This is a genomic window from Streptomyces sp. R33, from assembly GCF_041200175.1.
GTDB classification, from domain to species: domain Bacteria; phylum Actinomycetota; class Actinomycetes; order Streptomycetales; family Streptomycetaceae; genus Streptomyces; species Streptomyces katrae_B.
Genome location: NZ_CP165727.1, coordinates 6,356,272 through 6,412,993, shown reverse-complemented (window position 1 = coordinate 6,412,993; position 56,722 = coordinate 6,356,272). Strand labels below are relative to the sequence as shown.

Annotated in this window: 52 protein-coding genes (2 of these 52 running past the window's edge); 18 read left to right on the top strand and 34 right to left on the bottom strand. The window is 71.1% G+C overall.

The window, feature by feature from the left end:
* The 11 genes from AB5J51_RS29510 to AB5J51_RS29460 all read right to left on the bottom strand — a co-directional run.
* A protein-coding gene (locus tag AB5J51_RS29510) for a TetR/AcrR family transcriptional regulator (RefSeq protein WP_369779046.1) crosses the window boundary here: on the bottom strand, positions 1-99 show its 5' end (the start). It extends 456 nt beyond the left edge of the window; the window shows 99 of its 555 coding nt (coding positions 1-99); the start codon lies at positions 97-99; the stop codon falls past the left edge of the window.
* Positions 99-419: a multidrug efflux SMR transporter gene (locus AB5J51_RS29505; RefSeq protein WP_369779045.1), complete on the bottom strand. Its 321-nt coding sequence runs from the start codon at positions 417-419 to the stop codon at positions 99-101. Before AB5J51_RS29505 ends, AB5J51_RS29510 begins: the two co-directional genes overlap by 1 nt.
* Before the next feature lie 42 nt (positions 420-461).
* Positions 462-1,832 (bottom strand): hypothetical protein, encoded by a 1,371-nt coding sequence (locus AB5J51_RS29500; RefSeq protein WP_369779044.1) that lies wholly within the window; start codon positions 1,830-1,832, stop codon positions 462-464.
* Positions 1,833-2,056: 224 nt separating this feature from the next.
* Complete coding sequence (locus tag AB5J51_RS29495) at positions 2,057-2,404, bottom strand: metal-sulfur cluster assembly factor (RefSeq protein ID WP_030160393.1); 348 nt, start codon at positions 2,402-2,404, stop codon at positions 2,057-2,059.
* A complete protein-coding gene (sufU, locus tag AB5J51_RS29490) occupies positions 2,401-2,865 on the bottom strand; it encodes a Fe-S cluster assembly sulfur transfer protein SufU (RefSeq protein ID WP_030858995.1) in 465 nt (154 codons plus the stop codon). Before sufU ends, AB5J51_RS29495 begins: the two co-directional genes overlap by 4 nt.
* A gap of 22 nt (positions 2,866-2,887) precedes the next feature.
* The gene (locus tag AB5J51_RS29485; protein ID WP_053785808.1) at positions 2,888-4,144 is read right to left on the bottom strand and encodes a cysteine desulfurase; all 1,257 of its coding nucleotides are present in this window, start codon (positions 4,142-4,144) and stop codon (positions 2,888-2,890) included.
* Positions 4,141-4,905: a Fe-S cluster assembly ATPase SufC gene (gene sufC, locus AB5J51_RS29480; RefSeq protein WP_053785807.1), complete on the bottom strand. Its 765-nt coding sequence runs from the start codon at positions 4,903-4,905 to the stop codon at positions 4,141-4,143. The genes AB5J51_RS29485 and sufC overlap by 4 nt, the downstream gene beginning before the upstream one ends.
* Before the next feature lie 7 nt (positions 4,906-4,912).
* Positions 4,913-5,230 carry a bifunctional 3-phenylpropionate/cinnamic acid dioxygenase ferredoxin subunit gene (locus AB5J51_RS29475; RefSeq protein WP_053785806.1) on the bottom strand — a complete coding sequence of 106 codons (318 nt, stop codon included), beginning with the start codon at positions 5,228-5,230 and terminating at the stop codon, positions 4,913-4,915.
* On the bottom strand, positions 5,230-6,408 hold the full coding sequence (gene sufD / locus AB5J51_RS29470) for a Fe-S cluster assembly protein SufD (RefSeq protein ID WP_053785805.1): 1,179 nt from the start codon (positions 6,406-6,408) through the stop codon (positions 5,230-5,232). The genes AB5J51_RS29475 and sufD overlap by 1 nt, the downstream gene beginning before the upstream one ends.
* A 62-nt stretch (positions 6,409-6,470) precedes the next feature.
* A complete protein-coding gene (gene sufB, locus AB5J51_RS29465) occupies positions 6,471-7,886 on the bottom strand; it encodes a Fe-S cluster assembly protein SufB (protein ID WP_030292244.1) in 1,416 nt (471 codons plus the stop codon).
* The gene (locus AB5J51_RS29460; protein ID WP_369779043.1) at positions 7,883-8,644 is read right to left on the bottom strand and encodes a helix-turn-helix transcriptional regulator; all 762 of its coding nucleotides are present in this window, start codon (positions 8,642-8,644) and stop codon (positions 7,883-7,885) included. The genes sufB and AB5J51_RS29460 overlap by 4 nt, the downstream gene beginning before the upstream one ends.
* 210 nt (positions 8,645-8,854) lie before the next feature.
* On the opposite strand from AB5J51_RS29460, the gene AB5J51_RS29455 reads away from it, so the two are divergent.
* The 4 genes from AB5J51_RS29455 to AB5J51_RS29440 all read left to right on the top strand — a co-directional run bounded on the left by AB5J51_RS29455 (position 8,855) and on the right by AB5J51_RS29440 (position 12,772).
* Positions 8,855-9,781 carry an ABC transporter ATP-binding protein gene (locus AB5J51_RS29455; RefSeq protein ID WP_053785803.1) on the top strand — a complete coding sequence of 309 codons (927 nt, stop codon included), beginning with the start codon at positions 8,855-8,857 and terminating at the stop codon, positions 9,779-9,781.
* On the top strand, positions 9,778-10,545 hold the full coding sequence (locus AB5J51_RS29450; RefSeq protein WP_136225968.1) for an ABC transporter permease: 768 nt from the start codon (positions 9,778-9,780) through the stop codon (positions 10,543-10,545). The genes AB5J51_RS29455 and AB5J51_RS29450 overlap by 4 nt, the downstream gene beginning before the upstream one ends.
* Before the next feature lie 84 nt (positions 10,546-10,629).
* On the top strand, positions 10,630-11,778 hold the full coding sequence (locus AB5J51_RS29445) for a hypothetical protein (RefSeq protein ID WP_369779042.1): 1,149 nt from the start codon (positions 10,630-10,632) through the stop codon (positions 11,776-11,778).
* 4 nt (positions 11,779-11,782) lie between these two features.
* The gene (locus tag AB5J51_RS29440) at positions 11,783-12,772 is read left to right on the top strand and encodes a heme A synthase (RefSeq protein ID WP_234381997.1); all 990 of its coding nucleotides are present in this window, start codon (positions 11,783-11,785) and stop codon (positions 12,770-12,772) included.
* Positions 12,773-12,788: 16 nt separating this feature from the next.
* On the opposite strand, the gene AB5J51_RS29435 is transcribed toward AB5J51_RS29440, so the two are convergent.
* The 3 genes from AB5J51_RS29435 to AB5J51_RS29425 form a co-directional block, all read right to left on the bottom strand.
* A complete protein-coding gene (locus tag AB5J51_RS29435; protein ID WP_053785800.1) occupies positions 12,789-13,916 on the bottom strand; it encodes an amidohydrolase family protein in 1,128 nt (375 codons plus the stop codon).
* Positions 13,917-14,022: 106 nt separating this feature from the next.
* Positions 14,023-14,367, bottom strand: a complete 345-nt coding sequence (locus AB5J51_RS29430; RefSeq protein WP_030292236.1) for a hypothetical protein — start codon at positions 14,365-14,367, stop codon at positions 14,023-14,025.
* A gap of 39 nt (positions 14,368-14,406) precedes the next feature.
* Positions 14,407-15,348, bottom strand: a complete 942-nt coding sequence (locus tag AB5J51_RS29425) for a heme o synthase (protein WP_030292234.1) — start codon at positions 15,346-15,348, stop codon at positions 14,407-14,409.
* 260 nt (positions 15,349-15,608) lie between these two features.
* On the opposite strand from AB5J51_RS29425, the gene tkt reads away from it, so the two are divergent.
* The 5 genes from tkt to pgl all read left to right on the top strand — a co-directional run bounded on the left by tkt (position 15,609) and on the right by pgl (position 22,339).
* Positions 15,609-17,696: a transketolase gene (gene tkt / locus AB5J51_RS29420; protein WP_053785799.1), complete on the top strand. Its 2,088-nt coding sequence runs from the start codon at positions 15,609-15,611 to the stop codon at positions 17,694-17,696.
* Positions 17,697-17,731: 35 nt separating this feature from the next.
* Positions 17,732-18,850 carry a transaldolase gene (gene tal / locus AB5J51_RS29415; RefSeq protein ID WP_053785798.1) on the top strand — a complete coding sequence of 373 codons (1,119 nt, stop codon included), beginning with the start codon at positions 17,732-17,734 and terminating at the stop codon, positions 18,848-18,850.
* 5 nt (positions 18,851-18,855) lie between these two features.
* Positions 18,856-20,382 (top strand): glucose-6-phosphate dehydrogenase, encoded by a 1,527-nt coding sequence (gene zwf / locus AB5J51_RS29410; protein WP_352212301.1) that lies wholly within the window; start codon positions 18,856-18,858, stop codon positions 20,380-20,382.
* The gene (gene opcA / locus AB5J51_RS29405; protein ID WP_136225965.1) at positions 20,379-21,437 is read left to right on the top strand and encodes a glucose-6-phosphate dehydrogenase assembly protein OpcA; all 1,059 of its coding nucleotides are present in this window, start codon (positions 20,379-20,381) and stop codon (positions 21,435-21,437) included. The genes zwf and opcA overlap by 4 nt, the downstream gene beginning before the upstream one ends.
* 119 nt (positions 21,438-21,556) lie before the next feature.
* A complete protein-coding gene (pgl, locus tag AB5J51_RS29400; RefSeq protein ID WP_053785795.1) occupies positions 21,557-22,339 on the top strand; it encodes a 6-phosphogluconolactonase in 783 nt (260 codons plus the stop codon).
* 83 nt (positions 22,340-22,422) lie between these two features.
* Here the strand turns inward: pgl and pgi are convergent, their stop codons facing one another.
* The 13 genes from pgi to AB5J51_RS29335 all read right to left on the bottom strand — a co-directional run bounded on the left by pgi (position 22,423) and on the right by AB5J51_RS29335 (position 38,279).
* Positions 22,423-24,078 (bottom strand): glucose-6-phosphate isomerase, encoded by a 1,656-nt coding sequence (gene pgi / locus AB5J51_RS29395; RefSeq protein WP_133899892.1) that lies wholly within the window; start codon positions 24,076-24,078, stop codon positions 22,423-22,425.
* A 153-nt stretch (positions 24,079-24,231) separates the two neighbouring features.
* Positions 24,232-24,567, bottom strand: coding sequence for an RNA polymerase-binding protein RbpA (locus tag AB5J51_RS29390; protein WP_007263454.1), 336 nt, complete (start codon positions 24,565-24,567; stop codon positions 24,232-24,234).
* Between the two features lie 187 nt (positions 24,568-24,754).
* Positions 24,755-24,976 (bottom strand): preprotein translocase subunit SecG, encoded by a 222-nt coding sequence (gene secG / locus AB5J51_RS29385; protein WP_053785794.1) that lies wholly within the window; start codon positions 24,974-24,976, stop codon positions 24,755-24,757.
* A 149-nt stretch (positions 24,977-25,125) separates the two neighbouring features.
* Positions 25,126-25,902: a triose-phosphate isomerase gene (gene tpiA, locus AB5J51_RS29380; protein ID WP_053785793.1), complete on the bottom strand. Its 777-nt coding sequence runs from the start codon at positions 25,900-25,902 to the stop codon at positions 25,126-25,128.
* A 6-nt stretch (positions 25,903-25,908) separates the two neighbouring features.
* Positions 25,909-27,120, bottom strand: a complete 1,212-nt coding sequence (pgk, locus tag AB5J51_RS29375; RefSeq protein ID WP_053785792.1) for a phosphoglycerate kinase — start codon at positions 27,118-27,120, stop codon at positions 25,909-25,911.
* A gap of 144 nt (positions 27,121-27,264) precedes the next feature.
* Positions 27,265-28,272 carry a type I glyceraldehyde-3-phosphate dehydrogenase gene (gene gap, locus AB5J51_RS29370; protein WP_053785791.1) on the bottom strand — a complete coding sequence of 336 codons (1,008 nt, stop codon included), beginning with the start codon at positions 28,270-28,272 and terminating at the stop codon, positions 27,265-27,267.
* Between the two features lie 232 nt (positions 28,273-28,504).
* On the bottom strand, positions 28,505-31,459 hold the full coding sequence (locus AB5J51_RS29365; protein WP_369779041.1) for a M14 family zinc carboxypeptidase: 2,955 nt from the start codon (positions 31,457-31,459) through the stop codon (positions 28,505-28,507).
* Positions 31,460-31,617: 158 nt separating this feature from the next.
* Positions 31,618-32,607, bottom strand: coding sequence for a DNA-binding protein WhiA (gene whiA, locus AB5J51_RS29360; protein ID WP_030160342.1), 990 nt, complete (start codon positions 32,605-32,607; stop codon positions 31,618-31,620).
* A complete protein-coding gene (yvcK, locus tag AB5J51_RS29355) occupies positions 32,598-33,668 on the bottom strand; it encodes a uridine diphosphate-N-acetylglucosamine-binding protein YvcK (protein WP_053785789.1) in 1,071 nt (356 codons plus the stop codon). The genes whiA and yvcK overlap by 10 nt, the downstream gene beginning before the upstream one ends.
* Positions 33,665-34,612: an RNase adapter RapZ gene (gene rapZ / locus AB5J51_RS29350; protein WP_030292208.1), complete on the bottom strand. Its 948-nt coding sequence runs from the start codon at positions 34,610-34,612 to the stop codon at positions 33,665-33,667. The genes yvcK and rapZ overlap by 4 nt, the downstream gene beginning before the upstream one ends.
* 32 nt (positions 34,613-34,644) lie before the next feature.
* Complete coding sequence (gene uvrC, locus AB5J51_RS29345) at positions 34,645-36,681, bottom strand: excinuclease ABC subunit UvrC (protein WP_053785787.1); 2,037 nt, start codon at positions 36,679-36,681, stop codon at positions 34,645-34,647.
* A gap of 189 nt (positions 36,682-36,870) precedes the next feature.
* Complete coding sequence (locus tag AB5J51_RS29340) at positions 36,871-37,650, bottom strand: hypothetical protein (protein ID WP_369780334.1); 780 nt, start codon at positions 37,648-37,650, stop codon at positions 36,871-36,873.
* A 5-nt stretch (positions 37,651-37,655) separates the two neighbouring features.
* Entirely contained in the window at positions 37,656-38,279 is a 624-nt protein-coding gene (locus AB5J51_RS29335; RefSeq protein WP_369779040.1) for a papain-like cysteine protease family protein, read from the bottom strand.
* 248 nt (positions 38,280-38,527) lie between these two features.
* Here AB5J51_RS29335 and AB5J51_RS29330 point away from each other — a divergent pair, with 248 nt between their 5' ends.
* Complete coding sequence (locus tag AB5J51_RS29330) at positions 38,528-39,484, top strand: hypothetical protein (protein ID WP_053785785.1); 957 nt, start codon at positions 38,528-38,530, stop codon at positions 39,482-39,484.
* A gap of 23 nt (positions 39,485-39,507) precedes the next feature.
* Here the strand turns inward: AB5J51_RS29330 and AB5J51_RS29325 are convergent, their stop codons facing one another.
* A complete protein-coding gene (locus AB5J51_RS29325; protein ID WP_053785784.1) occupies positions 39,508-39,939 on the bottom strand; it encodes a Rieske (2Fe-2S) protein in 432 nt (143 codons plus the stop codon).
* A gap of 104 nt (positions 39,940-40,043) precedes the next feature.
* Between AB5J51_RS29325 and AB5J51_RS29320 the strand changes: the two genes are divergently transcribed.
* A complete protein-coding gene (locus AB5J51_RS29320) occupies positions 40,044-40,931 on the top strand; it encodes a carbohydrate kinase (RefSeq protein ID WP_369779039.1) in 888 nt (295 codons plus the stop codon).
* Here the strand turns inward: AB5J51_RS29320 and AB5J51_RS29315 are convergent.
* Positions 40,921-41,526: a TetR/AcrR family transcriptional regulator gene (locus AB5J51_RS29315; RefSeq protein WP_053785782.1), complete on the bottom strand. Its 606-nt coding sequence runs from the start codon at positions 41,524-41,526 to the stop codon at positions 40,921-40,923. The genes AB5J51_RS29320 and AB5J51_RS29315 overlap by 11 nt on opposite strands.
* A gap of 63 nt (positions 41,527-41,589) precedes the next feature.
* On the opposite strand from AB5J51_RS29315, the gene AB5J51_RS29310 reads away from it, so the two are divergent.
* Positions 41,590-42,237 (top strand): NAD(P)-dependent oxidoreductase, encoded by a 648-nt coding sequence (locus AB5J51_RS29310; RefSeq protein ID WP_136225962.1) that lies wholly within the window; start codon positions 41,590-41,592, stop codon positions 42,235-42,237.
* Positions 42,238-42,289: 52 nt separating this feature from the next.
* On the opposite strand, the gene uvrA is transcribed toward AB5J51_RS29310, so the two are convergent.
* Entirely contained in the window at positions 42,290-45,271 is a 2,982-nt protein-coding gene (uvrA, locus tag AB5J51_RS29305; protein WP_053785780.1) for an excinuclease ABC subunit UvrA, read from the bottom strand.
* 186 nt (positions 45,272-45,457) lie between these two features.
* On the opposite strand from uvrA, the gene AB5J51_RS29300 reads away from it, so the two are divergent.
* From AB5J51_RS29300 to AB5J51_RS29290, 3 genes are all read left to right on the top strand, one after another.
* The gene (locus AB5J51_RS29300; protein ID WP_053785779.1) at positions 45,458-46,156 is read left to right on the top strand and encodes a maleylpyruvate isomerase family mycothiol-dependent enzyme; all 699 of its coding nucleotides are present in this window, start codon (positions 45,458-45,460) and stop codon (positions 46,154-46,156) included.
* A 9-nt stretch (positions 46,157-46,165) separates the two neighbouring features.
* Complete coding sequence (locus AB5J51_RS29295) at positions 46,166-46,822, top strand: MBL fold metallo-hydrolase (protein ID WP_053785778.1); 657 nt, start codon at positions 46,166-46,168, stop codon at positions 46,820-46,822.
* A gap of 160 nt (positions 46,823-46,982) precedes the next feature.
* The gene (locus AB5J51_RS29290; RefSeq protein WP_136225990.1) at positions 46,983-48,317 is read left to right on the top strand and encodes an MFS transporter; all 1,335 of its coding nucleotides are present in this window, start codon (positions 46,983-46,985) and stop codon (positions 48,315-48,317) included.
* Positions 48,318-48,336: 19 nt separating this feature from the next.
* Here the strand turns inward: AB5J51_RS29290 and AB5J51_RS29285 are convergent, their stop codons facing one another.
* From AB5J51_RS29285 to uvrB, 4 genes are all read right to left on the bottom strand, one after another.
* Positions 48,337-49,320 carry a TerC/Alx family metal homeostasis membrane protein gene (locus tag AB5J51_RS29285; RefSeq protein ID WP_053785776.1) on the bottom strand — a complete coding sequence of 328 codons (984 nt, stop codon included), beginning with the start codon at positions 49,318-49,320 and terminating at the stop codon, positions 48,337-48,339.
* A gap of 238 nt (positions 49,321-49,558) precedes the next feature.
* The gene (locus AB5J51_RS29280) at positions 49,559-51,544 is read right to left on the bottom strand and encodes a TerD family protein (RefSeq protein WP_136225961.1); all 1,986 of its coding nucleotides are present in this window, start codon (positions 51,542-51,544) and stop codon (positions 49,559-49,561) included.
* A 71-nt stretch (positions 51,545-51,615) separates the two neighbouring features.
* The gene (locus AB5J51_RS29275; protein WP_030292185.1) at positions 51,616-52,194 is read right to left on the bottom strand and encodes a TerD family protein; all 579 of its coding nucleotides are present in this window, start codon (positions 52,192-52,194) and stop codon (positions 51,616-51,618) included.
* An 85-nt stretch (positions 52,195-52,279) separates the two neighbouring features.
* Positions 52,280-54,439: an excinuclease ABC subunit UvrB gene (gene uvrB / locus AB5J51_RS29270; RefSeq protein WP_053785774.1), complete on the bottom strand. Its 2,160-nt coding sequence runs from the start codon at positions 54,437-54,439 to the stop codon at positions 52,280-52,282.
* Between the two features lie 244 nt (positions 54,440-54,683).
* On the opposite strand from uvrB, the gene AB5J51_RS29265 reads away from it, so the two are divergent.
* The 3 genes from AB5J51_RS29265 to AB5J51_RS29255 form a co-directional block, all read left to right on the top strand.
* The gene (locus AB5J51_RS29265; protein ID WP_136225960.1) at positions 54,684-55,640 is read left to right on the top strand and encodes a glycerophosphodiester phosphodiesterase family protein; all 957 of its coding nucleotides are present in this window, start codon (positions 54,684-54,686) and stop codon (positions 55,638-55,640) included.
* An 84-nt stretch (positions 55,641-55,724) separates the two neighbouring features.
* Entirely contained in the window at positions 55,725-56,288 is a 564-nt protein-coding gene (locus AB5J51_RS29260; RefSeq protein ID WP_133898358.1) for a methylated-DNA--[protein]-cysteine S-methyltransferase, read from the top strand.
* Positions 56,289-56,444: 156 nt separating this feature from the next.
* A protein-coding gene (locus tag AB5J51_RS29255; protein WP_136225959.1) for an MFS transporter crosses the window boundary here: on the top strand, positions 56,445-56,722 show its 5' end (the start). The gene runs 1,027 nt beyond the window's last position; the window shows 278 of its 1,305 coding nt (coding positions 1-278); its start codon is at positions 56,445-56,447; its stop codon lies off the right edge, out of view.

The following is a 56,722-nucleotide window of genomic DNA, read 5'->3' as shown; positions in this document are numbered from 1 at the left end:
TGCGATGCCCTGGGCGCCCACCACCCGGATCGCCGCGTCGATGATCCGCTGCCGCCGGTCCGGGTCGTACCTGCGCCCGCCGGCACCCGCGGGGGCCATCAGTGCGCCCCGCCCAGGTTCAGCAGCACCACGCCGCCGATGATCAGTGCGATCCCGGCGATCTTCGCGGCGGTGGCGGCCTCCCCCATGAACACCATCCCGATCGCGGCGATGGCGGCCGTGCCGACCCCGGCCCAGATCGCGTACGCGGTGCCCACCGACATCGACTTCAGCGTCTGCGCGAGCAGCGCGAAGGCCACCAGGTACCCCACCACCGTCACCAGCGTCGGCCACAGCCTCGTGAAGCCCTCGCTGAACTTCATTGCGGTGGTCCCGGCCACCTCGGCGGCGATGGCCGCGGCAAGCAGTGCGTAGGGCATGTGTACGAGGGTACACATGCCCTACGCACCCACCTCTTCGCCTCAGTTCAGCGTGAACCAGGCCGCCCGGGCCTTCTTCCACTCCGGGTGCGTCAGATCCTTGGCCTCGATCCCGTCCCCGTACAGGTCCGCGGACCCGTTGTCCGTGATCAGCTGCACGCGCGCCCCCGCCACCGACAGGTCCGGCACGTCCACGACGGCCTCCCAGCCGCCCGGGTCGGTCGTCGGCAGGTCGGCCCGCTTGACCGGGGCGTGGCCCGCGACGCCGTCCCACTGGTAGAGCGCGTACGGGTCCGAGTTGTCGTCCGCGGCCCAGGAGCCGGCCAGGATCAGGTACTGGTTCGCGGCGTTCTTGCGGATGTCGCGGATCGCCAGCCCGCCGAGGTCGAGCTCGATGCCCGCCCCGAAGGCGGCCTGGGCCCCGCCGGAGAGCACCTTGTCGAAGTTCGTCACCGGCACGATCAGCGCCTTGCCGCCCGGCACCGCCGGGGCCAGGGGGGCGCGGAAGCCCAGGTACGCGGTCGTGGTCGAGCCCGGCGCGAACTCCAGCCCCTCCACGTTGAAGCCGTCGATCTGCTTGGGCGCCTCGCCCGCCGCCGTGCCGGCCGCGAAGCCGTAGCGGTTGCCGTTCGCCGTGTCCCAGGCCACCAGGTCGTCGCGGAGCTTCTTGTACGAGCGCCCGTACGCGAGCTGCGTACCCGAACCGGAGCCGCTCACCGTGGTGGTGAACACCGTGTTGCGGGGCGCCTTGTACTCGCCGTCCTTGTTGTTGCCGAGCGAGCCCGTCCAGTAGATGGTGTTGCCGATCAGGGTCGCCCCCTCGATGTCCACCTCCTTGGTGACGCCGAGCTGCGAGCTGAAGTCCCAGGTGCGCACGGGGGCGGCCGAGCGGGAACGGTCGTACAGGCGCAGCACGTTGCTCTCGTCGTCGGCGACGACGGTGTAGCCGCCGCCGACGTCCACGGCGGCGGAGGAGTCCGAGGCGCCGGTGAAGTAGCGGGCGTCGGCCGGGTTCTGCACCGCGGAGGAGGCCGCGTACGACAGGGTCTTGGTGGCGCTCTTGCCGCCCAGCCCCGTCACCTTGACGGTGAGGTCGGTGTAGCCGCGGCCGCGCGCGGTGACGGCCAGCTGCCGCACCGCCCCGGCCCCGGTGACGCTCACGTCGCCCGTGCCGGCGACCGAGGCCTTGCTCGACGCGGAGGCGCTGACCGTCAGCGCGGACACGTCGGCGCCGCTCTGCCCCACGGTCACGTTCACCACGGGGTCGCCGACCGCGCCGACGGCGCCGGACAGGTACGACGCGGACAGGCTGATCGTCGGCGTCCCGTAGGTCACCGCCTGCGCGGGCGCGACCGTGACCGTGCCGGCGACGACCAGCGCCGCGATCCCTGCGATACCAAGCTGCTTCTTCATCGGTGTCCCGTCCCCAGGAGTCGAGCCGAGCGCGAACCACGTCACGCCGTGACGGCCGACGAGCAGGTTCGGCCACCGTGGCCAACATCCGGTGCACGTCAATCGTCCGCCGGAAGAACACGGAGGGCCTCCCGGGAAGCTCCCGGCAGCTCCCCCGCAAGCCCTGGGGGAACGCGGAGGGCCCCCGGCACAGAGTGCCGGGGGCCCTTCGTGAAGCGGGTTGCTCAGACGTTGAAGCCGAGCGCGCGCAGCTGCTCGCGGCCGTCGTCCGTGATCTTGTCCGGGCCCCACGGCGGCATCCAGACCCAGTTGATCCGGAGCTCGCTCACGATGCCGTCCGTCGCCGACTTCGCCTGGTCCTCGATGACGTCCGTCAGCGGGCAGGCCGCCGAGGTCAGCGTCATGTCGAGGGTCGCGATGTTCGCGTCGTCGATGTGGATGCCGTAGATCAGGCCCAGGTTGACGACGTCGATCCCCAGCTCGGGGTCGACCACGTCGTAGAGGGCCTCGCGGACCTCCTCCTCGGTGGCCGGCTTGATCGACGCCTCGGCGGGCGTCGCGTTCTCGGTCATGCCGTCTTCCTCTCCGCGCCGTCGCCCAGTGCCTGGGCGGTCGCGTCCTTCCAGGCCATCCAGCTCAGCAGAGCACACTTCACGCGAGCCGGGTACTTGGAGACGCCGACGAACGCGACCGCGTCCTCCAGCACCTCCTCCATGGCCTCGTCGGGCTCGATCTTGCCCTTCGACTGCATCATCTCCAGGAACACGCCCTGGATCTTCTGCGCCTCGGCCAGCTCCTTGCCGACGAGCAGCTCGTTCAGCACGGACGCGCTGGCCTGGCTGATGGAGCAGCCCTGGCCCTCGTACGAGACGTCGGTGAGCGTCTCGCCGTCGTACTTCACGCGCAGCGTGATCTCGTCGCCGCACGTCGGGTTGACGTGGTGCACCTCGGCGTCGCCGTCGCGCAGGCCACGCCCGTGCGGGTGCTTGTAGTGGTCCAGGATCAGTTCCTGGTACATCGAATCCAGCTTCACTGCGTCGTCCTCGTCGCCCTCGTCAGCCGAAGAAGTTCCGTACGTGCTCCAGCCCGTCGATCAGTGCGTCGACGTCCGCCGGAGAGGAGTACAGGTAGAAAGACGCTCGCGTGGTCGCGGGAATTCCGTAGCGCAGGCAGACCGGGCGCGCGCAGTGGTGTCCCACGCGGACCGCGATGCCCTGCTCGTCCAGGACCTGGCCCACGTCGTGGGGGTGGATGTCACCGAGCGTGAAGGAGATCGCGGCGCCGCGGTCCTCGGCCGTCGTCGGGCCGATGATCCGCAGGTCGGGAACCTCCAGGAGGCGCTTCACCGCGTACTCGGTGATCGCGTGCTCGTGCGCGGCGATCTTGTCCATGCCGATCGCGCTCAGGTAGTCCACGGCCGCGCCGAGGCCGACGGCCTGGGCGATCGGGGGCGTGCCCGCCTCGAACTTGTGGGGCGCCGGGGCGTACGTCGAGGCGTGCATCGACACGGTCTCGATCATCTCGCCGCCGCCGAGGAACGGGGGCAGGTCCTCCAGGAGCTCCTGGCGGCCCCACAGGACGCCGATGCCGGTCGGGCCGCACATCTTGTGACCGGTGAAGGCCACGAAGTCGGCGCCGAGCGCCTGGACGTCCAGCGGCATGTGCGGAGCGGCCTGCGAGGCGTCGATCAGCACCAGCGCGCCGACCTCCTGGGCGCGGCGGACGATCGCCTCGACCGGGTTGATCGTGCCCATGATGTTGGAGACCAGCGTGAAGGAGACGATCTTCGTCTTCTCCGTGATGACCTCTTCGATGTTGGACAGGTCGAGCCGGCCGTCGTCGGTCAGGCCGAACCACTTCAGCTTCGCGCCGGTGCGCTGCGAAAGCAGCTGCCACGGGACGATGTTGGAGTGGTGCTCCATCTCCGTGATGGCGATCTCGGTTTCGCGGTCGACCCGGTAGGGCTCGTCCGCCCAGCCGAGCATGTTCGCGACCAGGTTGAGCGACTCCGAGGCGTTCTTGGTGAAGATCACCTCGTCGCGGCTCGGCGCGTTGATGAAGGCGGCGACCTTGTCGCGGGCGCCCTCGTACAGCGCCGTGGCCTCCTCGGCGAGCACGTGCACGCCACGGTGGACGTTGGCGTTGTGCTGCTCGTAGTACTCGTTCAGCGCGTCGAGGACCTGGCGCGGCTTCTGCGAGGTCGCAGCGTTGTCCAGGTAAACGATCTTCTTCCCGTCGTGGACCACACGATCCAGAAGGGGGAAGTCCTTGCGGATCGCCTCGATGTCGAGGAGGCCAGGCATCTGCGTCACGCGGTCGCGCCACCCTTCACGTACTTGTCGTAGCCCTCGGCCTCCAGCTGGTCCGCCAGCTCGGCGCCACCGGACTCGGCGATGCGGCCGTTCGCGAACACGTGCACGAAGTCGGGCTTGATGTAGCGCAGGATGCGCGTGTAGTGCGTGATCAGCAGCGTGCCGACCTCGCCGGTCTCGCGGACGCGGTTGACGCCCTCGGAGACGATGCGCAGGGCGTCGACGTCGAGGCCGGAGTCGGTCTCGTCGAGGATCGCGATCTTCGGCTTGAGGAGCTCCAGCTGGAGGATCTCGTGGCGCTTCTTCTCACCGCCGGAGAAGCCCTCGTTGACGTTGCGCTCGGCGAAGGCCGGGTCCATCTGGAGCTGCTCCATCGCGGACTTGACCTCCTTCACCCAGGTACGCAGCTTCGGCGCCTCGCCGCGGATGGCGGTGGCCGACGTACGCAGGAAGTTGGAGACCGAGACGCCGGGGACCTCGACCGGGTACTGCATGGCGAGGAAGACGCCGGCGCGGGCGCGCTCGTCGACGGACATCTCCAGGACGTCCTCGCCGTCGAGGGTCACGGTGCCACCGGTGATGGTGTACTTCGGGTGACCGGCGAGCGAGTACGCCAGGGTGGACTTGCCGGAGCCGTTGGGGCCCATGATGGCGTGCGTCTCACCCTGCTTGACGGTGAGGTCGACACCCTTGAGGATCTCCCGGGCGCCGTTCTCGGCCTCGACGGAGACGTGCAGGTCGTGGATTTCAAGCGTTGCCATGGGTGCCTCAGGACTCCTGGGTGAGGGAGACGAGCACGTCGTCCCCTTCGATCTTTACGGGGTATACGGGTACGGGGCGGGTCGCCGGCAGACCGGAGGGCTTGCCGGTGCGCAGGTCGAACGAGGACCCGTGCAGCCAGCACTCGATCATGCAGTCCTCGACCTCGCCCTCCGAGAGCGAGACGTTCGCGTGCGAGCAGATGTCGTTGATCGCGAACACCTCCCCCTCGGTGGAGACGATGGACACCGGCGTGCCGTCGAGTTCCACCCGCTTCGGGGTGTTCTCCTCGAGCTCGCTCAGCGCACAGGCCTTGACGTAGGTCATCAGACGGACGCCTCGAGCTCGGTCTCGATCTTGGAGAGCAGCCGCTCCTCGATGTCCGGGACACCGATCTGCTGGACGAGCTCGGCGAAGAAGCCGCGCACGACCAGGCGGCGGGCCTCGCCGGCCGGGATACCGCGGGCCTGCAGGTAGAAGAGCTGCTCGTCGTCGAAGCGGCCGGTCGCGGAGGCGTGGCCGGCGCCGACGATCTCGCCGGTCTCGATCTCCAGGTTCGGCACCGAGTCGACCCGCGCGCCGTCCGTCAGGACGAGGTTGCGGTTCATCTCGTAGGTGTCGGTGCCCTCGGCGCTCTTCTCGATGAGCACGTCACCGATCCAGACCGCGTGGGCGCCCTCGCCCTGCAGCGCACCCTTGTAGACCACGTGGGACTTGCAGTGCGGGGCGTCGTGCGTGACCAGGAGGCGGTGCTCCTGGTGCTGGTCGGCGTCCGTGAAGTACAGGCCGAGGAGCTCGGCCTCGCCACCGGGGCCCGCGTAGCTGACGCGCGGGTGCAGGCGTACGACGTCGCCGCCGAAGGTGACCACGATCGACTTGAAGGTCGCGTCGCGGCCGACCAGCGCGTTGTGCTGGGAGCAGTGGACGGCGGTGTCGTCCCAGTCCTGGACGGACACGACGGTGAGCTTGGCGCCGTCGCCGACGAGGAAGTCGACGTTGGCGGCGCGCACGCCGTCACCGGTGTGGTCGATGACGATGACGGCCTCGGCGAAGGCCTGTACGTCGAAGACGGTGTGGCCGAAGGTCGTGCCGCCCTCGCCGTGCAGCGAGACGCGCACCGGCTCGGTCAGGACGGCGTCCTTGGGCACGGTGACGACCGTGGCCTTGGCGAAGGACGAGAACGCCTGGGCGGCGATCCGGTCCACCGGGGTGCCGGCCTTGCCGATGCGCGCGTCGTCGCGCTCCACCGACTCGACGGTGACGCCCTCGGGCGCGTCGATCTGGGCCTTCATGGTGCCGTTGGCGACCGCGGTGCCGTCGTGCAGACCACGCAGGCGTGCCAGCGGGGTGAACCGCCACTCCTCCTCGCGGCCGTGGGGGACGGGGAAGTCCGCCACGTCGAAGGACGGGGGTGCGCTCATCCGGGTGGCGACGGTGGACTCGGCGGCCACCGCGATCGCGCCGGCGGTGGTCGACCCCGCCGGGATGTTCTGAGCCTCAGCCATGGCTGTCGTGTTGCTCTCTTCCTACGTCAATAACGATGTGCGGGATGGCGGGCGGGTCGGGACTAACCGACCGAACCCTCCATCTGCAGCTCGATCAGCCGGTTGAGCTCCAGCGCGTACTCCATGGGCAGCTCGCGCGCAATGGGCTCGACGAAGCCGCGCACGATCATGGCCATGGCCTCGAACTCCGTCAGACCGCGGCTCATCAGGTAGAAGAGCTGGTCGTCGGAGACCTTGGAGACCGTGGCCTCATGGCCCATGGAGACGTCGTCCTCGCGCACGTCCACGTACGGGTACGTGTCCGAGCGGGAGATGGTGTCGACCAGGAGCGCGTCGCAGAGCACGTTCGACTTGGAGCCGTGGGCGCCCTCGCCGATCTCGACCAGGCCGCGGTACGAGGTGCGGCCGCCGCCTCGCGCCACCGACTTGGAGACGATGTTGGAGGAGGTGTTCGGCGCCATGTGGACCATCTTGGAACCGGCGTCCTGGTGCTGGCCCTCGCCCGCGAAGGCGATGGACAGGGTCTCGCCCTTGGCGTGCTCGCCCATCAGGTAGACGGCCGGGTACTTCATGGTGACCTTGGAACCGATGTTGCCGTCGATCCACTCCATGGTCGCGCCCTCGTACGCCACGGCGCGCTTGGTGACCAGGTTGTAGACGTTGTTCGACCAGTTCTGGATCGTCGTGTAGCGGCAGCGGCCGCCCTTCTTCACGATGATCTCGACCACGGCGCTGTGCAGCGAGTCCGAGGAGTAGATCGGGGCGGTGCAGCCCTCGACGTAGTGGACGTACGCGTCCTCGTCGACGATGATCAGCGTCCGCTCGAACTGGCCCATGTTCTCCGTGTTGATGCGGAAGTAGGCCTGGAGCGGGATGTCGACCTTGACGCCCTTGGGCACGTAGATGAACGAGCCGCCCGACCACACGGCGGTGTTCAGCGACGCGAACTTGTTGTCGCCGACCGGGATGACCGTGCCGAAGTACTCCTGGAAGAGCTCCGGGTGCTCCTTGAGCGCGGTGTCCGTGTCGAGGAAGATGACGCCCTGCTCCTCCAGGTCCTCGCGGATCTGGTGGTAGACGACCTCGGACTCGTACTGGGCCGCGACACCGGCGACGAGGCGCTGCTTCTCCGCCTCCGGGATGCCGAGCTTGTCGTACGTGTTCTTGATGTCCTCCGGCAGGTCCTCCCACGAAGCGGCCTGCTTCTCGGTCGAACGCACGAAGTACTTGATGTTGTCGAAGTCGATGCCGGAGAGGTCGGAGCCCCAGGTCGGCATGGGCTTCTTGTCGAACAGCTTGAGACCCTTGAGGCGGAGCTTCAGCATCCACTCCGGCTCGTTCTTCTTGGCCGAGATGTCGCGCACGACGTCCTCGGACAGACCCCGCTTGGCAGCGGCGCCGGCCGCGTCGGAGTCGGCCCAGCCATATTCGTAGGTGCCCAGGCCATCGAGCTCAGGGTGAGCAGTCTCCGTGGTCATGCGGGGTTCCTCCCGGCCGTACTTGCAGATGCTGATGTGTCGGTCTGTGTGGTGCCCGCGCCTCGTGGGATGAACGTGGTGCACACCCCGTCGCCGTGGGCGATCGTGGCGAGGCGCTGCACATGCGTCCCGAGCAGGCGGGAGAAGACCTCGGTCTCCGCCTCGCAGAGCTGCGGGAACTGCTCGGCGACATGGGCGACCGGGCAGTGGTGCTGGCAGAGCTGTTCACCGCTGTGCGGACCGGGAGCGCTCTTCGCCGTAGCAGCGTACCCGTCCGCGGTCAACGCCTTGGCAAGGGCCTCGGTGCGCTCCGCGGGGGCGGCGGCGGCCAGGCGTTCCCGGTAGGTCTCGGCCTGTGCGTCCATCCGCGCCCTGGCGAAGGCGGCGACGGCCGCCTCCCCCTGCTCGCCTCCGCCGGCGGCCTGCGCGATCCAGCGCATGGCGTCCGCGGCGAGCGAGTCGTAGGACTGGTCGAAAGCGTCGCGGCCGCAGTCGGTCAGCGCGAAGACCTTGGCGGGCCGGCCCCGGGTGCGCGTGCCGTAGACGCGCTGCTCACGGGGCTCGACCACGTCGTCGGCGACGAGCGTGTCGAGGTGGCGGCGGACGGCGGCCTGGGTGAGGCCGAGACGCGCGGCGAGGTCGGCGACGGTGGACGGACCGTGGTCCAGGATGGAGCGCGCGACCCGGTTGCGGGTTGACCGCTCCCCGGTAGCGAGCTCCCCCTGGGGGGTCTCGATCATCCGTTCGCCGTATTTCACAACGCCATTGTTGCGTAATTAGTCGAGCCCCGACAAGCCGTGACCGACGCCACTCCTGGTGGCCTCCATCACTAAGGGTTACCTAATCTGTCCACGGAGAGTGAGGTCACACCCCCTGCCACCTGCACGGAACCCGCCTGCAGCCGCCCCGCGGCAGGCAGTCTCCCCCGCCGCCCGGACCCCCTTCTCCGGCTCCGTAGACTCACCCGCATGAGCAACGACCCCGCCGTGGAGATCCGCGGACTGGTGAAACGGTACGGATCCAAAACCGCGGTGGACGGGCTGGACCTCACCGTCCGCAAGGCCTCGGTCACCGCCGTCCTCGGTCCCAACGGCGCGGGCAAGACGACCACCGTGGAGACCTGCGAGGGCTACCGCCGCCCCGATGCCGGCACCGTCCGCGTCCTCGGCCTCGACCCGGTCGCCCAGGCCGAGGCACTGCGCCCGCGGATCGGCGTGATGCTCCAGTCCGGCGGGGTCTACTCCGGCGCCCGCGCCGTCGAGATGCTGCGCCACATGGCCAAGCTGTACGCCGACCCGCTCGACGTGGACGTCCTGGTCGAGCGGCTCGGTCTGGGCGGCTGCGGCCGCACCGCCTACCGCCGCCTCTCCGGCGGCCAGCAGCAGCGCCTGGCCCTAGCCATGGCCGTGGTGGGCCGGCCCGAGCTGGTCTTCCTGGACGAGCCGACCGCGGGTCTGGACCCGCAGGCCCGCCGGGCGACCTGGGACCTCGTACGGGAACTGCGCGCCGATGGTGTCTCCGTCGTCCTCACCACCCACCACATGGACGAGGCCGAGCAGCTCGCGGACGAGGTCGCCATCGTCGACGCGGGCCGGGTCATCGCCCACGGCAGCCCCGAGCAGCTGTGCCGCGGCGGCGCCGAGAACACCCTGCGCTTCACCGGCCGGCCCGCCCTCGACCTCGGCTCGCTGCTGAAGGCGCTGCCCGACGGCACCGAGGCCGCCGAGCTCAGCGCGGGCGTCTACCGGGTCACCGGCGCCGTGGACCCGCAGCTGCTGGCCACCGTCGCCTCCTGGTGCGCGCAGCACGGGGTGATGCCGAACAGCCTCTCGGTGGAGCGGCACACCCTCGAAGACGTTTTTCTGGAGATCACGGGCAAGGAGCTGCGCGGATGAGCGCCGGTACGTTCACCCCCAATCCGGGGGCCGCGCCCGTGTCCCGCATGATCCTGGCGCAGACGGCGCTGGAGACGCGGATGCTGCTGCGCAACGGGGAGCAGCTGCTGCTGACCGTGATCATCCCGGCGCTGCTGCTGGTGCTGTTCTCCGCCGTCGACATCCTCGACACCGGCGCCGGGAAGTCCGTGGACTTCCTCGCGCCCGGCATCCTGGCGCTGGCCGTGATGTCCACCGCCTTCACCGGCCAGGCCATCGCCACCGGCTTCGACCGCCGCTACGGGGTGCTCAAGCGGCTCGGCGCCTCGCCGCTGCCGCGGTGGGCGCTGATGGCCGCCAAGACCCTGTCCGTGCTGGTCACCGAGGTGCTGCAGATCGCGCTGCTGACGGCTATCGCCTTCGCGCTGGGCTGGTCCCCGCACGGCAACCCGCTCGCGGTCGCCGCGCTGGTCCTGCTGGGCACGGCCGCCTTCTCCGGGCTCGGGCTGCTGATGGCGGGCACCCTGAAGGCCGAGGCCACGCTGGCCGCCGCCAACCTGGTGTTCCTGCTGCTGCTGGTCGGCGGCGGGGTGATCGTGCCGATGGAGAAGTTCCCCGGCGCCGTGCAGTCCGTCCTGGGCCTGCTGCCGATCTCGGCGCTGTCCGACGGGCTGCGCCAGGTGCTCCAGCACGGGGCCGCGCTGCCCTGGGGGGACGCGGCCGTGCTCGCCGTCTGGGCCGTGCTCGGGCTCGGCGCCGCCGCGAAGCTGTTCCGCTGGGAGTGAATCGGCGCCCCCGGACGTTGGCCTGGCAGGAGGATGGGCGCCGCCCCGCGGGGGCGGTGCACACCAGGACGCCGGGGGGCGGGCATGGCGCAGCGGGAAGACGTTCTACGGCTGGACGCCCAATGGGCAGGTATCCGGTCGGGGGCCGCACGGGCGGCGCCAGCCGAGGCCGAGGCGCTGCTGACGGAGCTGATCGGCGCGCTGCGCGAACCGGCGCGGTGCGATCCGGAGTGCGCGGCGCGGCTCGGCCTTCGCCTCGGTGACCTGGCGGCCCGCCGGTTCGCCGGCGGGGACCGGGCCGGGGCCCTGGCGGCCGTCGAGGAGGGGCTGCGGTATGCGCAGCAGGCGGCCGGGCACGCCCCGGAGTACGCCCGCTGGTACGCCCGGGGCCTGATCAACCAGGGGGTCTGGCTGTCCTGGCCGCTGAGCGACGGGGACCGGCTGCCCCGCTACCCGCTCGGCCCGGCGGCGGAGACCGGCCCGAGCGCCATGGAGCGGGCGGCGGGCGAGCGCGCCCGGGACCTGACCCGGGCGGCGGTCGAGGTCTGGGCGGGCCTGGACCAGCACGATCCGGTCAACCGGCGCGGTCTCGCGCAGGCCAAGGTGTTCCTCGGGGACCGCCTCGCCGAGCTGGGCTCCGCCGAGGAGGCGGTGGCGTGGGCGGTCGACGCGGAGGGCGGTTTCCGCCAACTGCTGCTCGCGGACCCCGGTTCGGAGGGGGCCCAGGAGGCGGAGGAGGCCCTCGACCACATCGGCCGCCAGCTGGAACTGCGCCTTCGCTTCCTGTCCTTCGACTCCCTGGTGAACCTGCGCGCGCGGGGCCTGCTGCCCGAACCCCTGCTGCCGCGGGCCGTGGTCGCGGCCAGGATCCACGGGGTGGCCGAGCCCGGGATCGCGGCCCGGCTGCACCTCGGCGCCGAACAGGTGCGCACGATGCTGGAGGTCACGCCCTGGCGCGCGGTGTGGCGCTTCGAGGTGCGCGGTCCCGACGGGCTGTGGAACGTACTGGAACATCCGTGGCGCAGCGGGGCAGAAGTGAGGAACAGGACGGCCGAGGACGTGGGCGCCGAATTGGTGCACGGTTTCACGGCCTCCGCGGACTACCCCGGCGACGGTGTCCCTTGGCGCGTGCGCGTCTGGTGGCACGAGGAAGGCGACCCCGCCGGGGCCCGGTTCCGGCTGGCCGTCGGGCCGGATGCGGCCACGGGCAGGCCCGTCGGGACCCCCTCGTGAAAGTTTGCACAAGGCCCCGCGTACGATAAGGGCCGTGTTGACCCCTCTCGCTTACATCGCCGGCCGCTGGACCCCGTCACCCCGGATCGTCCGGCAGGCCGCGTTCGCCGCGCTCGTCATGAGCGTGCTCATCGTCGTCACCGGCGGTGCGGTGCGGCTGACCGGATCCGGTCTCGGCTGCGACACCTGGCCCAAGTGCACCGACGACAGCCTGATCGTGACCCAGGCGCAGGGCTTCCACGGCGCCATCGAGTTCGGCAACCGCATGCTGACGTACGTGCTCTGCGCGGCCGTTGGCTGGTGCATCATCGCGGCCCGCTCGGCCAAGCCGTGGCGCCGTTCGCTGACGAAGCTCGGCTGGCTCCAGTTCTTCATCGTGATGGGCAACGCGGTCCTCGGCGGCATCACCGTCCTGACGGGGCTCAACCCGTACAGCGTGGCCGGGCACTTCCTGCTCGCCACCTCGCTGATCACCGTCACGACGGTGACCTGGCAGCGCACCCGCGAGGGCGACGGCGCTCCCCGGCCGCGCGTGCCCGGACCCGTGCGCAAGCTCTCGTGGGCCCTGATCGCGACCACGCTGGTGCTGATCGCCGCGGGCACGGTCGTCACCGGTTCCGGTCCGCACGCGGGCGACCGCAGCGAGATCAAGCGGATGCCGTTCGACTGGGCGGCCACCGCCCACGTCCACGCGGTCTCCGCCTGGGTGGTGTGCGCCCTCGCCGTGGCCATGTGGCTGGTGCTGCGCGTGGTCGACGCGCCGGTGGACACCCGGGCGCGCGCCCGGGACCTGCTGATCGTGCTGCTCGCGCAGGGCGGCATCGGCTACGTCCAGTACTTCACCCACGTGCCCGAGGCCCTGGTCGCCGCCCACATGCTCGGCTCCTGCCTGGTGTGGATCGCCGTGGTCCGCGTGGCACTGAGCCTGCGCGAGCGGCCCGCGATGCAGGCGGAGATCCCGGCGCAGAGCGACGCGCAGCTCTCCTCCGTCTGAGCCGGGAGGCACCGGCTCACCCGCGCTCGTCCAGCCGGTAGACGCGGCGGGCATTGCCCGCCGCGATCATCGCCGCCACCCGTTCGGCGTCCCGCCAGGACCAGGCGCCCTCGCCGACCCAGCCTCCCAGCACCCGGCCCAGCGCCTCCCGGAACACCAGGGCGCCCACCGCGTGCAGTTCGGGCAGCCGGCGCCCGCCGCTGGAGAACAGCAGCTTGCCGAAGGGGGCGAGCTCCAGCACCTCGGCCAGCACCCCCGCCGCCCGCGGCCCGCTCTGCCCGAGCGCCGTGCCGAGATCGGCGTGGACGTGCGGGAAGGCCGCCGCCAGCTGGGCGGCGTGCCGGTGGTACGGGTATCCGCCGAGCAGCACCAGCCGGGTACCCAGACCCGCGGTGGCCCGTACGAACTCCGTCAGCAGTGCCGGATCGGCCTGCTCAGGCCGCTGCCCCGGCTCCCCCGCACCCGCCCCGGTGTGCAGCTGGAGCGGCAGCCCGGTCGCCACGGCGCTCCACAGCAGGTGCCGCAGGAGTACGGGGTCCCGGACGGCCCCGCCCTTGGAGCGCCGGGCCAGCCACCGCCCGGCCGCCCCGTGCACCTCGCCCGGACCGGGCGGATCGGGGGCGCGGCCGAGGACGGCGGGATATCCCGCGTCCGCACCGCAGGTGAAGGCCACGGCCGCGGCGGCGGCGTGGTGGACGGCCTCGGCGAGGTTGGCGAGGAAGGCGGGGACCGTGCCGGAGGTGTCGGCGACCTGCTCGGCCAGCAGCTCCAGCCGTACGACCTCGAAGGCGTCGGCGTCCGAAGCGAGGGCCAGCTCCTTGGGGCCGGTGAGGTCCCCGGGCGCTCCCGTGTCGACCAGATAGGCGGCGACGCCCGAGCCGCGCAGCAGCCTGCGCCCGGACTCGGCCACGCCGAGCTCGCGCCGCCGGGCCAGGTACCGGGCGGGGGCGCAGTGCGGCTCCAGCCCGAGCAGCGGCGGGCACCAGCGGCGCACCGCGAAACCCGTCTGGGTGTCGAAGAAGGTGGTCCCGGCGGCGGGCGGGCCGGCCGAGGGGATCAGCTGGGCCTCGAAGGTGCCGAGGCCCAGCTCCGTGCGGAGCACTCCGTGGCAGTACTGGTCCACCAGGGGCGGCGTTTCGATCATCCGGGCATCCCGTTGCGGACGTGAGGAAGGGGCTTCCACACGTCCTAACGGGTGAGCGGGGTGTGAGGTGTTGCTCGCGCTGTTGACCGAGCGGCCACCGCCACGATCAGGCGGCCGGGTTCGCCGCCCCGCCGAGCTGGATGCCGGCCATCCGCGACCACTCGTACGGGCCGGTCTTCACACGGGCGGCGAACTCGCCGTCGAACTCGTCGTGGAGGGTCAGGCCGGCCTTCTCGGCGGCCAGCTGGGCCACCGCGTAGGTCGGGGCCACCAGGTCGCCCCAGCCGCCGTCCGTACCGACGAGGACGATCCGGGTACCGGCCTGGCCGATGTGCGCCAGCTGGCCTTCGGCGCCGCCGTGCTGCTTGGCGAACGCGCCGATCTGCTTGGCCAGCTTCGCGGCCGTCCGGTCCTGCTTCTTGTCTGCGGTGTCCGCGGTGGTGTCTGCCATGGGCACCATGCTACCGGCGGGTAATGAGCGGAGGAAGTATCAGCGGAGGAAGGGATCCACGGCCACGGCGACGAAGAGCAGCGACACGTACGTGATGGACCAGTGGAACAGGCGCATCTCCTTGAGCTTCGCGCCCGTCACGCCCGCCTTGGCCCGCGCGTGCAGCGCGTGCGCCTCCCACAGCCACCAGCCGCCCGCCGCCAGGGCGACCGTGGTGTAGAACCAGCCGGTGTACCCCAGCGGGGTCAGCAGCAGCGAGACGGCCACCATCACCCAGCTGTAGAGGACGATCTGGCGGGCCACGGCCTTGTTGCCGGCGACGACCGGCAGCATCGGCACGCCGACCCGCGCGTAGTCGTCCTTCACCTTCATGGACAGCGGCCAGTAGTGCGGCGGCGTCCAGAAGAAGATGACGAGGAAGAGGATGACGGCGGCCCAGGAGACCTCGTTCTTGACGGCGGACCAGCCGATGAGCACCGGCATGCAGCCCGCGATGCCGCCCCACACGATGTTCTGCGCAGTGCGCCGCTTCAGCAGCATCGTGTAGACGACGACGTAGAAGAGGAGCGCGCCGAGCGCGAGCGCCGCCGACAGCCAGTTGACGAGCAGCCCGAAGAACAGGGTGGAGACCACGCCGAGGGTGATGCCGAAGACCAGGCACTCGCGCGGGCTGACCATGCCGGTCACCAGCGGCCGCTGCGAGGTCCGGTCCATCAGCGCGTCGATGTCGCGGTCGATGTACATGTTCAGCGCGTTGGCGCCGCCCGCGGACAAGTAGCCGCCGAAGCAGGTCGCGAGGACCAGCCACAGCGACGGCACACCCTGCTCGGCGAGGAACATCACCGGCACTGTGGTGATCAGCAGAAGTTCGATGATCCGCGGCTTGGTCAAAGCCACGAAAGCCATGACCCGGGCCCCGAACGGCCGGTGACCGGGGCTCGTCCCGAGCACCCCCGCTGGACGGGATTCGACGGCCGTCACGCACACCCCTGACAGAGAAACCAGCAAGCTCCGGACATAAAGGTCCGCTGAAGGCTCGCACGTACCACGCCACTCTAGACGTTGCACTTACGTCGCCCTGCGCGGGGGTCGCCTCGTGTTGGTCCGATCGGACCGCCGACGTTGTGACGGACTGCGGGCACTCGAATAGCTGCACGCCGTCACGGGGGTAGGCTCGGAATCGCGCCGGTGCACCGTTCGTCACCGGGTAACAGACATGTGGAGAGGAGCCCTGACCCACGGTGAGCACCAAGCCGACGACCACAGAGCTCGACTGGACCGACCTCGACCAGCGGGCCGTCGACACCGCCCGCATCCTGGCCGCCGACGCGGTCCAGAAGGTGGGTAACGGCCACCCCGGTACGGCGATGAGCCTGGCCCCCGCCGCGTACACCCTCTTCCAGAAGGTGATGCGGCACGACCCGGCCGATCCCGAGTGGGTCGGCCGCGACCGTTTCGTGCTTTCCGCGGGGCACTCGTCCCTCACTCTGTACACGCAGCTCTACCTGGGCGGCTTCGGCCTGGAGCTGGCCGACCTCGAGGCGTTCCGCACCTGGGGTTCCAAGACCCCCGGCCACCCGGAGTACGGCCACACGGCCGGCGTCGAGACCACCACCGGCCCGCTGGGCCAGGGCATCGCCAACGCGGTGGGCATGGCCATGGCCGCCCGCTACGAGCGCGGCCTGTTCGACCCGGAGGCCCCCCAGGGCACCTCCCCGTTCGACCACATGGTCTACGCGATCGCGGGCGACGGCTGCCTCCAGGAGGGCATCTCCCACGAGGCGTCCGCCCTGGCCGGCCACCAGAAGCTCGGCAACCTGGTGCTGCTGTGGGACGACAACCACATCTCCATCGAGGGTGACACCGAGACGGCCGTCTCCGAGGACACCCTCAAGCGCTACGAGGCGTACGGCTGGCACGTCCAGCGCGTCGCGCAGCAGCCGAACGGCGACCTCGACCCGAAGGCGCTGTTCGAGGCCCTGGCCGCGGCCAAGGCCGAGACCGGGCGCCCCTCCTTCATCGCCATGCGCTCGATCATCGCCTGGCCCGCCCCGCACGCCCAGGGCACCGAGGCCTCGCACGGCTCGGCCCTCGGCGACGACGAGGTCGCGGCCACCAAGCGCGTCCTCGGCTTCGACCCGGAGAAGTCCTTCGACGTCTCCGACGAGGTCCTCGCGCACACCCGCAAGGCGCTGGACCGCGGCCGCGAGGCCAAGGCCGCCTGGGAGAAGGACTTCTCCGCGTGGCGCACCGCCAACGCCGAGCGCGCCGCCGAGTTCGACCGCATCAACGCCAACGAGCTGCCCGCGGGCTGGGAGGACAAGCTCCCCGTCTTCGAGACCGGCAAGGGCGTCGCCACCCGCGCGGCCTCCGGCAAGGTGCTCGAGGCGCTCGGCTCGGTCATCCCGGAGCTGTGGGGCGGCTCGGCCGACCTGGCCGGCTCCAACAACACCACGATCGACAAGCACTCGTCCTTCCTCCCGAAGGGCAACCCGCTGCCGGAGGCCGACCCGTACGGCCGCACCGTCCACTTCGGCATCCGCGAGCACGCCATGGCCGCGACCATGAACGGCATCGCGCTGCACGGCCACACCCGTATCTACGGCGGCACCTTCCTGGTGTTCTCCGACTACATGCGCAACGCCGTGCGCCTGTCCGCGCTGATGCACGTGCCGGTGACGTACGTGTGGACGCACGACTCCATCGGCCTGGGCGAGGACGGCCCGACCCACCAGCCGGTCGAGCACCTCGCCTCGCTGCGCGCCATCCCGGGCCTGAACGTGGTCCGCCCGGCCGACGCGAACGAGACCGTCATCGCCTGGCGCGAGATCCTGCGCCGCCACACCAAGGTGTTCGGCAAGGGCGCGCCGCACGGTCTGGCGCTGACCCGCCAGGGCGTGCCGACGTACGAGCGCAACGAGGACGCCGCCAAGGGCGGGTACGTGCTCTTCGAGGCGGAAGGCGGCGAGGCGCAGGTCGTCCTCATCGGCACCGGCTCCGAGGTCCAGCTCGCCGTCGCCGCGCGCGAGGCGCTGCAGGCCGAGGGCGTCCCGGCCCGCGTGGTCTCGATGCCGTCCGTCGAGTGGTTCGAGGAGCAGGACCAGGCGTACAAGGACAGCGTCCTGCCGCCGTCCGTCAAGGCGCGCGTCGCGGTCGAGGCCGGGGTCGGCCTGACCTGGCACCGCTACGTCGGCGACGCCGGCCGGATCGTCTCGCTGGAGCACTTCGGTGCCTCCGCCGACGCCAAGGTGCTGTTCCGCGAGTTCGGCTTCACCGCCGAGGCCGTGGCCGCCGCCGCCAAGGAATCCATCACCGCCGCCGCGCGCTGACACCGGTACACGAACCAGTAGGAGATGCAATTCCCATGACAGACGCACTCAAGCGCCTCTCCGACGAGGGCGTGGCGATCTGGCTGGACGACCTGTCCCGCAAGCGCATCACGTCCGGCAACCTGGCCGAGCTCATCGACCAGTCGCACGTGGTCGGTGTCACCACCAACCCGTCGATCTTCCAGAAGGCGATCAGCAGCGGCGACGGCTACGAGCAGCAGCTCGCCGACCTCGCCGCCCGCAAGGTCACCGTCGACGAGGCCATCCGCATGATCACGACGGCGGACGTCCGCGACGCCGCCGACATCCTGCGCCCGGTCTACGACCGCACCGACGGCCAGGACGGCCGGGTCTCCATCGAGGTCGACCCCCGTCTGGCCCACAACACCACGGCGACGATCGCCGAGGCCAAGCAGCTCGCCTGGCTGGTGGACCGCCCGAACACGCTGATCAAGATCCCGGCGACCAAGGCCGGCCTGCCGGCGATCACCGAGGTCATCGGCAAGGGCATCAGCGTCAACGTCACGCTGATCTTCTCGCTCGAGCGCTACCGCGAGGTCATGGACGCGTACCTGGCGGGTCTGGAGAAGGCCAAGGCCGCGGGCCTGGACCTCTCCGAGATCCACTCGGTCGCCTCCTTCTTCGTCTCCCGTGTGGACAGCGAGATCGACAAGCGCCTGGACGCCGTCGGCTCCGACGAGGCGAAGGCCCTGAAGGGCAAGGCGGCCCTCGCCAACGCCCGCCTGGCCTACGAAGCCTACGAGGAGGTCTTCTCCTCCGACCGGTGGAACGCCCTGGAGCGTGTCGGCGCCAACAAGCAGCGTCCGCTGTGGGCCTCGACGGGCGTCAAGGACCCGGCGTACAAGGACACCCTGTACGTGGACGACCTGGTCGCCCCGAACACGGTGAACACCATGCCGGAGGCCACGCTGGAGGCCACCGCCGACCACGGTCAGATCACGGGTGACACCGTGCGCGCCACGTACGACCAGTCCCGCGCCGAGCTCGAAGCGGTCGCGAAGCTGGGCATCTCGTACGACGATGTGGTGCAGCTGCTCGAGGACGAGGGCGTCGAGAAGTTCGAGGCGTCCTGGAACGACCTGCTGAAGTCCACCGAGGCGGAGCTCGAGCGCCTCGCCCCCACGGAGGCCTGAACACTTTGTCTGTGAACGGAGCGAACCCGCTTCGTGACGCACAGGACCGGCGGCTCCCGCGCATCGCGGGGCCGTCCGGCCTGGTCATTTTCGGCGTTACGGGTGACCTGTCGCGCAAGAAGCTGATGCCGGCCATCTACGACCTGGCGAACCGGGGGCTGCTGCCGCCGGGCTTCTCGCTGATCGGTTTCGCCCGGCGCGAATGGGAGCACGAGGACTTCGCCCAGGAGGTGTACGAGGCCGTCAAGCAGCACTCGCGCACCCCCTTCCGGGAGGAGGTCTGGCAGCAGCTGGTGCAGGGCTGCCGTTTCGTGCAGGGCGATTTCGACGACGACGCGGCGTTCGAGACGCTGAAGTCGACCATCGACGAGCTCGACAAGGCGCAGGGTACGGGCGGCAACTTCGCCTTCTACCTGTCCGTGCCGCCGAAGTTCTTCCCGAAGGTCGTCCAGCAGCTCAAGAACCACGGGCTGGCGCAGAAGGAGGGCTCCTGGCGGCGTGCCGTCATCGAGAAGCCCTTCGGGCACGACCTCAAGAGCGCCGAGGAGCTCAACAAGGTCGTCCACGAGGTCTTCCCGCGGGACGAGGTCTTCCGGATCGACCACTACCTCGGCAAGGAGACCGTCCAGAACATCCTGGCGCTCCGCTTCGCCAACACGATGTTCGAGCCGATCTGGAACCGGTCGTACGTCGACCACGTGCAGATCACCATGGCCGAGGACATCGGCATCGGCGGCCGGGCCGGGTACTACGACGGCATCGGCGCGGCCCGTGACGTCATCCAGAACCACCTGCTCCAGCTGCTCGCGCTGACCGCGATGGAGGAGCCCGGCTCCTTCCACCCGAAGGCGCTGGTGGCGGAGAAGCTCAAGGTCCTCACGGCCGTCGAGCTCCCCGAGGACCTGGGCAAGCACACCGTGCGCGGCCAGTACTCGGCGGCGTGGCAGGGTGGCGAGAAGGTCGTCGGGTACCTCGAAGAGGACGGCATCGACCCCAAGTCGAAGACCGACACCTACGCGGCCATCCGCCTGGAGATCAACAACCGCCGCTGGGCGGGCGTCCCGTTCTACCTGCGGACCGGCAAGCGCCTGGGCCGCCGGGTGACGGAGATCGCGGTGGTCTTCAAGCGGGCTCCGTACCTGCCATTCGAGTCGGGCGCGACCGAGGAGCTGGGGCAGAACGCCCTGGTCATCCGGGTCCAGCCGGACGAGGGCGTGACGGTGCGCTTCGGCTCGAAGGTTCCGGGCACCTCCATGGAGGTCCGGGACGTGACGATGGACTTCGCGTACGGCGAGTCCTTCACGGAGTCGAGCCCCGAGGCGTACGAGCGGCTGATCCTCGACGTCCTGCTGGGTGACGCGAACCTCTTCCCGCGCCACCAGGAGGTCGAGCTGTCCTGGAACATCCTCGACCCGATCGAGGAGTACTGGGACAAGCACGGCAAGCCCGCGCAGTACCCGGCGGGGACCTGGGGGCCGGTCGAGGCGGACGAGATGCTCGCACGAGACGGACGGAGCTGGCGCCGGCCATGAAGATCGACCTCACGGAGACCACCTCCAGCAAGATCAACGCCGCTTTGGTGCAGGCGCGCCGGGACATCGGCACGCCTGCCATCGGCATGGTCCTCACGCTGGTGATCGTGACCGACGAAGAGAACGCGTACGACGCGCTCAAGTCGGCGAACGAGGCGTCCCACGAACACCCTTCGCGGATCGTCGTCGTCATCAAGCGGGTCAGCCGCTCGCCGCGCAGCCGCCGCGACGCCCGTCTCGACGCGGAAGTCCGCGTCGGGGCGGACGCGGGTACCGGCGAGACGGTGGTGCTCCGCCTTCACGGTGAACTGGTCCACCACGCCCAGTCGGTGGTTCTCCCGCTCCTGCTGCCGGACGCGCCCGTCGTGGTCTGGTGGCCGGACGGTGCCCCGTCGGACCTGGCGGGCGACCCGCTGGGTGCGCTCGGTCAGCGCCGGATCACGGACACGTACGCCTGCGAGAACCCGCTGCGGGCGCTCGGGGAGCGGGCCGCGGCCTATGCCCCGGGTGACACGGACCTGTCCTGGACCCGGATCACGCCGTGGCGGTCGATGCTGGCCGCCGCGCTGGACCAGCAGGCCCTGAAGGTCACCTCGGCGGCCGTCGAGGGCGAGGACGAGAACCCGAGCTGCGAGCTGCTGGCCATGTGGCTGGCGGACCGCCTCCAGGTGCCCGTCAAGCGGACCCACTCGCAGGGCCCCGGCCTGACCTCGGTCCGGCTGGAGACCAAGGACGGCGACATCGTCCTGGACCGGGCCGACGGCTCGCTGGCCACGCTGTGCATGCCGGGGCAGCCCGACCGTGGGGTGGCGCTCAAGCGCCGTGACACGGCCGAGCTGCTGGCGGAGGAGCTGCGCCGGCTCGACCCGGACAACACGTACGAGGCCTCGCTGAAGTTCGGCGTGGCCAAACTGGCGGCCGAGGCCCCGGCTCCGGCTCCGGCCCCGGCCCCGGCCAAGACCAAGGCCTCGGACTCCCCGGAGACCGTGACCGGCCCGAAGGCCGACGCCGCGAAGCCCGCGGCCAAGCCCACGAAGAAGGCCCCGGCCAAGTAGCCGTACCCGCTGCGCGGAGCCGTCCCCGCCCCGCCCTGCCGAAGAGCGGGGCGGGAGAAGGCCCCGCGCAGCGGCATCGGCGCCCACCGGCACAACCGACAAGGCGGCAGCACATGGGTATGACGACTCCCCAGGTCGTCGTCCACCGGGACAAGGAGCTGATGGCCCAGGCCGCAGCAGCCCGGCTCATCACGAAGATCGTCGACGCCCAGGCGGCCCGCGGCAGCGCCTCCGTCGTCCTCACCGGCGGCCGCAACGGCAACGGCCTGCTCGCCGCACTCGCGGCCGCCCCGGCCCGCGACGCCGTCGACTGGGCCCGCCTCGACCTCTGGTGGGGCGACGAGCGGTACGTCCCGGCCGACGACCCCGAGCGCAACCACGTACAGGCCCGTGAGGCCCTCCTGGACTCCGTCCCGGTGGACCCGGCACGCGTGCACGTCATGCCGGCCTCGGACGGCCCGTACGGGGACGACGTCGATGCGGCGGCGGACGCGTACGCGGAGGAGCTGCGGCGGGCCGCGGGCCCGGAGGACCACGGTCCGGTGCCGCGTTTCGACGTGCTCATGCTGGGCGTGGGCCCGGACACGCACGTGGCCTCGCTGTTCCCGGAGCACCCGGCGGCGCGCGAGACCGAGCGCACGGTGGTCGGCGTGCACGGCGCGCCGAAGCCGCCGCCGACGCGGGTCTCGCTGACCCTCCCGGCGATCCGGGCGGCCCGGGAGGTCTGGCTGCTGGCGGCCGGCGAGGACAAGGCGGGTGCGGTGGCGATCGCGCTCGGCGGCGCCGGGGAGATCCAGGCCCCGGCGGCGGCCGCGTACGGGCGCTCCCGCACGCTGTGGTTGCTGGACCGTGCGGCGGCGGCGAAGCTGCCGTCGTCGATGTACCCGCCGGCCTCGGCCTGACCCGTAGCCACACCGTACGGCCGAAGGGCCCGTCCCCCTGACGGGGAGCGGGCCCTTCGTGCGTCGCCGTGCCTGCCGGAGGATCAGCCGCGGCCGCGCAGCCCGCGGTACACGGCCACGAGGGCCTGCGTCGAGGCGTCCAGCCCCGGCACGTCCGCTCCCTCGGTCAGCGCCGGCTCGACCCGCTTCGCCAGGACCTTGCCGAGCTCCACGCCCCACTGGTCGAAGGAGTCGATGTTCCACACCGCGCCCTGTACGAACACCTTGTGCTCGTACAGCGCGATCAGCTGGCCCAGCACCCCCGGGGTGAGGTCCTGCGCCAGGATCGTCGTGGTCGGGTGGTTCCCCTTGAAGGTCTTGTGCGGGACCAGGGGCTCCGGTACGCCCTCCGCGCGGACCTCGTCCGCGGTCTTGCCGAAGGCGAGCGCCTGCGTCTGCGCGAAGAAGTTCGCCATCAGCAGGTCGTGCTGGGCCGCGAGCTTCGGCGGCAGTTCGCCGATCGGCCGGGCGAAGCCGATGAAGTCCGCCGGGATCACCTTCGTGCCCTGGTGGATCAACTGGTAGTACGCGTGCTGCCCGTTGGTGCCGGGCGTGCCCCACACGACCGGACCGGTCTGCCAGTCCACCGGATTGCCGTCCCGGTCCACGGACTTGCCGTTGGACTCCATGTCCAGCTGCTGCAGGTACGCCGTGAAGCGGGAGAGGTAGTGGCTGTACGGCAGGACCGCGTGCGACTGCGCGTCGAAGAAGGCGCCGTACCAGATCCCCAACAGGCCCATCAGCAGCGGTGCGTTCTGCTCCGGGGGCGCCGTGCGGAAGTGCTCGTCCACCGTCCGGAAGCCGCCCAGCATCTCCCGGAAGGAGTCCGGCCCGATCGCGATCATCAGCGAGAGCCCGATCGCGGAGTCGAAGGAGTAGCGCCCGCCGACCCAGTCCCAGAACCCGAACATGTTGGCCGGATCGATGCCGAAGGCCGTGACCTTCTCGGCGTTGGTCGACAGCGCCACGAAGTGCCGTGCCACGGCCGCGGTGTCACCGCCGAGACCCGCCAGCAGCCACTCCCGCGCCGACTCGGCGTTGGTGATGGTCTCGATGGTCGTGAAGGTCTTGGAGGCGATGATGAACAGCGTCTCGGCCGGGTCCAGGTCCCGTACGGCCTCGTGCAGGTCGGCGCCGTCCACGTTGGACACGAACCGCACGGTCAGGGCGCGGTCGGTGAACGCGCGCAGCGCCTCGTACGCCATCGCCGGGCCCAGGTCGGAGCCGCCGATGCCGATGTTGACCACGTTCTTGATGCGCTTGCCGGTGAAGCCGGTCCACTCCCCCGACCGGACCTGGCCGGAGAAGGCCGCCATCTTGTCGAGGACGGCGTGCACCGCGGGGACGACGTTCTCGCCGTCCACCTCGACCACCGCGTCCTTCGGCGCGCGCAGGGCGGTGTGCAGGACCGCCCGGTCCTCGGTCGTGTTGATCTTCTCGCCGCGGAACATCGCCTCGCGCAGCTCGGCCACGCCCGTCGCCGCCGCGAGCCCGCGCAGCAACTCCAGCGTCTCGTCGGTCACCAGGTGCTTCGAGTAGTCGATGTGCAGGTCCCCGACCCGCAGCGTGTAGCCCGTGCCACGGTTCGGATCCGCCGCGAACAGCTCTCGCAGATGCGTCTGCCCCAGCTCTTCGCGGTGCTTGCCGAGTGCCAGCCACTCGGCAGTCCGGTTGAGACTCGTACGCCTGTCTGCGTTCATCTCGGACATCAACCCGTTTCTTCCGTCCTGTCGTGCCCCGCCGATCACCAACCTAAGGGATCGGAAGGGACGCAACGCACGCAAAGGGGCCCGGCCCGCTGGAGAACAACTCCTGCGGGCCGGGCCCGATGTCACACCGTCACTCTTGCGTTTTCAGATCTCGCCGCGGAGCTTGGCGAGCGCCTCGGCGAGGATCGCCTCGCCGTCGGCGTCCGTGCGGCGCTCCCGTACGTACGCCAGGTGCGTCTTGTAGGGCTCGGTGCGCGGCGGCGCCGGCGGGTTGTCCCGGTCCTGTCCGGCCGGGAACCCGCAGCGCGGGCAGTCCCAGGTGTCCGGCACCTGCGCGTCGCTGGCGAAGCTCGGCTGCGTCTCGTGCCCGTTCGAGCACCAGAAGGAGATGCGCAGGCGGGGCGCGGACTCGCCGCGCTCGGCCTCACCCATCGGCCCCGCTCCGACCCGACTACCACGGATCGCGTTGCCACTTGCCACGGTCGTAACTCCCTGCGTGATGGTGCCGCGAAGCGTGAGTGGATTCCGCTGCGGGCGCCCCAGTCTACGTAAGGCCCAACGCACGTCCAGCAAATGGAGTTACTCACTCCAGGCCGCGGACGCCGTCCTCATGATAGGCGGGGCGGAGCCGACCGGACCGGCTGAATGGCCAGAACCGTCGGCTTCCCTACTTCAGCAGAATGCCGAGCGCCAGGATGCAGGCGAACCAGAGCAGACCCACCACGACGGTGATGCGGTCGAGGTTGCGCTCCGCGACCGAGGAGCCGCCGACCGACGACTGCATGCCGCCGCCGAACATGTCGGAAAGGCCGCCGCCCTTGCCCTTGTGCATCAGCACGAGGAGCATCAGCAGGCCGCTGAAGACGATCAGGGCGATCGAGAACCCCATAATCACGGCTGATTCCTACTTTCTGGCTTTTCTGGCTTTCCGGCTCTGCTGGGATGTGCGCGGGGGCCAGTGGCTGTGTCCAGCCTCTGGCCCCCGCAAGGGTACGACGGATCCGTCCTACCGCCTACTCGCTGCGACGATCACGCAGCTCACTGGTCGCGGAACCGGACGATCTTCACGAACTCGTCCGCGTCCAGCGCCGCGCCGCCGATCAGGGCGCCGTCGACATCGGGCTGGGCCATGATCGCCGCGATGTTGCCGGACTTCACCGAGCCGCCGTACTGGATGCGGACCTTGTCGGCCAGCTCCTGCGAGTACAGCTCGGCGAGGCGGCCGCGGATCGCCCCGCAGACCTCCTGCGCGTCCTCGGGGGTGGCGACCTCGCCGGTCCCGATCGCCCAGACGGGCTCGTACGCGATCACGATGGATTCGACCTGGTCGGCCGGGACGTCCTTGAGGCCGCCGTCGACCTGGGCCAGCGTGTACGGGACCTGCTGTCCGGCCTTGCGGATGTCCAGGCCCTCGCCGACGCACAGGATCGGGGTGAGCCCGTGCTGGTAGGCGGCCTTGACCTTGGCGTTGCAGAGCTCGTCGCTCTCGCCGTGGTACTGGCGGCGCTCGCTGTGGCCGACGGCCACGTACGTGCACTTCAGCTTCGCGAGCATCGAGCCGGAGATCTCGCCGGTGTACGCGCCGGAGTCGTGCGCCGAGATGTCCTGGGCGCCGTACTTGATCTTCAGCTTGTCGCCGTCGACCAGGGTCTGCACCGAGCGCAGGTCGACGAAGGGCGGCAGGACCGCGACCTCGACGGCGTCGTAGTCCTTGTCGGCGAGCGCGAAGGCGAGCTTCTGGACGTGCGCGATGGCCTCGAGGTGGTTGAGGTTCATCTTCCAGTTGCCCGCCATGAGCGGGGTACGCGTGGTCATTGAGGGTCAGACCTCCAGTGCGGCGAGGCCGGGGAGCGTCTTGCCCTCGAGGTATTCGAGGGAGGCGCCGCCACCGGTAGAGATGTGGCCGAAAGCGTTTTCGTCGAAGCCGAGCGTACGCACGGCCGCGGCGGAGTCCCCGCCGCCGACCACGGTGAACGCGCTGCTGTCGACGAGGGCCTGCGCGATGGCGCGGGTGCCTCCGGCGTAGTCGGGGTGCTCGAAGACGCCCACGGGACCGTTCCAGAAGACGGTCTCCGCATCGGCGATCTTCGACGCGTACAGCTCACGGGTCTTCGGACCGATGTCCAGACCCTCCTTGTCGGCGGGGATCTTGTCCGCGTCGACGGTGGTGTGGTCGGCCGGGGCCTTGGTCTTCAGGTCCGGGAAGTCGGCGGAGACCAGGACGTCCACCGGGAGGACCAGCTCGACGCCCAGCTTCTCGGCGCGCGCCATGTACTCGAGGACGACGGGGATCTGGTCCTCCTGCAGGAGGGAGATGCCGATCTCGTGCCCCTGGGCCTTCAGGAAGGTGTAGGCCATGCCGCCGCCGATGAGGATGCGGTCGGCCTTGCCGAGGAGCTGGTCGATGACGGCCAGCTTGTCGGAGACCTTGGCGCCGCCGAGGACGACCACGTACGGGCGCTTGACGTCGGCGGTCAGCTTCTTCAGGACGCCGACCTCGGTGGCGATCAGGTAGCCGGCCGCGTGCGGGAGGCGCGCGGGCAGGTCGAAGACCGAGGCGTGCTTGCGGTGGACAGCACCGAAGCCGTCGCCGACGTAGACGTCGGCCAGCTCGGCGAGCTGGTCCGCGAAGGCGCCGCGCTCGGCGTCGTCCTTCGAGGTCTCACCGGCGTTGAAGCGCAGGTTCTCGATGACGGCGACCTGGCCGTCGGCGAGGGCGGCGACGGTCGACTTGGCGGATGCACCGACCGTGTCGGTGGCGAACGCGACGTCCGCACCGAGCAGTTCACCGAGCCGCTTGGCGGCCGGGGCGAGGGAGAAGGCCGGGTCCGGGGCGCCCTTGGGGCGGCCCAGGTGCGAGGCGACGACCACGCGGGCGCCGGCTTCGGCGAGCTTCGCGATGGTCGGCTGCACGGCACGGATGCGGCCGTCGTCGGTGATCGTGTCGCCCGCGAGCGGCACGTTCAGGTCGGCGCGGACGAAGATCCGCTTGCCGGCGACGCCTTCGGCGAGCAGTTCGTCGATCGTCTTCATGTGTTTCTACTCCTTATCCCCATACACGGGTTCTGCCGGTGCGGGGCCGATCGGTCGAGGCAGACAACAGGGCCCGTGCAGCGCTCCATCGCGCTGACCGGACCCTGTTCCCACATCTTGGTGCCTAGCCCTGCTACCTGAGACTTAGAGCTGGCCGCCGACGAAGACGGTCAGGTCGACGAGGCGGTTGGAGTAGCCCCACTCGTTGTCGTACCAGCCGACGACCTTGACCTGCGTCCCGTCCTGAACCATGGTCAGGGAGGAGTCGAAGGTGCACGAAGCCGGCCAGTTCACGATGTCGGAGGAGACGATCGCGTCCTCGGTGTAGTCGAGGATGCCCTTGAGCTGACCCTCGGCGGCCTTCTGGAAGGCTGCGTTGATCTCTTCCTTGGTGGTCTCGCGGGAGAGCTCCAGGACGAGGTCGGTGACCGAGCCCGTCGGGACCGGGACGCGCATCGCGATGCCGTCCAGCTTGCCCTTGAGCTGCGGGAGGACCAGCGCGGTGGCCTTGGCGGCACCCGTCGAGGTCGGAATGATGTTCTCGGCGGCAGCGCGGGCGCGGCGCAGGTCCGAGTGCGGGAAGTCCAGGATGCGCTGGTCGTTCGTGTACGCGTGGACCGTGGTCATCATGCCCTTGACGATGCCGAAGTTCTCGTCGAGAACCTTGGCCATCGGCGCCACGCAGTTGGTGGTGCAGGAGGCGTTGGAGATGACGTGGTGGTTGGCCGCGTCGTACTTGTCGTGGTTGACGCCCATCACGATGGTGATGTCCTCGTCCTTGGCCGGAGCCGAGATGAGGACCTTCTTCGCGCCCGCGGCGATGTGCTTGGCGGCGTCGGCCTTCTTCGTGAAGATGCCGGTCGACTCGATGACGATGTCGGCGCGGAGCTCGCCCCAGGGCAGGTTCGCGGGGTCGCGCTCGGCGAACGTCTTGAAGGTGTTGCCGCCGACGGTGATGGTGTCGTCGGTGTGGGAGACCTCGGCCTTGAGGCGGCCCAGGATGGTGTCGTACTTGAGCAGGTGCACCAGGGTCGCGTTGTCAGTCAGGTCGTTGACACCGACGATCTCGATGTCCGCTCCCTGCTCAAGGAGCGCCCGGAAGTAGTTGCGGCCAATTCGGCCAAAACCATTGATGCCTACGCGGATCGTCACGAACCGATCTCCTCGTTGGTGCGCCGGCCTGTCCCGCCGGCGAGCTGTATGGGATGTCCCCGACCGCTTACGACCCTACCTCTCCGTGAGCTCTTGAGTGACATCGGCCGGGACCTGACACTCCCCCTGCCACATGGGGGGACCGCGGCCGGGGCCCCGCACCGTGTGCTCGGTACGGGACCCCCGACCTCCGCCCTTCGTCACTCAGGGTGAGCGACGGGGGCTCGTATGATCAGCGGTGCAGCGACCTGAGCGCCTTACCGACGAGTACGGCTCGGTCCGCCGCCGCCGGCAGGTGTTCGAGGCCGAAGCCGAGGAGCACCGTGTTACGCGTAGTGACCGACGCGTACGACTTGAACAGCTCCCCGGACCGGGACCAATCGCCCGCGACCACGGGACTTCCGGCCGGTGCGCCCTGGGCGGTCCAGGCCCCCAGCGAGGTCTCGAATCCCTCCACGGCCTGGTCCGCCCCGCCGACCGAGACGCGTGCCTCGTCCGCGAACACCCCGCGGCCGCCGGCCCCGCCGTCCGAGACGTACGAGAGGGAGACCTCGACGGTCTTGCCCGCGTACGCGCTCAGGTCGAAGGCGACCTGCTTCCACCCGTCGGACGAGCCGGTGAAGCTGTTCCACTGGCCGCTGGTGCCGTTGGCGGTGCAGCCGGCGCTGTCGAGGGTGAGGTAGTGCTTGAGGAACGGGTGGCCGTTGACGTAGAACCCGGCCTCGCACTCCGCCGGGACGGCCGTGCCGCTCAGGCCGCCCGCCTCGGGCAGCGTGGTCCAGTCCTCGGCGCCGGTGGTGTGGGCCTCGAGGAGCGCGTGGTCGTAGCCCGGCTCGGTGTTCCAGTTGAGGGCCATCTTGAGCTGCGGCCTGTCGGCGGCGGTGACCCTGGTCAGGTCGATGGTGCGGGTCAGCCGCTTCCACTCGTCGTCCTCGTGGGTGGCCGCGGCCATCCCCGCGCCGGCGTAGGGGGCGTACGGGTTCACGACCCCGGCGTACGAGCCCGCCTGCGCGCTCTTGAACTGCGGGAACTGCGCCGCGGGCAGGGAGTCGGAGGTGACCGCGTAGGAGCCGGGGGCGTTGAACGGGTTGCCCGTCGCATCGCCCAGGCCGCCCTTGGCGCCGCCGAGGGCACCCGCACCGGTGAAGCCGGTGGCACCGGCGGCACTCGTACGGCTGTAGGCGCCGAGGTAGTACTGGCTGAAGTCGTCGGTCACGGCGCGGCCGACCTGGGCGTTGCCGCCCGCCAGCTCGCCGGCCTCGATCAGCTTGCCGCCCTCGTTGAGGAAGTCGCGCACGGCGAGCTGGGTGTCGCCGCCGGGCGTCTTGGCGCCGGTGTAGTGCACGGCCGTACGGAAGTGGGAGAGCACGCCGAGGTGGTGCGGGGCGCCCTGCACGGCCACGTCCCAGACCGCCGCGGACTTCCCGTTGGCGCGCAGGGCGTCGACGTACTCCTGCGCGTGCTGGGCCTTGGCGCCCTCCTCCGCGATCACCAGCACGTCGGCGCGCGGCCGCTCGGCCACCGTGTACGTGAAGTGCTCGCTGGAGACCTGCTTGCCGGAGCGGTCGCGGCCGGTGAACCAGACCTCGACCTTGTCGCCGGGCCTGGCCCCGTCGACCTTGGCCCGGTACTCGTCGAACCAGTTGTTGTCCTCGCCGCCGTAGACGTCGCCGCCCTTCCAGGCCCGCAGTCCGTCGTCGTGCGTGCGGCCGCCGTTGATGCGGAACTTGAGCTGCTTGTCCTTCAGCGCCTTGCGGGCGGTGACGGAGACCGTCTGGTCCTCGCCCTTGGCCACGTACGAGGTGGTGAAGGGGTCGAGGGTGAAGTCGGCGGCGCTCAGGCCCACGGAGGACTTCGGCTGGTCCGGGTGGGCGGCGCTCTCGCCGACGGCGAGCGCGAAGGGGACGTTCTTCGCGAACTCCGCCTGGATGAGCTTCTCGTCGTCCGGGAAGTTGAAGCCGGACCGGCAGTCCTCGGGCTTCCACCGGTCGTTCGGGTCGCTGGCGGAGGCCGTCTGGCAGGTGGTCATCTCCGGCGTGAACATCATGATGCCGTTGACGTTGGAGGCGTGGCCGTCGGCCTCGCCGTTGGTGGTGTAGAGCTCGGAGGAGACCTGCGGGTAGTAGCCGGGGACCGCGGGGTTCTCCGGGGTCCCGGCGAGCGCCTTGTAGGCGACGTCGTCGGGAGTGGGGGTGGCGACCTGCCAGCCGACGCCGTAGAGCAGCAGCTCGGCGGCGGAGTGGTAGTTGATGGCGTACTTGAAGCCGATGCGCTTCTCGAACCTGTCGAGGGCGACGGTCTCCGGCTCGGAGGACGCCTTGGTGCCGCGGTAGGTCTCGCTCGACTGGTTCGGTGAGGAACCCTCGTTGTCATAGCCCCACTTGTAGGCGAAGTTCCGGTTGAGGTCGACGCCGTCACCGGTGGTGATCTTGCCGTCCCCGTTGTTGTCGTGCAGGTTCTTGCGCCAGAGCCGGTTGCCGTCGGCGGAGTGCGTGTAGTCGTACCCGTCCGGGTTGGCGGACAGCAGGAACCACAGCTCGGTGGAGTCCACGAGCCGGGTGATCCGCTGGTCCTTGCCGTAGTTGTCGAGGGTGTGGTGCATCAGCCGCCGGGTCATCTCCGGAGTGATCCACTCCCGGGCGTGCTGGTTGGACATGTAGAGCACGGACGGCTTGTCGCCGTCCTTGGTCGTGCGGGCGTTCTTGGTGACCTTCAGGGCGAGGATGTCCTTGCCCTGGACGGTCTTGCCGATGGACACCACCTTGGCGAGGCCCGGGTTGGCCTGCGCCGTCCCCAGGATCTCCTCCTGGAGGCCGCCCTTGCCGCTGTACGGGCGGAAGACCCCGTCGCCGGCGGCCCTGGAGCGGGCCGCGCCCGCGGGGACCTCGTGCTCGGCCAGCTTGACGCCCCGGCCGGCGAGTTCCCTGGCCTGGGCGCCGGTGAGGAACAGCTCGACCTTGGCGGTCCCGGTCTCGGGGGCGCGCTCGGTGAGCTCGTGGGCGTCCTGGCCGGCGGCGAGGAGGAGCGGGATCTGCTCCTTGGTGACGTCCGCGTCGTAGACCCGTACCTCGTCGGCGCCGGGTGCGGCGTCTGCTGCGGGGCGGGCGTGGGCCGCCGGGAGGGCGGCCAGTGTGGTTCCGAAGACGAGTGCGCTTGCGGCGAGGATCGATCTCGCGCGGTGCCTCATGTGCCCCCCTGGGCGTCGTCTGCCACGAAAGCGTTCGGACGACAGGCTCACGATCGGGCGATGCTCATGTCAATGGGGCGTGTCTCAAAGGGGCCCGCACGTGTGACGTGCGGGCCCCCTTGCGGCCTACGGGACGCGGCGTACGGGACGCGGCGCGGCTAGCCGGCCATGTTGTCGGCCAGGTCCTCGCTGAGGTTCGACTCGGTGCCCGGGATGCCGAGGTCCTGGGCCCGCTTGTCGGCCATGGCCAGCAGGCGGCGGATCCGGCCCGCGACGGCGTCCTTGGTCAGCGGCGGGTCGGCGAGCGCGCCCAGCTCCTCCAGGGAGGCCTGCTTGTGCTCCATGCGCAGCCGGCCGGCCGCGGCCAGGTGCTCCGGGACCTCCTCGCCGAGGATCTCCAGCGCACGCTGGACCCGGGCTCCGGCGGCCACCGCGGCCCGCGCCGAGCGGCGCAGGTTGGCGTCGTCGAAGTTGGCGAGGCGGTTGGCGGTGGCGCGCACCTCGCGCCGCATCCGCCGCTCCTCCCAGGCCAGCACCGACTCGTGCGCGCCGAGCCGGGTCAGCAGGGCGCCGATCGCGTCGCCGTCGCGGACCACGACCCGGTCCACGCCGCGCACCTCGCGCGCCTTGGCGGCGATGGAGAGCCGGCGGGCGGCGCCCACCAGGGCCAGGGCGGCCTCCGGACCGGGGCAGGTCACCTCCAGGGAGGAGGACCGGCCCGGCTCGGTGAGCGAGCCGTGGGCCAGGAAGGCGCCGCGCCAGGCCGCTTCGGCGTCGCAGGTGGCCCCGGAGACCACCTGCGGGGGCAGACCGCGGATGGGGCGGCCGCGGCCGTCCACGAGGCCCGTCTGGCGCGCCAGCTGGTCGCCGCCGGCCACGACCCGGACGACGTACCGGCTGCCGCGGCGCAGGCCGCCGGGAGCCATGACCACCAGGTCCGAGGAATGGCCGAAGATCTCCAGGATGTCCTTGCGCAGGCGTCTGGCGGCGATCCCCGTGTCCAGCTCCGCCTCGATGACGATCCGTCCGCTCACCAGGTGCAGCCCGCCCGCGAACCGAAGAATCGCCGAGACCTCCGCCTTCCTGCAGCAGGTCCGGGTGACGGGGAGCCGGGAGATCTCATCCTTCACCGCTGGCGTCATCGCCATGGGCCGATCCTTCCATGCATCCGAAAAATACGGTCGTACGCGGCGGCGAGCAGCTCCGGGTCATGCTTCGGAGAGCCGTCTTGCCTGGCCACCGGCGCCAGCTCGACCGCGGCACCGAAGCGTTTTGCGGCATCGGCGAGGGACTCGCGGTCGGGCACGGCGGCCTCGTCGGCCAGCACCACGTCCAGGGCGAGTTTAGGGGCGTGTCGGGCCAAAACCTCCAAATGACGCTGCGGAGAGAAGCCCTCTGTTTCACCGGGCTGCGGCGCGAGGTTCAGCGAGAGGACCCGCCGGGCCTTGGTCTCGATCAGCGCGTCGAGCAGCTCCGGCACCAGCAGGTGCGGGATCACGGAGGAGAACCAGGACCCCGGACCGAGCACCACCCAGTCGGCGTCCAGGACCGCGGCGACGGCCTCCGGTACGGCCGGCGGATCGCCGGGCACGACCTGTACGGAGAGCACCTCGCCGGGGGTGGTGGCCACCGTGGCCTGCCCCCGGACGGTGTCGACCTCGCCCGGGCGGGTCGGGTCGTGGCCGCGCACGAGCGCCTGGAGCTCCAGCGGCACCGCCGACATCGGCAGCACCCGGCCCTGTGCGCCCAGCAGTTTCCCGACCAGGTCGAGCGCCTGGACGGGGTCGCCGAGCTGCTCCCACAGGGCCACGATCAGCAGATTGCCGACCGCGTGCTCGTGCAGGGCGCCGGCCGACTGGAAGCGGTGCTGGATCACACGGGCCCAGGTCTGGCCCCAGTCGTCGTCCCCGCACAGCGCGGCCAGCGCCTTGCGCAGGTCGCCGGGCGGCAGCACGCCGAGCTCCTCGCGCAGGCGGCCGCTGGAGCCGCCGTCGTCGGCGACCGTGACCACGGCCGTGAGCTCGCCGGTGATGCGGCGCAGGGCTGCCAGGGAGGCCGACAGGCCCATGCCGCCGCCGAGGGCGACGACCTTGGGTGCGACCACCTTGGGGGCTGCGCCGCGGCGCAGCCCGGTGCGGCCCGCGCCGTCCTCTCCCCGCCCCGAGGTGAGGCGGCGCAGGCGGCGCAGCCGCAGGGTGCGTCCGGTCACTCGCGCCCCATGTCCCGGTGGACTACGACGGTCTCGACTCCCTCGGAGGCGAGGCGGGCAGCGAGCTTCTCGGACATGGCCACACTGCGGTGCTTGCCGCCGGTGCAGCCGACCGCGATGGTCACGTAGCGCTTGCCCTCGCGGCGGTAGCCGGTGGCGATGAGCTGGAGCAGCTCGGTGTAGCGGTCGAGGAACTCCTTGGCGCCGGGCTGGCTGAAGACGTAGCCCGACACCTCCGGGTTGAGTCCGGTGAACGGCCGCAGCTCGGGGACCCAGTGCGGGTTCGGGATGAAGCGGCAGTCGACGACGAGGTCGGCGTCGACGGGGAGGCCGTACTTGTAGCCGAAGGACATGACGGTCGCCCGCAGCTCGGGCTCCTCATCGCCCGCGAACTGGGCGTCCATCTTCGCGCGCAGCTCGTGCACGTTCAGGCTGGAGGTGTCGATGACCAGGTCGGCGTCGCCGCGCAGCTCGCGCAGCAGGTCGCGCTCGGCGGCGATGCCGTCGGTGATGCGGCCGTCGCCCTGGAGGGGGTGCGGGCGGCGGACCGACTCGAAGCGGCGCACCAGCGCGTCGTCGGAGGACTCCAGGAAGACGATGCGCCGGGTGACCCCCTTGCTGTCGAGGTCGGCGAGGGACTCGCGCAGGGCGTCGAAGAACTGCCGGCCGCGGACGTCGACGACGACGGCGATGCGCGCCACGTTGCCCTGCGAGCGGGCCCCGAGCTCCACCATGGTGGGGATCAGGGCCGGCGGGAGGTTGTCGACGACGAACCAGCCGAGGTCCTCCAGACACTTGGCCGCCGTACTGCGGCCGGCCCCGGACATCCCGGAGATGATCACCAGCTCGGGGATGGCCGCCTCGGCGGTATCTCCGGGCTCCGCTGTCGTGCCCGTGCTCACCTGTGCTCCGTCTCGGTCGTGCTCGGTCGTGTGGTCGGTCATCTCGCCGGTCGTCTGCTCGGTCTCGCGCTCGGTCATTGCTCGGTCCCCCGTTCGGACGATGTCCCCCAGCTGCCGCTGGGAGGTGCCCCCACCCGCGGGGGCGGGGTCTCATCCTCAATGATCTCTCCTGTCGCCGTGTTGACGGCAGGACCGGCGGGAACCGACCGGGCGAGCGCCGCGGCCACGGTCTCGGCCGTCTTGCGGCCTATGCCCGGGACCTCGCAGATCTGGTCGATTGTCGCCTGTCTCAGCTTCTTCACCGAACCGAAGTGCTTGACCAGGGCCTGCCTGCGGCTTTCCCCGAGACCGGGCACCTCGTCGAGCGGACCCGCCTTGAGCCGTTTTCCGCGCTTGTTCCGCTGGTACTGGATGGCGAACCGGTGGGCTTCGTCACGTACCCGCTGGAGCAGGTAGAGCCCCTCGCTGGTACGGGGCAGCACGACCGGGTCGTCCTCGCCGGGCAGCCAGACCTCCTCCAGGCGCTTGGCCAGCCCGCACACGGCCACGTCGTCGATCCCGAGCTCCTCCAGGGCCCGCTTGGCGGCGGCCACCTGCGGCTGCCCGCCGTCGACCACGACGAGCTGGGGCGGGTACGCGAAGCGCTTGGGCCGCCCGTCGTCCTCGGCGAGGGGGTCCTCCCCGTCCTCCGGGGACCACTCCCCCGTCTTCAGCTTCTCCTGGAGGTAGCGGCGGAAGCGCCGCGAGACCACCTCGTGCATGGACCGGACGTCGTCCTGCCCCTCGAAGGATTTGATCGCGAAGCGCCGGTACTCGCCCTTCCTGGCCAGCCCGTCCTCGAAGACGACCATCGAGGCCACCACGTCGTCGCCCTGGAGGTGCGAGATGTCGAAGCACTCGATGCGCAGCGGCGCGCTGTCCAGCTCGAGGGCCTCGGCGATCTCCTCCAGGGCCCGGGAGCGGGTGGTGAGGTCGCTGGCGCGCTTGGTCTTGTGCAGGGCCAGGGACTGCTGCGCGTTGCGGTGGACGGTCTCCATCAGCGCCTTCTTGTCCCCGCGCTGCGGGATGCGCAGGCTGACCTGCGACCCGCGCCGCTCCGCGAGCCACTCGCCCAGCGCGGGCGCGTCCTCGGGCAGCGCCGGAACGAGCACCTCCTTGGGGACGGCCTCGCCGCTCTCCTCCCCGTAGAGCTGCTGGAGGGCGTGCTCGACGAGCCCGGCGGTGTCGACGGCCTCCACCTTGTCGGTGACCCAGCCGCGCTGGCCGCGGACCCGGCCGCCGCGTACGTGGAAGATCTGCACGGCCGCCTCCAGCTCGTCCTCGGCGACGGCGATGAGGTCGGCATCCGTGGCGTCGGCGAGGACGACGGCGTTCTTCTCCATGGCCCGGCGCAGCGCCCCTATGTCGTCGCGCAGCCGGGCGGCCTTCTCGTACTCCATCTCCTCGGCGGCCTCGTGCATCTGCCTCTCGAGCCGGGAGAGGTACGTCCCGGTCCGTCCGGCCATGAAGTCGCAGAAGTCCTCGGCGAGTTCGCGGTGCTCCTCCGGGGTGACCCGGCCGACGCAGGGCGCGGAGCACTTGCCGATGTAACCGAGCAGACAGGGCCGGCCGATCTGGGCGGACCGCTTGAACACCCCGGCGGAGCAGGTCCGCACGGGGAACACCCTCAGCATGAGATCGACGGTCTCGCGAATCGCCCAGGCATGCCCATAAGGCCCGAAGTACCGCACGCCCTTCTTCTTGGGCCCGCGCATGACCTGGACCCTCGGATACTGCTCGTTCATCGTCACGGCGAGGGAGGGGTAGCTCTTGTCGTCCCGGTACTTGACGTTGAACCGGGGGTCGTACTCCTTGATCCAGGAGTACTCGAGCTGCAGCGCCTCGACCTCGGTGGAGACGACGGTCCACTCGACGGAGGCGGCCGTGGTCACCATGGTGGCGGTACGGGGATGCAGCCCGGCGAGGTCCTGGAAGTAGTTGGCCAGCCGCTGCCGCAGGCTCTTGGCCTTCCCGACGTAGATCACCCGGCGGTGCTCGTCGCGGAATCGGTAGACGCCCGGGGAGTCGGGAATCTGCCCCGGCGCGGGACGGTAGCTGGAAGGGTCGGCCATGCCAACCACCCTACTTCCGCCCACCGACAACCCCCGTACACCGTGCCCGCCCCAGCCGCCCGGCCCCGCCGGCGTTTGAGGCGCGGGGGCAGCGCGCCCCAGCAACGGCGCCGCACCCCCAGGGCCCGGACGGCCGACGGGCCGCCCGGGTCCTGCCGGCTGCGCCCCGGCGGGCGCGAACCGGACGGGTCAGACGACCGTGCGGCCCCGCCGCGCCCGCCGCACGGCGACGACCCCGAGCGCCCCCAGCGCCAGCCCGCCGGCGACGGCCCCGGCCGCCACCGGCGCGCCCGCATCATCGGCGGCAGCCGAGTACCCCCCGGCCATGCCCCCCTCCGCATACGCCGACCCCGGCAACTTGTCCCCGTACGCCCGGGTCACCCGTGACCGGTACGCGGCCAGGCTGGTACCCCCCGCCCCGACGGCACGCTCCGCATCCTCGTCCAGCGGCAGCACCCGGCCGCCCCGGGCCACGTACCACGCGTCGATCTGCGGTTCCCGGAACACCGTCCCGCCCGGCAGCTTCGCGGCGCCCATCTGCGCGTAGCGGAATTCGTCGTCGCCGGTGGCGATGTTCACGACCTGCCACCCCGCCCCGGTCCGGGCGGTCCACAGCACCGCCTGCTGCCCGTCCGAGGAGACCGCCTTGCTGGCCAGGAACTCCAGCCGGGCCACGGACGCCCCGGCCTTGCCCGCCACGAAGTCCGGGGACAGGTAGCTGACCGGTATCGCCTCCCCCTCGATGCGCGGCCGGGCCGCATCCATCGCGACCTTGCCCTCTCGGGCGAAGAAGCGGGAGAGCGTGGCCAGGGTGTCGGGGGCGCCGGCCGCCTGCGCGGCCGCGGCCCTTGTCTCGGCGGTGACGGACTGCGGCTGCGGTACGGGTGCCGCCGAGGCCTGCGGGGCCGCTACGCCGATGACGGCGACGGCCGAAGCCGCGAGGACCGCAACGGAGACGCGCTTGGACATGGCGGTCACGCCCCGATCCGGTAGAGCGAGTGGGTCCAGGAGAAGGTGCTGTTGTCGACGTACCAGGTGTGCGAAGCCCAGTTGTAGCGGTCGCTGGACGGCCACGGATCGCCCCAGTAGACCCAGCTGTTGGCGGTGTCGTAGCCGTAGATGACGTGCATGTGCCCGCCGCCGTTGGACCACTGGATCCGGGTCTCGACCGGCCGGTTCGCGTCGATCTCGCTCTGCACGGTGGTGTAGCGGAGCCAGCCGTTCACGTACGAGCCGGAGTTGATGCCGGTCCAGTTCAGGGCGGTCTGGACGTTGCCGAGGGTGGCCTGGTTGTTGGGGCAGTCGTAGCCCTGCTGGCGGTTGAAGGCGGCGTTGCAGAACTGGTTCTGGGTGTGGTTGCGGCCGAACCAGGTGGCGATGGTGTTGCCGCTCGCGGCCCAGCACCAGTTGGTCTTCTGCTGGGCCTGCATGGTGATGTTCAGGCGCTTGTACGCCAGGGCGGAGCCGGTGCCTGCTTCGGTGCCCGCACTGGCACCGGCACCGACGGCGGTGGCGGTGGCGGTACCGGTGGGTAGGGCGAAGAGCACGGCGGTGAGGACGGCGGCCAGGGAAAGCCGCCGCCGGTTTCGGTTGCGCATCGCGTTCCTCCCGTGTGGGGATCTCCCCGGGTGGGGCCGGGGAGGTTGGGGATGGAGGAGCACGTCCGGACGCTGCGCCGAGCATCAGGGTGTTGTCGCGGCCAGGTCAACAGGCTTCAATACGCGGTGACATTGCAGTGTGAACGGCGGGATCGCAGTGTGAACGACTGCCGTCCTTTCACCTGGACCCCGGCTGCCACCCGCGAGCCCTCCCGCCACACCGTGCGTGAATGTTCACAGGAGGAGCCGTGACCGGGGAGAGCACGCGGGAAAGCGCACGAGGGACCGCCCAGGAGCTGGGGCACCTGTTGCGCGCCGGCCCCTTCCATCTCGCGCTGCGCGCCGCCCTCACCGCCCGCGGCCTCCCCCTGCACCGCGTCCAGCAGCGCCTCGCGGCCCGAGGCATCAAACTCGGCGTGACCAGCCTCAGTTACTGGCAGCAGGGCGCCCGCCGGCCGCGCCGCCCCGAGTCCCTGAAGGCCGTACGGGCCCTGGAGCAGATCCTGGAACTGCCCGAGGGCACCCTGCTGCGGCTGCTGGCCGCGCCGGACGGCGCCGGCCCCGGCGCGGTCCGCCCGCCGGCCCGCTCGTACCGGGCCCTGGTCAGCGTCGGCGCGGCCGTGGAGGGGCTGCTGGCCGGCATGGAACTGCCCGCCGACGGCGGCCTGCACACCGTCGGCCACCACGAGCGGGTACGGATCGGGGCGGGCGGCGAGCTGCTGGGCCGCGAGTCGCAGCACGTCGTACGGGCCCACCGCGACGGGGTCGACCGGTACCTCGCCGTCCACCACGGCGACCCCGGCTGCGATCCGGCCAGGGTCCGCGTCCGGGCGGACGAGAACTGCCGGACGGGACGCGTCCGCTGGCACCGGGATGCCGAGGTGCTGGTCGCCGAGCTGCTCTTCGACGCCCGGCTGCGCACCGGGGACACGTACGTCTTCGGGTACGGCTTCGAGGACGGGACCGGCGGCCGCTGCACCGAGTACGTCCGCGGGTTCAGCTACAGCGGCGGGCAGTACGTGCTCCAGGTCCGCTTCGACGAGGCGGCCCTGCCGGTGCGCTGCCGGCGGTTCAGCCGGTCCGGACCGGGGGCGCCGCGCAGCGGGCTGGCGGACCTGACGCCGAGCGGCCGCCACCGGGCCGTACACCTGGTGGAGCCGGGGGTGCGACGCGGGCTGCTGGGGATCGCCTGGGACTGGGCCTAGTCCCCCTGCCGGGGGTGTCCGGCTCAGCCTGCGACGAGCTTGCCGCCCTCGGCCTTGACGGGGACGGCGGGCAGCGGGTCGGCGGCCGGTCCGCGCAGCACCTTGCCGGTCGTCACGTCGAAGCGGCTGCCGTGGCAGGGGCAGTTGCCCTCACCCTCGACGATCTTGTCGAGGACGCAGCCGGCGTGCGTGCACTGGGCGCTGAACGCCTTGTACTGGCCCTCCGCCGGGCAGCTGACGACCACCTTCTGCTCCCGGAACAGCTTCGACCCGCCGACCGGGACCTGGGACGCGGCGCCGAGCTCCACCGGGGCGGCGGGGACCGCCGGGGAGCCGGAGCCACTGTTGCCCTCGGTGGAGCAGGCCGCGAGCGCCGTCCCGCCGCCGACGGCCCCCACGATCGCGGCGGCGCCCTTGAGCACGGTACGGCGGGCGGCGGACTGCGACGCGGACATGCGGTTCTCCTGGTACGGGGGTTCTCCGGGCACGAAGGCCCTGCGGGGCGCCCCCGACGATACCGCCGCCCGGTTCCGCCGCCCGATGGGATACCTTCCCCCGCGTGATCGTCGTCGGTGGAGAAGCCCTGATCGACCTCGTGCCCGTGGCGCAGCCGCCGGGCGCGCTCGTGCCGCGTGCGGGGGGAGGGCCGTACAACACCGCCCTCGCGCTGGGCCGGCTCGGTGCGGACGTCGCCTTCTGCTCCCGGGTCTCGACGGACGGCTTCGGCGAGGGCCTCCTCTCCGGGCTGCGTGCGGCCGGGGTGGACCTCTCGCTGGTCCAGCGCGGGCCGCAGCCCACCACCCTCGCCGTGCCCTCGCTGGCCCCGGACGGCTCGGCGGCGTACGGCTTCTACGTGGAGGGCACGGCCGACCGGCTGTTCACCCTGCCCGAGGCGCTCCCCACCGGCACCCGGGCCCTGGCCCTCGGCACGTGCTCCCTCGCCCTGGAGCCGGGCGCGAGCGCGTACGAGGCCCTGCTGCGCCGGGAGTCCGGGCGCGGGGTGCTGACCCTGCTGGACCCCAACATCCGCCCGGCGCTGATCGCGGATCCGGCGGCGTACCGGGCCCGGTTCCTGGGCTGGCTGCCGTACGTGTCCGTCCTCAAGCTGTCGGAGGAGGACGCCCGGTGGCTGGGCGGCCGGGTCTCGGACTGGCTGGCGGCGGGGCCCTCCGCGGTGGTGCTGACCCGGGGTGCGCAGGGGCTGACGGTCCGGACCCGGGAGGGTGCGCAGTACACGGCGCCGGCCCGGCGGGTCGCCGTGGCGGACACGATCGGGGCGGGCGACACGGTCAACGCGGCCCTGCTGCACCGCCTGTCGGGTCCCGCGGGTCCGGCCGGCGGCCCGGTGGACTGGCCCGGCGTACTGGCCTACGCGGCCCACGCGGCGGCCCTGACCTGCACCCGGGCGGGCGCGGAGCCGCCGTACGCGGCGGAGCTCAGCGGATAGCGGCCCACAGGGTCCGGGCCACGGAGGGGGCGAACTCCTCGACGGGCCGGACCACCTCCGGGCCGGAGAAGTGCAGGAAGAAGGCCCGCTGGAAGCAGGCCCCGAGCAGCAGCTCGGCAGCCGCTTCCGGATCGGCGCCGGGGCCGAGCCGCCCCCGCTCGAGCTCGCGGCGCAGCCGGCCGGTCAGGGCGTCGCGTACGACGTGGGGGCCGGTGCCGATCTCCTGGACGCCCTCGCGGTGCCGGGTCAGCAGGGCGGGCTCGGCGAAGAGCGAGGCGGCCATGGGCATGGCGTCGGCGTAGAAGAGCGAGGCGTGCCGGGCGATCGCGGTGAGCGCCTCCTCGACGGAGCGCTCGTCGTGGTCGCCGGCGAGCTCGGCCATGAGCGGCCCGGCGTTGGGGGTGCGCTCCATGAGGACGCGCACGAAGAGCTCCTCCTTGTTCGCGTAGTGCTTGTAGAGCGCGGCCTCCGAGCAGCCGGCCTCGCGGGCGATGGCCTTGGTGGTCGTGTTGGCGAGGCCGATGGTGCGCATGAGCGTCTCGGCGGCGTCGAGGAGCCGCTCGGGCGTGGGCCGGCTTGACTTCGGGGTGAGCATTCACTCACCCTAGCGGAAGAAGGGGTGAGTAAATGCTCACCCACCCTTGGACGGGAGCCGGCGATGAAACTGACGGTGTTCGGAGCCACGGGCGGTGTCGGGCGCGAAGTCGTCCGACAGGCCCTCGACGCGGGCCACGAGGTGACGGCGGTGGTCCGCGACCCCGCCCGGCTGGGCGTGCCGGCGCACGACCGCCTCCAGGTGGCCGTGGTGCGCGACCTGACGGACGAGGACGCGCTGGTCCCGGTCCTGGCGGGCCGGTCCGCGGTGATCTCCGCCCTGGGTTCGGCGAGCAACAGGCAGGCCCGGCTCGCGCCGGTCACCGGGCCGGCGGTACGGGCCGTCGTGTCGGCGATGGACCGGGCGGGGGTGAGCCGCCTCGCGGCGGTGAGCGCGGCGCCGGTCGGGCCGGACGTGGCGAGCGACGGGGTACTGGCCCGGAAGGTCTTCCTCCCGCTCCTGCGCCGGGCGCTGCGCGACCTGTACGCGGACCTGGCGGTCATGGAGGCGGCGATCCGGGCGAGCGGCACCGAGTGGACGGTGATCCGCCCGCCCCGCCTCCTGAACAAGCCGCGCACCGGCTACCGCCGGGTCATCGGCGCCAACGTCCCGAACGCGCGCACGATCTCCCGCGCAGATGTCGCGGACGCCCTCCTGACGTCCCTGACGGACCCGGCCACGATGGGCCACGCGGTGGGCGTGGCGACATAGCCCTGAGGGCCCGGCCGGCGGCCGGGCCCTCGGACTACGCACCTCGCAGCAGCTAGGCCTTGCGGGCCCGGGCCGGAGCCTTCTTGGCCGGGGCCGCAGCCTTCTTGGCCGGGGTCGCCGTCTTCTTGGCCGCAGTCCGCTTGGCGGCGGCCTTCTTCGGCGGGGTCACGAGCGAGACGGCGTCCGAGACCCGTTCCGCCCCCAGGATGTCCCGCAGGAACTTGCCCGTGTGGCTCGCGCCCACCGACGCGACCTGCTCCGGCGTGCCCTCGGCGACCACCAGACCGCCCCCGTAACCGCCCTCCGGGCCCATGTCGATCACCCAGTCCGCGGTCTTGATGACGTCCAGGTTGTGCTCGATGACGATCACCGAGTTGCCCTTGTCCACCAGCCCCGACAGCACCTTGATCAGCTTCGAGATGTCCTCGAAGTGCAGACCCGTCGTCGGCTCGTCCAGCACGTAGACCGTCCGCCCCGTCGACCGCTTCTGCAGCTCCGACGCCAGCTTCACGCGCTGCGCCTCACCGCCCGAGAGCGTCGGCGCCGACTGGCCGAGCCGGACGTAGCCCAGCCCCACCTCGTTCAGCGTCCGCAGGTGGCGCGAGATCGTCGGCACCGCCTCGAAGAAGTCCAGAGCCTCCTCGATCGGCATGTTCAGGACCTCGGCGATGGACTTGCCCTTGTAGTGGACCTCCAGCGTCTCCCGGTTGTACCGGTCGCCGTGGCAGACCTCGCACGGGACGTACACGTCCGGCAGGAAGTTCATCTCGATCTTGATCGTGCCGTCGCCGGAGCAGTTCTCGCACCGGCCGCCCTTCACGTTGAAGGAGAAGCGGCCCGGCAGGTAGCCGCGCACCTTCGCCTCCATCGTCTCCGCGAAGAGCTTGCGCACGTGGTCGAAGACGCCCGTGTACGTCGCCGGGTTGGACCGCGGGGTCCGCCCGATCGGCGACTGGTCGACGTGCACGACCTTGTCGACGAGGTCGTCCCCGTCCACCCGCGTGTGCCGTCCCGGCACCGAGCGGGCGCCGTTCAGCTCGCGCGCCAGGTGCGTGTACAGGATGTCGTTGACCAGCGTCGACTTGCCCGATCCCGACACGCCCGTCACCGCCGTGAGCACGCCCAGCGGGAAGGACACGTCGATGTCCCGCAGGTTGTTCTCCTTGGCGCCGTGGACGGTCAGCTTCCGGTCCCCGTTGACGGGCCGGCGGATGTCCGGCACCGCGATGGACCGCTTCCCGGACAGGTACTGCCCGGTCATCGAGTCGCCGTTCTTCAGCAGCTCCTTCAGCGAGCCGCTGTGCACGACCTTGCCGCCGTGCTCGCCGGCGCCCGGGCCGATGTCCACGACCCAGTCGGCCACCTTGATCGTGTCCTCGTCGTGCTCGACGACGATCAGGGTGTTGCCCATGTCCCGCAGCCGCACCAGCGTCTCGATCAGCCGGTGGTTGTCCCGCTGGTGCAGCCCGATGGAGGGCTCGTCCAGGACGTACAGCACGCCGACCAGGCCGGAGCCGATCTGGGTGGCGAGGCGGATGCGCTGGGCCTCGCCGCCCGACAGGGTGCCGGCGGCGCGGTTCAGCGAGAGGTAGTCCAGGCCGACGTCGACGAGGAAGCGGAGCCGCTCGTTGACCTCCTTCAGGACCCGCTCGGCGATCTTCTTGTCGCGGGCGTCGAGCCGCATCCGCCCGAGGAAGTCCGCGCACTCGCTGATCGACATCGCGGCGACCTCGGCGATGGACTTCTCCATCACCGTCACCGCGAGCACGATCGGCTTGAGCCGGGTGCCCTCACAGGTCGGGCAGGGCACCTCGCGCATGTAGCCCTCGAAGCGCTCGCGGCTGGCGTCGCTCTCGGACTCGGCGTGCCGGCGCTTGACGAACGGCACGGCGCCCTCGAAGGCCGTCGTGTACGCCCGCTCCCGCCCGTACCGGTTGCGGTAGCGGACCTCGATCTGCGTCTTGTGCCCGTACAGCAGGGCCTTCCTCGCCCGCAGCGGCAGCCCGGCCCACGGGATGTCCGTACGGAAGCCCAGCTCGCCGGCGAGCGCGCCGATCAGCCGCTGGAAGTAGTCCTTGGTGTGGCCGAGGGACCACGGGGAGACCGCGCCCTCGTCCAGGGACTTGTCCTCGTCCGGAATGATCAGCTCCGGGTCCACTTCCATGCGCGTACCGATGCCGGTGCACTCGGGGCAGGCGCCGAAGGGCGAGTTGAAGGAGAAGGAGCGCGGCTCCAGCTCCTCGAAGGACAGGTCGTCGTACGGGCAGTAGAGGTGCTCGGAGTACATCCGCTCACGCTCGGGGTCGTCCTCGGCGAGGTCGACGAAGTCCAGGATCACCATGCCGCCGGAGAGCCCGAGGGCGGTCTCCACGGAGTCGGTGAGCCGGCGCTTGGCGCTGTCCTTGACGGTGAGGCGGTCGACGACCACCTCGATCGTGTGCTTCTCCTGCTTCTTCAGCGTCGGCGGCTCGGAGAGCTGGATGGTCTCCCCGTCCACCCGCGCCCGGCTGTAGCCCTTGGTCTGGAGGTCGGAGAAGAGGTCGACGAACTCGCCCTTGCGCTCGCGCACCAGTGGCGAGAGCACCTGGAAGCGGCTGCCCTCGGGGAGTGCGAGCACCTTGTCGACGATCGCCTGCGGCGACTGGCGCGAGATGGGGCGGCGGCACTCCGGGCAGTGGGGCTTGCCGATGCGCGCGAAGAGCAGGCGGAGGTAGTCGTAGACCTCGGTGATGGTGCCGACCGTCGAGCGCGGGTTGCGCGAGGTCGACTTCTGGTCGATCGAGACGGCCGGCGAGAGCCCCTCGATGAAGTCCACGTCGGGCTTGTCCATCTGCCCCAGGAACTGGCGGGCGTACGACGAGAGCGACTCGACGTAGCGGCGCTGGCCCTCGGCGAAGATCGTGTCGAAGGCCAGGGAGGACTTGCCCGAACCGGAGAGTCCGGTGAAGACGATGAGTGAGTCGCGGGGCAGGTCGAGCGAGACGTTCTTGAGGTTGTGCTCGCGAGCGCCACGAACGATGAGACGGTCGGTCACGCCGGTCCGCACCTTTCTTGAGAGAGCGGGGGCACGGGCCCCCGTCCCAGGGTATGGGGGGCGCCTCTGCAACGGGGAAGAGAGCTTGGACTTCGAGCGTATAGCACGCGCATTCGATTTACGGCACTCCCCGGACGGCTTCACCCGTTCGTGTGGCCGGGGCGCCGCGGCACTAGGCTCGGATCCATGACTGATCATGTGCACGACCTGCAATCTGTACGTGAAGCCACGGACCGACTGCTGACCGCGGTCGCGAAACTGGACAACGCCGCCCTGGCCGAGGAGTCACACCTCCCGGGCTGGACCCGCGGCCACGTGCTGGCCCACCTCGCGCGCAACGCGGACGCCCTCGTCAACGTCTTCGCGGGCCGACCGATGTACGAGAGCGCCGAGGCCCGTGACTCCGACATCGAGCGCGACGCCCCGCGCCCGCTGGAGGTCCAGCTCGCCGACCTGCGCGAGACCCACGCCGGCTTCCTGGCGCAGACCGCGCAGGACCAGGACTGGTCGCGCACCGTCGAGCTGCGCAACGGGGTCACCGACCTGGCCGCGAACGTGCCCTTCCGCCGCCTCGTCGAGGTCGAGCTGCACCACGTCGACCTGAACATCGGCTACGAGCTCTCCGACCTCCCGGAGGAGTTCACCGGGCGCGAGATCGCCTTCCTCGCCGACCGCTGGGCCGGGCGCCCCGAGGTGCCCCCGGTGACCCTGCAGAGCGAGGGCGACGGCAGCGGCTCCACGTGGCACACCGGCGGCGCCGAGGGCGGCCCGGTCACCCTGGTCGGCACCGCGGCCGAGCTCCTCGGCTGGCTGGCCGGGCGCGGGGACAAGGGCGCACACCTCACTGTCGTCGGCGGCCTCCTCCCGGCCCTCCCCCCGCTCTAGGATCAGGACATGACGTACAGCGGAGCGGTCAAGGTCGGCGGTCCGGCCGACGTGCACGAACTCCCGGACCTGATGATTTCCAAGGTCGCGGTGGGCCCCATGGACAACAACGCGTACCTGCTGCGCTGCCGGGCCACCGACGAGCAGCTGCTGATCGACGCGGCCGCCGAGCCGGCGACCCTGCTGCAGCTGATCGGCGACGACGGCATCGCGTCCGTCGTCACGACGCACCGGCACGGCGACCACTGGGGCGCGCTCCAGGAGGTCGTCGACGCGACCGGCGCGCGCACCTACGCGGGCGCCGACGACGTCGAGGGCATCCCGGTGGCCACCGACGTGCCCGTGGCGGACGGGGACACGATCAAGGTCGGACGGGTCACGCTGACCGCCCGCCACCTGGTCGGGCACACCCCCGGCTCGATCGCGCTGATCTACGACGACCCGCACGGGCACGCGCACGTGTTCACCGGGGACTGCCTCTTCCCGGGCGGCGTCGGCAACACCAACAACGACCCGAAGGCCTTCGCCAGCCTCATCGACGACGTGCAGCACAAGCTCTTCGAGCAGCTGTCGGACGAGACCTGGGTCTACCCGGGGCACGGCAACGACACCACGCTCGGCGCGGAACGGCCGCACCTGGCCGAATGGCGCGAGCGCGGCTGGTAGCACCCGCCCGATCCCGGTCAACACCGAGACAGGAAGCACTCCTTCCGGTCGAAGATGACCGAACGCACGTCCTGGGGGTGTGGGGCGGGGTAATTGCTGCACCATGCAACGAGAACCCTCCCCCGCCCTCCCTCTCCCCGTCGTTCCCCGCTCCCCCTCGATGCTGCGGCTGGCCTCGGCCTCGCTCGCCGGAACCGCCATCGAGTTCTACGACTTCTTCGTCTACGGCACGGCCGCCGCCCTCGTGCTCGGCCCGCTGTTCTTCCCGTCCTTCTCCCCGCTCGCCGGGACCCTCGCCGCCTTCGGCACGTTCGGCGTCGGCTTCCTCGCCCGCCCGCTGGGCTCCGTCGTCTTCGGCCACATCGGCGACCGCTACGGGCGGCGCCCGGTCCTGCTCGGCTCCCTGCTGCTGACGGGCCTCGCCACGGTGGCGGTCGGCTGCGTGCCGACGTACGCGACGATCGGCATGGCAGCACCCCTCCTGCTGCTGGTGCTGCGCTTCCTCCAGGGGCTCGGCCTCGGCGGCGAGTGGGGCGGCGCGGTCCTGCTGACCGCCGAGCACGCCCCCGAGCATCGGCGCGGGCTGTGGGCCAGCTTCCCGCAGGTCGGCCCGGCGGTGGGCTTCCTGCTGGCCAACGGCATGACCCTCACCCTGTCCGCCACGCTAACCGACGGGCAGTTCGCCTCCTGGGGCTGGCGCGTCCCGTTCTGGGCCGCGGGCGTACTGGCCCTCGCCGGGCTGTGGCTGCGCCGCTCGGTGGAGGAGACCCCGCAGTTCCGCGCCCTCGCCGAGACCGGCCGGCGCTCCGACGCCCCGCTGTCCGAGGTGGTGCGCGGGCACTGGCGGCTGCTCCTGCTGACCGGCGGCGCCCTGTCCATCGGGTACGCGGTCTTCTACGCGGTCACCACCTGGTCCCTCGCCTACGCGACCGAGCACCTGCGCGTGGACCGCACGGTGATGCTGGCCTGCGTCATGACGGCCGTCGCGCTCAAGGGCCTGATGACCCCGGTGATGGCGGTGCTCGGCGACCGCCACGGCCGGCGGCCGCTGTGCCTGGTCGGCTGCGCGCTCTGCCTGGTGTGGATGTTCCCGTTCATCGCGCTGCTGCGCACCGGGGACCCGCTGCTGATGACGCTGGGCTGCCTCGGCGGGCTGCTGGGCATGGTGACGATGTTCGCCGTGGTGGGCGCGTACCTGCCCGAGCTGTACGCCCCGCGGATCCGCTGCACGGGCGCGGCCGTGGGCTACAACCTGGGCGGGGTGCTGGGTGGCGCGCTGACCCCGATCGTGGCGACGGCGCTGGCGGACGGCTCCGGTCCGCCGTGGGGCGTGGCCGTGTACCTGAGCGCGATCGCCCTGCTCAGCCTGGTCTGCTTCGCACTGCTCCCGGAGACGAACCCGACGCTCGTGCGGGCCCGGACGGGCCCGGGTACCGAGTCGGGCACGAGCGCGGGTACGGGAACGGGGGCGGCCGAAGCGGCCGCCCCCGCGTGACCCCTCAGACCCGTGGGCCCTACGCGTCGATGCTCTCCGAGCGGGCGGCGGCCTCGGCGGCCGCCTGCTTCTTCGAGGCCATCAGGCTCGTGATCGTGGTGATCACCAGGACAGCGCAGATGACACCCAGAGAGACCGGGATGGAGATCTGCGGGACGTGCACGCCGGACTCGTGGAGGGCGTGCAGCACCAGCTTGATGCCGATGAAGCCGAGGATGACGGACAGGCCGTAGCTGAGGTGGACCAGCTTCTTGAGCAGGCCGCCGATGAGGAAGTACAGCTGGCGCAGACCCATCAGGGCGAAGGCGTTGGCGGTGAAGACGATGTACGGGTCCTGGGTGAGGCCGAAGATCGCGGGGATCGAGTCCAGGGCGAACAGCACGTCGGTGGTGCCGATGGCCAGCATCACGATCATCAGCGGCGTCATGATCCGCTTGCCGTTGTTCCGGATGAAGAGCTTGGTGCCGTGGTACTGGTCGGCGACGCCGAACTTCTTCTCGATCGACTTGAGAAGGCGGTTCTCCTCGAACTCCTCCTCGTCCTCGTCCTGGCGCGCCTCCTGGATGAGCTTCCAGGCGGTGTAGATCAGGAACGCGCCGAAGATGTAGAAGACCCACGAGAAGTTGGTGATGATCGCGGCGCCGGCCGCGATGAAGATCGCGCGGAGCACCAGGGCGATCAGCACGCCCACCAGCAGCACGCGCTGCTGGAGCTGGGAGGGCACCGCGAACTTCGCCATGATCAGGACGAACACGAACAGGTTGTCCACGCTCAGGGACTTCTCGGTGATGAAGCCGGCGAAGAACTCCTGGGAGGCCTGGCTGTTGCCGAAGAACATCAGGCCGAGACCGAAGAGTCCGGCGAGGACGATCCAGACGACCGTCCAGATGCCGGCTTCCTTCACCGACACGTCATGGGGTTTGCGGCCGATGAAGAAATCGGCGCCGATGAGGATGCTCAGACCGAGAATGGTCAGCACCCAGACGTTCAACGAAACATCCACTGCTCATTCGCCTCCGGCAGATGGCTCAGCACACAGGTCAGCGTCATCGCTGCCGGAGGTCTCTTCCACCCGGGCGGCCTGGAGGCCGCGGGCCGGCGCCCCGGGACCGACTGCGGTTCATTGACCGAAGCGGTCCGTATTGACGGGTACGCCGTAGCAGGAAAGCAGGAATACTCCCCTCCGCGCGCCCAGGTTACCCGTCAGAGCCCGCAAAGGTAAAGGGAAGACCAAGAACCGGTCATGGGCGGGCATTGCGACGGGCCGCGGCGATCCGGTCCAGGGTCTGTTCCAGGACCCGGCTGCCCTGCGGCGGCAGGTCCGGCTCGAAGGTCCAGGCGTGGCCCACCCACGGGTCCGCGAGGTGGTTGTCCGGCACCGGCGACAGCCGCATCAGCGAGCGCCACAGCGGGTCCAGCAGCGGCCCGTACGCCGAGGCCTCGTCGCGGTCCGCCACCATCAGCAGGTGCACGCCGACCGCCGGACCCTCATCGGCCAGGTAGCGCAGCCGGGTGACGGCCCGGTCGTCGAAGCCGTGCGGGAAGTCGTGCACGATCAGCAGCTGGTCGGCGGTGTCCACATCGGGCGGCAGGTCCTCCGGCGCCCCGGCCCGTACGGCCATCTGTACGAGGTCCACCCGCCGGGTCAGCTCCGCCAGGGTCTGGGTGACCCCGGCGGCACCCGCTGCGGGCGGGCCGGCCAGCACCTCGGCCGCGACCAGCGGCGCCAGGGAGGCGGCTCCCGCCCCGGCCGCGTCGATGACGTGCACGGAGAACCGGTCCCCGGGGTGGACCGCGAGCAGCCGGACCGCGTGCGCGACGGCCATGTCCATGGCGGCCCGGCGGAGCCGGTCGGTGTCCATCGCCATCGCGGCCTCGGAACCGGTGCGGCCGTTGTCGATCCACAGCCCGCGCTCCAGCGGGAGCCGCACGAGCATGGGGATGCGCAGGTCGGGCCGTTCGGGCAGGTGCAGGTCACCGAGGCGCAGGGCCATCGGGGCCTCTTCGGGGACCCCGTGCCCGTGCCAGACGGGGTTGGCCCAGCGGGCGTACGGGGCCGGCAGTGCGGGCTCGACCACCTCGGACTCTGCGATCAGCTGGGCGAGGTCCCGGTCGAGCACGGCCTTGGCCTGGTCGACGAGCTCGTCGTGGCGGGCCCGTGCCTCGTCGCGGGCGGTGTTGCCGGAGCCGCCCAGGCGGTGGCGGGGGTCGGACAGCGCGTCGTCGAGCTCGCGGTCCATCCGGGACTCGGCGAAGTCGCAGGCGCTGCGGTAGGCGGCCACCGAGCGGGCCAGGTCCTCGAACATGCCCCAGACCTGGTTGTAGAGCCGCTCGTCCATGGACCAGCCGCTGGCGTCACCCGCGACGGGCACCGGCGGCCGGCCGGGCTGCGCGGGCGCGGCGGCCTGCGGCGCCGGTTCGGGCGGCTCGGTGGTGCTGCGGCGCCTGCGCGGGTGCACGTAGTCGAGCGTGGGCGGGCCGTCGCCGGAGTCCCCGGGCGCAGTGCCCGGCGTACCGGCGTACGGGACTCCGGAGACCGGGACGGGCCCCGGCTGCCCGGGGGCCGCCGGGGCGGGCCCGGCCGCAGCCGCGTCCTGCGGTTGCGGACGGCCGGGCGGAGTCCCGGGGGCGGCCCCGGTGGGCCGGGACGCGGTGGGCGCGGGGGCGCGCGCCGCCTCGTCCCGCGCGGCCGCTCCCACGACCGCGGCGGCCAGGGCGACGGCGGCCGGTGCGTCCAGCCCGGCGTCGGCGAGCAGCGCGCCGAGCCCGTCGGCGTACCCCTGGCCCACGGCGCGGACCTTCCAGGCGTCCTGGCGCCGGTAGAGCTCGAGGGCCACGACGGCGGTCTCGGACTCCAGCCCGGTCACGGTGTACGCGGCGAGCTCGGCGCCCTCCGGGTCGGCCACGGCCACGTACGAGGCAGGGGTCGCGCCGAAGCGCGCCGGGCCGCCGGGCGGCAGGACGAGCACCACCCCGAGCCGGTGGACGGACGGGGCGACGGCGTCGAGGTCGACGGCGAAGCGGTGATCGCCCGCCACCGCCCCCGGCACCTCCACTCCGGGCAGCTTCCGGGCGCCGGGGTGGGCCACCGACTCGGGGCCTGCCAGCCGGCCCGCGTCATCGCAGGCCGAGGCCAGGGCCAGGACGGGCGTACCCGCCGAGACCCTGATCTCCACCTGCGTCCGGGACAGGGGGTGGTTCTGCCCCCGGACCAGTTCGGCCGTCATCGTGCAGCCCTCCCCCGCGCCCTTGCTCTTCTTTTCCGTTGCTCTGCCGTACTGCGGTGGTGCCGTACTGCTTACAGGTGCGGCAGGATCGCCGGCATCAGGTCCTGGAAGGTGCGGCCGTTGGCCGGGTTGCCGAGGGCCGTCATCTGCCAGCCGCTGCCGGCGCGCGACACCTTCGCCATGATCTGCGCGGTGTACTGCCCGCCGCCGTCCAGGGTGTAGCGGGCCAGCTCCTGGCCGTTGGTCTCGTCGACGATGCGGCAGAACGCGTTCTGCACCTCCTGGAACGTCTGGCCGGTGAACGAGTTCACCGTGAAGACGATCTGGTCGATGTGCACCGGCACGCGCTGGAGGTCGACGAGGATCGACTCGTCGTCCCCGCCCTGGCCGGCGCCGCCGACGAGGTTGTCACCGGTGTGCCGGACCGAGCCGTCGTCGCTCTGCAGGTGCCGGAAGAACACCACGTCCACCGGCTGCTTGTCGGCGAAGAGCACCGCCGACGCGTCCAGGTCGATCTCCCGGGTCCGCGAGCCGAACAGCCCGCGGCGCTTGGCCGCCTGCCAGCCGAGGCCCATCCGGACCGCGGTCAGCGTGCCCCCGTCCTGCTTCTGCAGACTGATGGCCTGACCCTTGGTCATGTTGACCGTCACGCGCTGTCCCCTCTCCTAGCCCGCCCCCGATGTGGGTGCGCACATGTACCTGCGGCTGCTGCCAACCCTACTGACCGGCCCCGGGTCAGGCGAGGCCCGCTTCCTTCATCTGCCGCAGCTCCTTCTTCAGCTCGCCCACCTCGTCGCGGATCCGGGCCGCGACCTCGAACTGGAGCTCGGCCGCCGCGCCGCGCATCCGCTCCGTCATCTGCTCGATGAGCGCGGCCAGTTCCTCGGCCGGACGGTCCGTCAGCACCGCGGCCTCCTTGGCCGCCTTGGCGGCCTTGGCGCCCTTGACCCCCTTGCCGCCCACGGTGACCTGGCCCGCCTTGACCACGCCGAGCGAAGGCACGGGAGCCTTGCCGTCCTTGCCCTGGCGGTACCCGGTGCCGAGCAGCTGCTCGGTGTCCAGCTCCTCCCGGGCGATGGTGGCCACGATGTCGTTGATCTTCTTGCGCAGCGGCTGCGGGTCGAGCCCGTGCGCCGTGTTGTAGGCGACCTGCTTCTCCCGGCGGCGGTTGGTCTCGTCGATCGCCTGCGCCATCGCCGGGGTGATGCTGTCCGCGTACATGTGGACCTGGCCCGACACGTTGCGCGCCGCGCGGCCGATGGTCTGGATCAGGGAGGTCCCCGAGCGCAGGAACCCCTGCTTGTCGGCGTCGAGGATGGCGACCAGCGACACCTCGGGCAGGTCGAGGCCCTCGCGCAGCAGGTTGATGCCGACCAGGACGTCGTACTCGCCGGCGCGCAGCTCGCGCAGCAGCTCGATCCGGCGCAGGGTGTCGACGTCGCTGTGCAGGTAGCGGACCTGGATGCCGAGCTCCAGGAAGTAGTCCGTGAGGTCCTCGGCCATCTTCTTGGTGAGGGTGGTGACCAGGACGCGCTCGTCCTTCTCCACCCGCTGCCGGATCTCGTGGACCAAGTCGTCGATCTGGCCCTCGGTGGGCTTGACCACGACCTCCGGGTCGACGAGGCCGGTGGGACGGATGATCTGCTCGACGAAGCCGTCGCCGCGGGAGAGCTCGTACTTGCCGGGGGTCGCCGACAGGTAGACCGTCTGACCGATCCGCTCCTGGAATTCCTCCCACTTCAGCGGCCGGTTGTCCAGCGCGGACGGCAGCCGGAAGCCGTGGTCGACCAGGGTCCGCTTGCGCGAGGCGTCGCCCTCGTACATCGCGCCGATCTGCGGCACGGTGACGTGCGACTCGTCGATGACGAGGAGGAAGTCCTCGGGGAAGTAGTCGATGAGGGTGTTGGGCGCGGAGCCGCGCTCGCGGTCGTCCATGTGCAGCGAGTAGTTCTCGATGCCGGAGCAGGACCCGATCTGGCGCATCATCTCCAGGTCGTACGTGGTGCGCATGCGCAGGCGCTGCGCCTCCAGCATCTTGCCCTGCTTCTCCAGCTCGGCGAGGCGCTCCGCCAGCTCCGTCTCGATGCCGGCGATCGCCTTCTCCATGCGCTCGGGGCCTGCGACGTAGTGGCTGGCGGGGAAGACGTACAGCTCGCGGTCCTCGCTGATGACCTCGCCGGTCAGCGGGTGCAGGGTGGAGAGGGCCTCGATCTCGTCGCCGAACATCTCGATGCGGACGGCCAGTTCCTCGTAGACCGGGAAGATCTCGATGGTGTCCCCGCGCACGCGGAAGGTACCGCGGGTGAAGGCCACGTCGTTGCGCGTGTACTGGATGTCGACGAAACGGCGCAGCAGCTGGTCCCGGTCCATCTCCTCGCCGACCTTGAGGGGGACCATGCGGTCCACGTACTCCTGTGGGGTACCGAGGCCGTAGATGCAGGACACGGACGCCACGACGATCACGTCGCGCCGGGTGAGCAGGGAGTTGGTCGCGGAGTGGCGCAGCCGCTCCACCTCCTCGTTGATCGAGGAGTCCTTCTCGATGTACGTGTCCGATTGCGGAACGTACGCCTCGGGCTGGTAATAGTCGTAGTACGAGACGAAGTATTCGACGGCATTGTTCGGCAGGAGCTCGCGGAACTCGTTCGCCAGCTGGGCGGCGAGCGTCTTGTTCGGCGCCATGACCAGAGTGGGGCGCTGGAGCTTCTCGATCATCCAGGCGGTGGTCGCCGACTTGCCGGTGCCGGTCGCACCCAGCAGGACGACATCCTTCTCACCTGCACGGATGCGCTTCTCCAGCTCGGCGATGGCCGCCGGCTGGTCGCCGCTGGGCTGGTAGGGGCTGACGACCTCGAAAGGCGCCACCGTGCGTTCGATCTTCGATACGGGCCGCATGACTCCACCGTACGACCCCCCACTGACACTCACGCAGCCGCGCGCGGGTCCGCGGCGCTGCGCCGGTCCGGGGGGCGGGACGGAAGTCCTCCTTTCTGGTCCGTTTGTCGTAGTTCGGTGGCGGCCCCGTGATCATCAACCGCATGATCGCCGTAGAGGTCCCCCGTGTGGTGCATCGCCGCAACGTCTGCCATTCCGCACGCGTCTGACGCAGGAACAGGGCTCCGAACCGAGGAGAACGCACATGTACGTCCGACCCGCCGCCGCGGCCGCCGCCGCATTCCTGGGCTTCACCCTGACCGTGCTGGGCGGGACGACCTCGTCCGCCGCGACCGGCCCCTCCTCCCCCTCTTCCCCGGCCTCCCCCGCCGGCGCCACCGGGGCGGCGGGGCTGCTGGGCCCCGTCGTGTACGCCCACCGGGGCGCTTCGGCGTACGCCCCGGAGAACACCCTCGACGCGATCGACCTCGCGATGCGGCTGGGCTTCGACTGGGTCGAGAACGACGTCCAGCGCACCAAGGACGGGGAGCTGGTGGTGGTCCACGACGACACCCTGGCCCGCACCACCGACGTCGAGCAGGCGTTCCCGGACCGGAGCCCCTGGCGGGTCAGGGACTTCACGGCGGCGGAGATCGCCACGCTCGACGCGGGCAGCTGGTTCGGCCAGGAGTTCGCGGGCGCCCGGGTGCCGAGCCTGCGGGAGTACCTCGACCGGGTGCAGGACAACCGGCAGCGGCTGCTGCTGGAGATCAAGAAGCCCGAGCTCTACCCCGGGATCGAGAAGGAGACGCTGCAGGTGCTGGACGAGGCCGGCTGGCTCGACACGGACCACGTGCAGCGCCGCCTGGTCGTGCAGAGCTTCAGCGCGGACTGCGTACGCATCGTGCACGGCCTGCGCCCGGACCTGGTGACGGCCTTCCTGGGCACCCCGACCGTCGCCGACCTGCCGAAGTACGCCGAGTTCACGGACCGGATCAACCCGTGGCACACCACCATCTCGGCCGACTGGGTGGCGGCGGTGCACGGCCTGCTGGGCGCCCACGGCAGGAAGATGGAGGTGGACACCTGGATCGTGGACGACGAGGCGACGGCCCGGAAGGTGCAGGGGATGGGCGTGGACGGGATCATCACCAACGCCCCCGACGTCGTACAGCAGGCGGTGCTCGGCCAGGAGGCGCTGCTCGGCGCCTTCCCGTACTAGGGGCCTTCCCGTACCAGGCGCCTTCCCGTACCAGGGGCGCCGGGAAGGGTCCGGGCTGTCGTACCCGCCCCGTACGGTGGAGGGGTGGACAGCACCGAGCGGCCCCGCGGGCCGCACCTCGAATGGACCGTCGTCCCCAGCGACGTCGGTCCCCTGCTCCTGGCCGCGACCCCCGAGGGTCTGGTCCGGGTCGAGTTCCATGCCGGTCCGGACCGGGTCGAGAAGATGATCGGCTCCCTCGTCTCCCGGCTCGGCGCCGACGCCCGGCGCCCGGCACCGGGCGAGGAGGTGCTGCTGGCCGAGCCGATACGCCAGCTGACCGCCTACTTCGCGGGCTCGCTCAAGCGCTTCGACCTGCCGCTGGACTGGCGGCTCAGCTCCGGCTTCAACCGGCAGGTGCTCCAGGAGCTGGACCGCTCGGTGCCGTACGGGGCGGTCGTGGGGTACGGGGAGCTCGCGGCCCGCGTCGGACAGCCGGGCGCGGCCCAGGCCGTGGGCAACGCCATGGGGTCGAATCCGCTCCCGCTGGTGGTGGCCTGCCACCGGGTCGTGGAGAACGACGGGGGCATCGGCGGGTTCGGCGGCGGGGTGGAGACCAAGCGGTCGCTGCTGGCGCTGGAGGGCGTCCTGCCGCAGCCGCTGTTCTGACCGGGGTGCCCGGGTGTGCCCGGGGGTGCCCGGGTGTGCATCCCCCGTTCCGTCCGGCGGTAAGGGGTGGGAGACTGCCGCGGTGACTACTCCTGCCGCCTCAGGCCGCACCGCGCCCGTACACTGCCCTGCGCCGCCGCGACGGGGGTGGGCGGCATGACGACCGTCCCCGGCACCGACCGGCCCGCTGCGTCGGCCGGCCCGGCCGACCTGCCCCGGCTGCAGCGGCGCACCTCCGCGGTGCTCATCGCGAGCCAGATGCTGGGCGGCCTCGGCGTGCCCATCAGCATCGCCCTGGCCCCGGTCCTCGCGACGCAGGTCAGCGGCACCGAAGCGCTGTCCGGCTTCGCCTCCACCGCCGCGGTGATCGGCACCGCGGCCGTCTCCCTGCCGCTCGCCGCGCTCATGACCGCGCGCGGCCGCCGCCCGGGGCT

Bases quoted from the DNA above. Each gene is read 5' to 3' on its own strand.
- rapZ (WP_030292208.1), bottom strand. From the start codon at position 34,612: ATGACCGACCACACGACCGAGCACGACCGAGACGGAGCACAGGTGAGC.
- AB5J51_RS29325 (WP_053785784.1), bottom strand. From the start codon at position 39,939: ATGTCCGCGTCGCAGTCCGCCGCCCGCCGTACCGTGCTCAAGGGCGCC.
- AB5J51_RS29340 (WP_369780334.1), bottom strand. From the start codon at position 37,650: ATGTCCAAGCGCGTCTCCGTTGCGGTCCTCGCGGCTTCGGCCGTCGCC.
- AB5J51_RS29315 (WP_053785782.1), bottom strand. From the start codon at position 41,526: ATGCTCACCCCGAAGTCAAGCCGGCCCACGCCCGAGCGGCTCCTCGAC.
- sufB (WP_030292244.1), bottom strand. From the start codon at position 7,886: ATGACCACGGAGACTGCTCACCCTGAGCTCGATGGCCTGGGCACCTAC.
- AB5J51_RS29455 (WP_053785803.1), top strand. From the start codon at position 8,855: ATGAGCAACGACCCCGCCGTGGAGATCCGCGGACTGGTGAAACGGTAC.
- AB5J51_RS29290 (WP_136225990.1), top strand. From the start codon at position 46,983: ATGCTGCGGCTGGCCTCGGCCTCGCTCGCCGGAACCGCCATCGAGTTC.
- AB5J51_RS29335 (WP_369779040.1), bottom strand. From the start codon at position 38,279: ATGCGCAACCGAAACCGGCGGCGGCTTTCCCTGGCCGCCGTCCTCACC.
- tpiA (WP_053785793.1), bottom strand. From the start codon at position 25,902: ATGACCACGCGTACCCCGCTCATGGCGGGCAACTGGAAGATGAACCTC.
- uvrB (WP_053785774.1), bottom strand. From the start codon at position 54,439: ATGCGGCCCGTATCGAAGATCGAACGCACGGTGGCGCCTTTCGAGGTC.
- uvrC (WP_053785787.1), bottom strand. From the start codon at position 36,681: ATGGCCGACCCTTCCAGCTACCGTCCCGCGCCGGGGCAGATTCCCGAC.
- AB5J51_RS29495 (WP_030160393.1), bottom strand. From the start codon at position 2,404: ATGACCGAGAACGCGACGCCCGCCGAGGCGTCGATCAAGCCGGCCACC.
- AB5J51_RS29280 (WP_136225961.1), bottom strand. From the start codon at position 51,544: ATGACGGCCGAACTGGTCCGGGGGCAGAACCACCCCCTGTCCCGGACG.
- AB5J51_RS29310 (WP_136225962.1), top strand. From the start codon at position 41,590: ATGAAACTGACGGTGTTCGGAGCCACGGGCGGTGTCGGGCGCGAAGTC.
- tal (WP_053785798.1), top strand. From the start codon at position 17,732: ATGACAGACGCACTCAAGCGCCTCTCCGACGAGGGCGTGGCGATCTGG.
- AB5J51_RS29500 (WP_369779044.1), bottom strand. From the start codon at position 1,832: ATGAAGAAGCAGCTTGGTATCGCAGGGATCGCGGCGCTGGTCGTCGCC.
- AB5J51_RS29450 (WP_136225968.1), top strand. From the start codon at position 9,778: ATGAGCGCCGGTACGTTCACCCCCAATCCGGGGGCCGCGCCCGTGTCC.
- AB5J51_RS29445 (WP_369779042.1), top strand. From the start codon at position 10,630: ATGGCGCAGCGGGAAGACGTTCTACGGCTGGACGCCCAATGGGCAGGT.
- AB5J51_RS29430 (WP_030292236.1), bottom strand. From the start codon at position 14,367: ATGGCAGACACCACCGCGGACACCGCAGACAAGAAGCAGGACCGGACG.
- sufD (WP_053785805.1), bottom strand. From the start codon at position 6,408: ATGGCTGAGGCTCAGAACATCCCGGCGGGGTCGACCACCGCCGGCGCG.
- AB5J51_RS29295 (WP_053785778.1), top strand. From the start codon at position 46,166: ATGACGTACAGCGGAGCGGTCAAGGTCGGCGGTCCGGCCGACGTGCAC.
- pgl (WP_053785795.1), top strand. From the start codon at position 21,557: ATGACGACTCCCCAGGTCGTCGTCCACCGGGACAAGGAGCTGATGGCC.
- AB5J51_RS29300 (WP_053785779.1), top strand. From the start codon at position 45,458: ATGACTGATCATGTGCACGACCTGCAATCTGTACGTGAAGCCACGGAC.
- AB5J51_RS29435 (WP_053785800.1), bottom strand. From the start codon at position 13,916: ATGATCGAAACGCCGCCCCTGGTGGACCAGTACTGCCACGGAGTGCTC.
- AB5J51_RS29265 (WP_136225960.1), top strand. From the start codon at position 54,684: ATGTACGTCCGACCCGCCGCCGCGGCCGCCGCCGCATTCCTGGGCTTC.
- AB5J51_RS29475 (WP_053785806.1), bottom strand. From the start codon at position 5,230: ATGACCTACGTCAAGGCCTGTGCGCTGAGCGAGCTCGAGGAGAACACC.
- pgk (WP_053785792.1), bottom strand. From the start codon at position 27,120: ATGAAGACGATCGACGAACTGCTCGCCGAAGGCGTCGCCGGCAAGCGG.
- opcA (WP_136225965.1), top strand. From the start codon at position 20,379: ATGAAGATCGACCTCACGGAGACCACCTCCAGCAAGATCAACGCCGCT.
- AB5J51_RS29505 (WP_369779045.1), bottom strand. From the start codon at position 419: ATGCCCTACGCACTGCTTGCCGCGGCCATCGCCGCCGAGGTGGCCGGG.
- sufC (WP_053785807.1), bottom strand. From the start codon at position 4,905: ATGGCAACGCTTGAAATCCACGACCTGCACGTCTCCGTCGAGGCCGAG.
- whiA (WP_030160342.1), bottom strand. From the start codon at position 32,607: ATGGCGATGACGCCAGCGGTGAAGGATGAGATCTCCCGGCTCCCCGTC.
- secG (WP_053785794.1), bottom strand. From the start codon at position 24,976: ATGGGGTTCTCGATCGCCCTGATCGTCTTCAGCGGCCTGCTGATGCTC.
- pgi (WP_133899892.1), bottom strand. From the start codon at position 24,078: ATGAACGCAGACAGGCGTACGAGTCTCAACCGGACTGCCGAGTGGCTG.
- AB5J51_RS29365 (WP_369779041.1), bottom strand. From the start codon at position 31,459: ATGAGGCACCGCGCGAGATCGATCCTCGCCGCAAGCGCACTCGTCTTC.